Genomic DNA, 52,503 nt, shown 5'->3' with positions numbered 1-52,503 from the left:
CATCAGCAGGCCGTCAAGGATGTAGGGCGCTTCGTTCACGGTAGCCGGAATGGTCTGTGTGGCGAAGGGTCCGAACTGGTCGGAGACGTGGGTGTAGGCTTTCAGCCCGGGTTCATGGCCGTACTTGGCGTTGATCAGGTTCATCGCCTCGCCCTGACGTGTCGTCGAGAAGAACTGGCCGTCGCTCGACGCGGTCTGCCCGGCGCCCCAGAAGCGTGCCATCGGCAACGCCGACTGTCCTTCGATCACCATGGCCAGGGCGCGCGCCATCGCCTCGCTCTCGACATGCCAGCGTGACAGGCGGGAAAGCTGGAAAAAGTCGTGCGTGTTCGTGGCCCCGGCCATCTTGCTGAGGCCGAGATTCAATCCCTCGGCAAGCAGCACATTCAACAGGCCGATCCTGTCCTTGCAGGGCGCGCCGGTGCGCAAGTGCGTGAAGGCCTCGGTAAACCCGATCTCATCGTCCACCTCCAGCAGAAGATCCGTGACCCTGACTTCCGGCAGGCGGCCATAGAGATCGAGCACCAGGGCGTCGGCTTCCTCGGGAACCGCCGCGGTCAGCCGGTCGATTTTCAAGGTGCCGTCCTCGATGGAGCCGCCGGGGATCGCCCCGGCCTTTGCCGCGCGCGCCAGTCGGCATATGGCATCGGACATGCGCAGCTTACGATCCGCCAGCCAGGCCTCAGGTTCGAAGGGCATGGCCAGCCTTGGCGTGTCGCGTGCGACCTCGACCGGGACCAGCGCTTCCTTCAGATCGCCAAATCTGCGCGAATGCCCGAGCCAGATATCGCCAGAACGGAAGGCTTCGCGCAGATGGAACAGGACCGCGACCTCCCAGAGTCTGCTTGCCTCGTCAGCATCCGCGTTCAGATGCCGCAACCATTTCGAGCCTCGACGAAGGAATGTCAGTGGCAGGACCGTCGCCGTCTCCGTGCCCGCGATGATCGCGCTCGCCGCCAGCAGCGGTTCCGCCACGGGCGCGGCGCAAATGTCGAGCGCCCGCAACATGCGCGGCGCGTAGCGCCGGAACCGATGATAACCGTGACCGACATGCGCCAGCGGATCGGCGGCCAGGGTGTCTGTGAGCTGGGTCGCCGTGGCGACAAGCCCCTTGAGCGATAGCCAATCTCCGGCATTGCCGACGGCCTCTTCGAGGGAGGCCCGGTCCTCATGCGCTTCCAGGAGGGCGGAACCGAGGGTGGCGAAGGATTGCAGGGTGTCCTTCAGCGCCGATTTGGCATCGTCCATCCGGGCGTCACATCGCGATTTCGCCTCGCGCCAGGTCTTGCCGACGATCCGATCGTGGGTCTCGACCACGGCGTCGGCAATGGCGCTGCGCCATTCCAGAGCACAGACCGCAAGAATGGCGAGACGGCGGTCACCCGAGATATCCCGCAGATCGCCCGCGAAGTATCGCTCGCCCTGCCGGCGAAGGCGGGCAACCCGGTGCGGCGGTACATTCGCCAGAGTGCCCCGGTCCAATTCCAAAGCCTGCAAGTATTCCAGGCGGTCCAGCAGGCGGTTCATATCAGCCGAGTTCCGCCCGATCTCGAACTGACGCAGCCAGACGAACCGCGTAACCGAGCCGCCCGCATCTTCGGTCAGAAGGGCATCGAGCTGCGTTCGCATGTCATCGTCCAGCCGACTGGCGATCCGGGCGTCGACCCGCCGTTCAGCCGCGACGAGCGCATCCGCGCAAAGCCGCTCGATGACCGTGATTCCGGGCAGGACGGTCTGGGCCGCCCGGCATTGCTCGACGAAGCGCCGTGCCAGATCCTCGTTCGACCGGGCGGTTTCGGCCGCACCTTCAAGCCAGATTTTCAGATCGCGCGCCCCACGGCCCGCGAACATCTTGTAACCATAGATTTCGCGCAAGGTGGCCAGGTGCTCATGCCGGGTCTCCTCGCGCGCGGCATATCCGGCCAGGTCATCAGGCCTTATCCCAAGCTGCGCTGCCAGAAAGCGCGTGACTGCCAGTGGAATGACCTCGCCCGGCACCAGCAGCCGCCCGGGATACCGCAGCGCGCAGAGTTGCAGGGCAAAGCCGAAGCGATTGTGCGGACGGCGGCGGGCATGGATGATCTCCAGATCGTCGTCCGCCAGGGTGTAATGGCGCAGCATCGACGCGTCATCAGTCGGCAGGTCGAACAATGCCGCCCGTTGGCGGTCGGTGAGAATGCTGCGTCTTGGCATGGCGATCTTTCATGAAATCGTGATGGACGACCGTCCGTAAGGGGACCGATCAGCGGACATGGGTAGAGGTGGCAGAGAACGGCAAGGAAACCGCGCCTCGCCATGGCTCGTATAGATGGTACGATTTGATTCGCACATGTGGCCCCTTATCCGTACACTCGCGGCATGAATGAGACCAAGATTGGCTATGCTCGCTGCTCCACCGACCGTCAGGATCTGACGGCGCAACGTGCAGCCCTGGCAGTGCTCGGGGTCGCCGAAGATCGCATCTACACCGACCACGGCCTGACAGGCACGAACCGCGACCGGCCCGGTCTCGACCAAGCGCTGGCCGCAGTACGCGCAGGCGACACGTTTGTCGTGCCCAAGCTGGACCGGCTGGCCAGGTCCGTCCCGGACGCCCGCGCGATCGCGGATCAGTTGGAAAAGAAGGGTGTCAAGCTCGCCCTTGGCGCATCGGTCTACGATCCGGCCGACCCAATGGGAAAGATGTTCTTCAACATCCTCGCCACCTTTGCCGAATTCGAGGCCGATCTCATCCGCATGCGCACCCGCGAGGGCATGGCCATCGCCCGCGCCAAGGGCAAACTCCGTGGAAAACAGCCGAAGCTCTCGGAAAAACAACAGAAAGAGCTGAGCCGGATGCACGCTTCCGGCGACTACTCCATCAGCGATCTCGCTGAGCTCTTCTCCGTTTCAAGGCCGACCGTCTACAGAACACTGCAGCGAAAATCGGCCCAAACCACCCCTTAACGTAGGATTCTGCCCCCTCCGGCATCAGACCCCTGAATACACCATGTCGGTGGACGTCTCGCGGGACAGCGCGACCTGGCAGCCGCCGACCGAGGACGCGCAAGACGTCGTGACCGAGGCGCTGCGTGATCTGGCCCGCTGGCTCTACCGCCAGCTTGAAGCCGAATACGACCACCTCACCTCAGACCAGGCCATCGAGGAGGGTATCATCGTCAACGCGTATACGTTCACGGAAGGAGGACGGCGGTTCGGGTGAGCTGATCTCGTTCCACGCAGACAAGCGGGGGCTAGTCTGTTGTCAGTCGGCAATGCTCACGGCTTCTGCCGCACGACCGTCATGACCCGGGAATATTGTTTGATCCAGATGGCCTTATCTGGGCTCAACCATTTAATCAGTTCCATGATCTGACTATACTCAGCGGTGATATTTCGATGAAGAATTGGTTCATGATGAAAGACGCGGTTGCGAAATTCACGGACATCGTCACAGCGCTTGTATAGTTGTGCATAGGAAACAGGCCCCGGCAGGTGAGGGAAGTCTCCATGCAGATTTGCCCAGAAGACGGGTTCGTGCCTTGGCAGCAGCATTTTCACCCAGAATCCAAAATTGAGCTCTGCGGTCATTCGCCCTGAGGTAACCGCGCCCGTTGTGACGAGCTTGTCGCGTGCTGTTTTTACTATGCGCTTGCCGCCGCTCTTGATCTGCAAGAGAAAGGCAGGGTCATCCCACCATTGCGGACCATAGAGCGCGATGAGGCGAGCGACGATTATGTTCCTTAGACTGACCTCGGCTGCGCTCAGTACAGGGAAGAAAGCCTCACTGAGCTGAATGTTCCAGCCATAGAGGGCGAGAGCGCGATCTGGATCGTGACCAGCAGCAACGAGGTACTTCGTGAGGCGTTCTTGAGAAATTATATTTGTTACCAAGTACTTAATGCTCCGATCGACTGTTCGCACGACTTTCACACTGCGCTTGACAGTCGTGCGAAGATACCCATATATGAGAGCAATCGAAGGCAAAGTCAGGCCTTCAAACCCTTAGAAGCCCGCGACAGCCGTTACAGGTCCTCGCGGGTTTTCGCTTTTTATACATCTACTTACGGAAATCCAAGAAGATTTGGCGAGGCAAACTCTCAGCCCAATATGGTGCGGTGGCGCTTGGTCATCCCACTATTCTGCTTCTAGTCGACCTTCACCAGGAATGGCTTTTCCAAGCTCAGAGTTATGACGTGTGAAGATACCGCAGGCCTGTGGGTTCTGTCGCAAACTTTCGACGTTCCAAGCGCGCGTGATATGTCAGCGTTGTCAGAGAGTTGGCGAGAGGCGTTTGGCGTGATCGAGTTCAAGGGCGTGCACTATCCAAAGTCGGTGATCCTGCACGCGGTGTTCTTCTACCTCCGCTATGCGGTCTCGTACCGCGACCTTGAGGAGATTCTGGCCGAGCGCGGGGTGGCGGTTGACCACGCAACGCTGAACCGGTGGGTGGTGAAATTTGCGCCGCTGATCGCGGCCCAGGTGCAAGCTAGAAAACGCTCAACGGCCTGTTCTTGGCGGATGGACGAGACCTACATCAAGGTGAAGGGCAAGTGGACCTACCTCTACCGCGCCGTCGATCGGGATGGCCAAACCCTTGACTTCATGCTCTCGGAGCACCGCAATCTGGCCGCTGCCCGGCGGTTCTTCAAGCGGGCGATCGACACGAATGGCGTGCCCGACTGGGTCGTGATCGACAAGAGCGGTGCCAACCTGGCCGGCCTGCAGGCGGTGAACGTGATCCTGAAATTCACCGGTGATGGACGCACCATCGAGGTCCGGCAGGTCAAATTCCTCAATAACATACTTGAACAGGACCATCGCTTCATCAAGCGGATCACCGGCCCGATGATGGGCTTCAAGGCGTTCCATTCGGCCGCAGCGACCATCGCCGGGATTGAGGCCGTCCACATGATCAGAAAGGGCCAGATCCCGGCCAGCGGCACCACCGCGTTTCAGACCTTCGTGGAGCTCGCGGCATAATTGTGTCCTTAGCTCGGGCTACTCCGCCACCCGGAAAAGTTTGCGACGGAACCTCAAAGCTTTCCACTCCGCGGCCGCCACCATCGCAAGCATTGAGACCGCGCACATGATCCGAAAGGGGCAGATCCCAACCGATAGCATGTCGGCTTTTCAGATCTTCGCCGGGCTCGCAGCATGAGTCTGCCCTACGGCGGGGCTAATCCGACTTCAGCAAAACTTTGCGACGGAACCACGTGACCGCGCTCCCCGCCTCAAGTTACGCTCTTTTGACTAGGATTCTCGGGTGGGTCCGGGGGTGCAAAACCCCCGGTTCCGTCCTCAGAGTTTGCCGGTCAGTTCCGGCACTGCGGTGAACAGGTCGGCGACCAGTCCGAAGTCGGCGACCTGGAAGATCGGGGCCTCTTCGTCCTTGTTGATCGCGACGATGACTTTGCTGTCCTTCATCCCCGCGAGGTGCTGGATCGCGCCGGAGATGCCGCAGGCGATGTAGAGCTCGGGCGCCACGACCTTGCCGGTCTGACCGACCTGCCAGTCGTTCGGCGCGAAGCCACTGTCGACCGCCGCGCGCGAGGCGCCGACCGCCGCGCCGAGCTTGTCGGCGAGCGCGGTGATGATCGCGAAGCTCTCTTCCGAGCCGACGCCACGACCGCCCGAGACGACGATCTTGGCCGAGGTCAGTTCCGGGCGATCCGAGGCCGCCACCTTGTCCTCGACCCAGGCGCTCAGGCCCTTGTCACCGGCAGAGGCCGCAGCTTCGATCGGCGCCGAACCACCCGCACCGGCGGCCTCGAACGAGGCCGTGCGGATCGTCATCACCTTCACTGGATCAACCGACTTCACGGTCTGGATCGCGTTGCCGGCATAGATCGGGCGCTCGAACGTGTCGGCATCGACAACGCCCGTCACATCCGAGAGCACCATCACGTCGAGCAGCGCCGCGACCCGCGGCAGCACGTTCTTGGCAAAGGCCGTCGAGGGCGCGACGATGTGGGTGACACCACCCGCGAGCGACACGATCAGATCGGCGACCGGCTCGGCCAGACCATGCACGTAAGCCGCGTCATCGGCGACCAGAACCTTGGCCACGCCGTCGAGCGCGGCAAACGGCGCCGCATCGCCGCCCGCGACAAGAACCGTCACCGGCCCGAGCGTCTTCGCCGCCGTGAGCGCCTTGGCGGTCGCGTCGAGGCCGCCGACCTCTGCAATCAGAAGAACCGACATCAGATCACCCCCGCGTCTTTGAGTTTGCCGACCAGCTCGTCGACCGAACCGACCTTGATACCGGCCGAACGGCCCGCGGGTTCGGCGGTCTTGACGACCGACAGGCGCGGGGTCACGTCGACGCCGTAGTCGGCGGCGGTCTTCTCATCGAGCGGCTTTTTCTTGGCCTTCATGATGTTCGGCAGCGAGGCGTAGCGCGGCTCGTTGAGACGCAGGTCGGCCGTCACGATCGCCGGGAGTTTCACCGAAATCGTCTGCAGACCGCCATCGACCTCGCGGGTGACTTTCGCACTGTCACCGACAATCTCGAGCTCCGAGGCGAAGGTCGCCTGGCTCCAGCCCAAGAGAGCCGAGAGCATCTGACCCGTCGCGTTCATGTCGTTGTCGATCGCCTGCTTGCCTGCGATGACAAGGCCCGGGGCCTCTTCCGCAACAACCTTGGCGAGGATCTTGGCGACCGCGAGCGGCTCGATGTCCTGATGCACGTCATCGGCGGCAACCACCAAGATCGCGCGATCCGCACCCATGGCGAGCGCCGTGCGCAGCGTCTCCTGCGCTTGCTTCACGCCGATCGAAACCACGACGATCTCATCAGCCGCGCCCTTCTCCTTCAGACGGATCGCCTCTTCCACGGCAATCTCGTCGAACGGGTTCATCGACATCTTGACGTTCGCAAGATCGACACCGCTCCCGTCCGCTTTCACGCGAACCTTCACGTTGTAGTCGATCACCCGTTTGACGGGGACGAGGATTTTCATGCGTTTCTCCTTCAGACTTTCTCGATGAGCAGGGCCGCGCCTTGGCCGACACCTATGCACATCGTTGCCAGAGCGTAGCGCCCGCCGGTTCTCTGAAGCTCTAGCGCCGCAGAACCCGCGATGCGCACCCCGCTCATCCCGAGCGGATGGCCCAATGCGATTGCACCCCCGTTGCGATTGATCCGCGCGTCGTCATCCGCAAGGCCAAGGCCGCGCGTCACCGCGAGTGCTTGGGCCGCGAACGCCTCGTTCAGTTCGATCGCATCCAGATCGTCGAGCGTGATCCCAGTCTTCGCCAGCAGCTTCTGCACCGCGGGCACCGGCCCGTATCCCATCACCCGTGGCGCCACCCCGGCCGAGGCGGCGCCGACGATCCGCGCAATCGGGGTAAGCCCATGGCGTTTCGCCGCGGCGGCCGAGGCGACGATCAACGCGGCGGCCCCGTCGTTCACGCCCGAGGCATTGCCCGCGGTCACCGAACCGTCGGGGCGGGTGATCGGTCGCAGCTTCGCAAGCGACTCGAGGCTCGTTTCACGCGGATGTTCATCCTGCGCAACCTCGGCAGTCTTACCGCGCCCCAAAGTGACCGTCACCGGAACGATCTCGGCGGCGAGCCGTCCGTTCGCCTGTGCCGCGGATGCCCGCGCTTGGGAGCGCAGTGCGAAGGCGTCCTGATCGGCGCGGCTGATATCGTATTCGTCGGCAAGGTTCTGGGCCGTTTCCGGCATCGAGTCGATCCCATATTCCGCCTGCATCTTCGGATTGACGAAGCGCCAGCCGATCGTGGTGTCATGGATCTCGTGCGACCGACCCCAAGCCGTCGAGGATTTCGACATGACGAAAGGAGCGCGTGTCATGCCTTCGACGCCGCCCGCAACGGCCAGTTCCATCTCGCCGCTGCGGATCGCGCGCGCCGCCGCGGCAACCGCCTCGAGCCCAGAGCCGCACAGCCGGTTGACGGTGACCGCGGGCACGGTGTCCGGAAGACCGGCCAGCAGCACCGCCATGCGCGCCACGTTGCGGTTGTCCTCACCCGCCTGGTTGGCATTCCCGTACCACACCTCTTCGATGGCGGCGGGATCGAGCCCCGGATTGCGCTCGATCAGCGCCCGCAGCGGGATCGCGGCCAAATCGTCGGTTCTGACCGATGCCAGCGCGCCACCATAGCGGCCAATGGGCGTGCGGATATAGTCGCAGATGAATGCCTCACTCATGTCGTCCTCACATCTTGTCCAAGTTCGTTTCGTCCCGCTTCGACGCGGGCCTGGCATAGTCGAGAAAGTTTCGGGAAACCGGCGCCGCCCCTGCGTCGCGGTCACAGGCGGTCGGCGAAAACACCCAGAAGCTTGTTCTTCAGGATTTTTCCGGTGGGGGCGGCGGGCAGTTCGGTGGCAATCACGATCCGTGAGGGGCGCTTGTACGGGGACAGCCTGTCGACGACATGTTCCAGCAGATCCGCCTCGGTCACGTCGCTTTCCCGTGCCACCTGGCAGAAGGCCAGCACCTCTTCGTTGCCTCCCTCCGTTGTGCGGCCGATCACGGCAGTCTGCACCACCTTCGGGTGATCGTTCAGCGCCGCCTCGACCTCGGGGGGATACACATTGAAGCCACCACGAATGATAAGCTCACGCGAGCGCCCGGCGATATGCAGGTTCCCCGCGTCGTCAAGGCGCCCCAGATCGCCGGTACGCAGGAACCCATCGGCATCGAAGGCCTCCTGTGTCGCCTGTTCATTACGGAAATAGCCCGGTGTCACATGGGGACCGCGTGTCAAGACTTCGCCGACGCCATCCTCGCCGACGCTGCCAAGGCGCAGTTCCACATTTGGCAGGGCCCGACCCACACTGACATCGGGCACGCCGATGGGATTGGTGGTCAGCGTGACCCCAGCCGAGGTTTCGGTCATGCCATAGCCGTTTTGCAGCGCAATCCCGTAAAAGGCTTCGGCCATGCGCTTCCACTCCGGGTCCAGCGGGGCGGCGCCCGAAGAGACGTAGCGTATATACCCGCCCGGCGCATGGTCGAGCCCGCGCCTGGAGGCCTCGGCCATGATCGAGGCGTGGATCTGGGGCACCGCGGGCAGGACGGTGACGCCCGCCTCCAGCGCGTCGATCACCGCGGAGGCCGAGAAGCGGGGCATGAGCCACAGCGTCGAACCCGCCGCAAGACCACCCACGCACATGGAGGCGAGCCCGAAGACATGCGTCATCGGAAGCACGCCAAGGATAAGATCCTCCGGGACAAGGCCCCGCATCAGCGCCGACGTCTTGCCGCCATAAAGCAGATTGCCATGCGACAGCATCACCCCCTTGGGTGTGCCGGTGGTGCCGGTCGTGTAGAGCAGCACCGCGATCTGTTTTGCATCGTCGCGCACCGGCTCCGGCAGCGCCTGGCGCACCTCGGGAGAGATGAGCAGCGCACCCAGCGGCGTGTCCCAATGGACCGCATCGCCAATTTCCGCATGTGTCCGCGCGGGGCCCGAGACATTACCCAGATAGACCGAAAGCCGTGGATCGGCGTGGTTCGCGATCCGGTGTAGCTCGTGCTCGGTCATGCGGGCGTTCACCGGCACCGCGATGGCGTCCAGCTGGGACGCCGCCAGCACCAGTCCGACCTGCGCGGCACAGTTTTCCGCAACCACGAGCAACCGATCACCGGCGCGCAACCCGCGGGCGGCCAGATCCATGCTCATCCAGTCGACCGCATGGGCCAGCGCTTCATAGCTGTATTCCACGCCATCGTGATCGCGCAGGGCGATGGCCTCTGGCCGCTCGACCCGTTGCTTTTCAAGCAGGTGATGAACGCGCTGCTCTGTCATTGTCCTTCTCCTCCCCCTGCGATCGCTCAGGCGTCTCCGCCGCCGCGCGCCTCCAGCGTCGGCGCGCGTTTGAAAACGCCACTCGCCGTCGCGATCAATGTGCCGTCATCCTGTACGAGCTCTGCTGCAATGAATTTCAGTGACCGCCCCCCACCCACGATGCGCGCGGAGGCGGTCACCAGTCCCGGCCTGCCTGCGGCCAGGAAATCCGTGTTCAGGGACACCGTCAGGAACGGTGTGCGCCCACTGCTGTCGATCGACAGACTGGCGGTCGCCCCGCAGGCATTGTCCAGAAGCATCGCGGCAATGCCGCCATGCAGGACGCCATGCCTGTTGGTGTGTCGCGCATCCACGACCAGACTGCAGCGGGCGCAACCATCCGGGTGGCCGACATCAAGCGTATAGCCCACCAGTCGCTGCGCGCCCGTCTCGTCGATGATCAGCCTGTCACTCATGCCGCAGAAAGCGCCATGAACCGCTCAAGATGATGATCACTGTCACCAAAACGCGTATCAGCGGCCAGAAGCCGGCGAACTATCGACGCCAGTTCGTATTCCTCGGTCATGCCGATGCCCCCGTGCAGCTGCACGGTTTCCTCGGCCACGCGACGGGCGATCTTGCCGACCAGGGATTTGGTTGCCGCGACATGGCGGTCGCGGTCCTCGTCGTCCAGATGACCAGCAAGGTTCCACACCGCCGAGCGGGCCTGTTCGATCTCGGTGACCAGATCCGCCATGCGATGCTGCAGGGCCTGGAAGGATCCGATGGGACGGCCAAATTGCTTGCGGGTTTTGAGATAGTCGGTCGTCAGCTCGGCGGCAGCCTCCATCGCGCCGAGCGCATCGGCGCAGACGGCCAGAATGGCAGCGGCGGTGGGACGGGCCAGCAGCGTGAGATCGCCGATCCGGCGCGCGGGAGTGTCCGCAAGCCGGACCTCGCCCGCGCGGCCGCCGTCCATCAGGCGGTAGCTGGTCACGGTCAAGCCCTGCGCTGCGCCATCGACCAGATACACCCCATCGGTCGCGCTCACGATCAGATGGGTTGCAGTATCCGCACCCGAGACCATGGTCTTTTCGCCAGTGAGCAGGCCACCCCGGGCCACGGTCCCGACCGTGCCGTCATAGCGCTGACCGGGTTCATCCAGCGCCACCGCGACCTGTATCGCGCCCACCGATGCCTGCTCGGCAAGATCGCCCTCGCCCGCCAGCGCCAGCACACCGGCACCAAGCACCACGCTATCCAGAAGCGGTGAAACGGCAAGCGCCCGGCCCAACGTTCGGAAAACCATCAGGATATCGGCGCCAGTGCCGCCAAACCCGCCATCCGCTTCCGACAGCAGCGCCGCTCCCGCGCCAAGATCCATGAGCGCTGCCGGTGTCTTGTCCCGGGCAAGCGTACGCAACAGGCTGTCGCCCAGCATGGTCTGTTCTTCGGTAAAGGTGAATTGCATCAATCTGGCTCCTTCAAAGACCGAGGATCTGCTTGGCGATGATGCTGCGCTGCACCTCGCTGCTGCCCCCGTAGATCGACAGCTTGCGGTTGTTCAGATAGGCGCGGGTCGCCCCGGCGGCCTCATCCGGGCCGGGCACGGTGTTCTCGTTCGCGCCCTCGATGCCCTCGGAGGGGAAGGTCAACGCCCAAGGACCGACCGCACGCCGGGTCAGATCGTTGATCGATTGCCGGATCTGTGTGCCCTTGAGCTTCAGCATCGAGCTTTCGGCGCCGGGCACCTGCCCCGCCGCAGCTTGTGCCAGCAAGCGCAGGTTCGTGGTCGCCATCGCCATCAGTTCGATTTCGACCTCGGCGATCCTGGCCGCGAACACCGGGTTCTCGATCAGCGGTTTGCCATTGGCCACCTGCCCGCGCGCGATCCGCTTCAGCGACGATAGACCGGCCGTAGCAAAGCCCACCCCGGCAATGTTGGTGCGCTCATGGGTCAGGAGATATTTGGCATAGGTCCAGCCTTCGTTCTCTGTGCCGACCAGGTTTTCCACCGGCACGCGCACATCGTCGAAAAAGACCTCGTTCACTTCGGGCGTTCCATCGAGCAACATGATGGGGCGCACAGTGATGCCGGGGGTGTTCATGTCGATCAGCAGAAAGCTGATGCCTTCCTGCGGCTTGCCGTCCGTGCGGGTGCGGACGAGGCAGAAGATCCAGTTCGCGTGCTGGCCCAAGGTCGTCCAGGTTTTCTGGCCATTGACGACATAGTGCTCTCCGTCACGCACCGCCGAGGTCTTGAGCGAGGCCAGATCGGACCCCGCGCCGGGTTCGGAATACCCCTGGCACCACCAGTCCTGACCGTTCAGGATACGCGGGAGAAAGGTCTCCTGCTGCTCCTTGCTGCCGAATTTCTGAAGTACGGGACCGAGCATGGCGATCCCGAAGGGCAGCACGCGCGGCGCGAAGGCGGTGGCGCTTTCCTCTTCGAAGATGTGACGCTGGATCGCGGTCCAACCAGCACCGCCAAACTCTTTGGGCCAGTTGCCCGCCAGCCAGCCGCGCTCGTTCAGAACGGCATGCCACTCCTCGATCTCGGCCTTGGTCAGTTCCTGCTGCAGGCGGACCTTTTCAGACAGGCGGCTGGGAAGACGTTCAACGAGAAACTGGCGCACCTCGGCGCGAAACTGCTGGTCCTCGGGCGAAAAGCTCATGTCCATGGGAGGTATCCTCTTTAACGTGTTCGGCAGTGGCGTCGTTCAGCTCGACTTGGCGTTCAGGTCCGCAAAGCGGCGTCCCTCGCTGGCCAGCTTCTCGAGCAGAGGCGACAGCGCCCAGAAATACGGATCATCGGCGGCATAGCTGAGGATGTTCGCGACGATCCGGTCGAGACCGACTGTATCCGCCCAGTGCATCGGGCCGCCCTTGTGGCGCGGGAACCCGTAACCATGCAGCAGGACCGCGTCGATATCCGAGGGTTTGGCCGCAATCCCCTCGTCGAGGATCTTTGCCGCCTCGTTCACCATCGCCGCCATGTAGCGGTCGCGGATTTCCTCGTCGTCGAAACTGCGCGGCGTCAGCCCCAGATCGCTGCGAACCTGCGCGACCAGATCGTCGACATCGGGGGCAGGACGGCCCTTGGGCGACTCCGCGTCATAGATATAATAGCCTTGCCCCGATTTGCGGCCCAGCCGTCCAGCCTCGACCAGGCGGTCGGCGAAGACGGGAACCCGTTCGCGCGGATCGCGCGTCGCGGCCTTGCGCTGACGCGTGGCGTAGCCGATGTCCAGCCCCGCCAGATCACCCACCTGATACGGCCCCATCGGGAAGCCCAGCCCCGTGACGGCGCGATCCACCTGGAAGGGCGAGGCCCCATCCAGAACCAGATGATCCGCCGCCGTTCGATAGGCCAGCAACATACGGTTGCCGATGAACCCGTCGCAGATGCCCGAGGGCACCGCGATCTTGCCCATCGCCTTGGCCAGCGCGAAGGCGGTCGCCACCACATCCGGCGCAGTCGCCTCGGCGATGACGATCTCGAGCAGGCGCATCACATTGGCGGGCGAAAAGAAATGAAGCCCGATCACATCCTGCGGCCGGCCGGTCACCCCGGCGATTTGGTCGACGTCCAGATACGAGGTGTTCGTCGCCAGAACCGCCCCCGGGCGGCAGACCTGATCCAGCTGGCGGAACACCTCCTGTTTCACGTCCATGTTCTCGAAAACCGCTTCGATCACCAGATCGCTCTCGGACAGGGCGGCGTAATCGGATCCGGCCCGGAAGCGATCGTGAACCATCGCGTCACGGTCTACTTGGGATAACTTCCCGCGTTTGACCGCCTCGTCCTGCATCCGGGCGATCCCGGCGAGCGCCTTGTCGGCCGCCGCCTGATCGCGTTCGATAAGCGTCACGTCGAGACCCGCGTTCAAGGCCGCCGCGGCGATGCCCTGGCCCATGGTGCCGCCGCCGATGATCCCGACGCGTTGAAACTGACGCGGCCGGGCATTGACAGGCATCTGAGCCGCCGCACGCTCGGCGAAAAATGCATGGATCAGCGCGGCGCGTTCCGGCGTCTGCATCAGCGCCAGGAAGGCGCTGCGTTCGTGCTGCATCGCCGCCGGGAAGGGCATGGAAAGACCCTCGATCATCGTGTCCAGAGCGCGGAGCGGTGCCACCTGGCCACGGGCCGTCCGGTCAACCTTGGCGCGCAAGGCCGCAAGTGCGTCGTCCGTGATGCCCGGTGCCGGCACTTCGGACAGACGACGCGGCGCGCGGCCCTCCGCGAGCCAGCGCTGCGCCTCCGCGGTGCCGGCGGTCCGGGCGTCCGCCGCATCAGACAGCGCGTCGAGGATACCCAGATCCAATGCCTCGGCGGCACCAATCTGACGGCCGGACGTGATCACCTCTGCCGCCTTTTCGATACCGATCGCCCGCGGCAGGCGCTGCGTCCCTCCAGCGCCAGGCATCAATCCCAGCGTGACCTCGGGCAGGCCCACGCGGGTGCCATTCAACCCGATGCGACCATGCGCCCCCAGGGCAACTTCCAGCCCGCCGCCAAGCACGGTTCCGTGCAGCGCAGCGATCACCGGCTTTGTACTCGCCTCGATCGCGGCGATCACATCCGGCAGGAACGGAGGCACCGGCGCCTTTCCAAATTCGGAAATGTCCGCGCCTGCAATGAAGGTCCGACCTTCGCAATACAGAACCGCCACCCGTGCATCGTCGGCGGCAAAAGTACCGATCGCATCGAGCAGACCTTGGCGAACAGCCACGGACAGGGCGTTCACTGGGGGGCTGTTGACGACGATATAGCCGATCTCGCCGGCAGGTTCATAACGTACGACGCTCATCCTCAATCCTCATAGTCGAACTTTGGCATCTGCCCGGTCAGCCGCTCCAAGTTCTGGACGGCCTCGCGCAGCGCCGGGCCGACCTCCTTTTCGAAATGTGCGACCGAAGAGTTGGAAATCGGCTCGCCACAGCTGAAGACCACGGGCTCGTCGAGCTCGGTTGCGCGGAACGGCACCGAGGCGGAGCGGTATGTCCTGGTCGGCTCGGTTTCTCCGGAATTCAAGATGAACCCCCTCTCCCGCAGCTCGGCCCGGGCCTGCTGGTACTCCTCATGCAAAAGCGGCGAACCGCCCAGCGACTGCAGTTTCTGATCGATGGCGGAGAACTCGGTCGATGAAAGCGCTCCCGCGAATGCCAGCGCCGTCGAGCGCTGCTGCAGGGGCAGACGATGACCAACTTCCATCCACCGCGAATAGACATCCTTTGGCTTCCAGGTCCGCAACACGATCATCCGGTCGAAATTCCGCACCGCCAGCAAGACCAGCGTACCGGTCCGGTCCGCCAAGGCGCTCATCACGCCGTCTGCGGGTTCGATAAAGGAAAGCGAGCTTGCAGCGACATGACCCACAGCGACCAGCGACGGCCCGGGCCGGAACCGGTCCTCGCCCTCGGCCCGCGTCAGATAGCCCAGTTCGCGTAGCGTCCAGGTCAATCTGGAGATCGTCGATTTCGGCAGGCCGCAGCGCGCGGCCAGCTCGGCATTCGTCAGACCGTTATCGTTGGTGCGGAAGGCGCGCAGCACGGAAAGGCCGCGTGCCAAGGTCGTCGCCATTCTGGGATCGTGGTGTTCCATTTATCTCATAACCCGTTCAAGATCAGCGTTGAGATAATAGGAAAGGCCACCAAGAGCGCCAGCACTACGATATCCATCAGAAGGAAGCGCAGGACACCGCTGAAGATATCGTCCACCTTGACGCTGCGGCCGGCTACACTGCCGATGACAAAGACATTCAGACCGACGGGCGGCGTGATCAGCCCGATTTCGAGCAGCTTGACCACGATGACGCCGAACCAGATCAGATCCATGTGCATGTGCTCGACCAGAGGGATAACGAAGGGCAGCGTCAGGACGATGATTCCGACCGGATCCAGAAGCATCCCCAGGAACAGGTAGAGGATGACGATGAACAGCATCAGGACGAGCGGCGACAGATCCATCCCCGCCACCCACTCGGCCACGAGCGCGGCAGCACCCGTCAGGGCCACGAAGGACACGAAGATCTTGGCGCTCGCCGCAATCAGGAAGATGGCGGCGGTCTGCTCCAGACTGGTGCGGATCGCGACCCACAGTTGGCGCAGGCCGAGCGTGCGCTGAACCAGGCCGATCAGGGCTGTCAGCACCACGCTGATCGCGGCGGCTTCGGTTGCAGTGAAAATCCCGCCATAGATGCCGCCGATGATAACCCCGAAGAGCAGCACTGCGGGCCAGGATGCGATCGCCGCCTGACGTCGCGCGCCCGCCGGCAACGGCGCCGGGTCGAGCGGCGCGGCGTTCGGATTGCGCGCAGCCCACCACGTGATGACCACCACATATCCGGCCAGCGTCAGAAGCCCGGGCAGGATGCCCGCCAGGAACAGCTTGCTGATCGAAGTTTCGGTGAAGATGCCATAGAGAATGAATAGCACCGACGGCGGAATGAGCGAGCCGAGCGTGCCGCCCGCCGCGACAGAAGCGGTTGCAAGGCGCCGGTCATAGCCGAGGCGCAGCATTTCGGGGACGCAGATCCGACCCATCGTCGAGGCGCAGGCCACCGAGGAGCCCGAAATCGCCGAGAACCCAGCGCAGCCCACGACCGAGGCGATCCCGACGCCACCCGGCAGCCCGCGCAGCCAGACATTGGCCGAGTTGTAGATACGCGTGGTGATCCCTGCGTGATAGGCGATGTTTCCGAGCGCCACGAAAAGCGGGATCATCGACAGGTCGTAGCTGTGGATCAGCTCGAAGAAGCTGTTCACCACCATCGAACTCGTGGGGTTGAGCGCGCGCTCGGGCATCCAGTTTCCACCACGCGTGGCGAAGACAAGGAAGGTGCCGATGCTGGCCACCCCGGTCAGGACAAAGGCGATGGGCACTCGGATCGCCAGAAGCAGGACGACCAGCGCGAAGCCATAGAGGCCGATGCTTGAAGGATCCATTCAGATTGCCTCCTCGTCGAGATGGCTGTCGAGGCACACCGAACCGGTGCGTTTAAGTTGCAGGAAATCCTGCACGGCGACGATCAACAGCCGGACGGTCATCAGGATCAGCCCGACCAGGAAAACTGCCTTCATAGGCCAGCGCTTGATGCCCAGAAGACCGTCGTAGAATTCGCCAGACGTCCAGGACGACGACAGCGAGCGATAGCTGGCATAGATCAGCGGCAGCATCGCCAGCAGAGCGAAGACCCATCCGAAGACGACCAGCGCGCCGCGCACCCGGGGCGAGAAGTTGTCCGTGACGAAGGTTACCGCAATATGGGCCCGGTTCGCCGTGGTGGCGGCCAGCGGCAACACGATCGTTGTGATCATCAGCTCACGAACGATGATCACAACATCCGGCAGCGATACTCCAAAGACCTGACGCGAGACGACCGCGACCGTGATGAAGACGGCAAGTACCAGCGCCGACAATGTCGCAAACTCAAGCATGAGGCGTTCGATGGCCTTCATGATTTCTGCTCCTCCCCAACGGATTTGGAGTGTCGGCACCCCTCCAGGCGCCGACGGTCCACTTCAGACGTTCGGATTTATTTGGGTTCCCAAGGATAACCCTGCTCGTCGCGCTGCTTGGCATAAGTGCCGACCAGCTCGATATAGCGGTCGACCAACGCCTGCCCGTCGAGGCCTGCAGCGTCCGCCCGCGCGATCCAGTCCGCAATATAGGGCTCACCAGCTGCCGCGAACCGGACCCTGTCCTCGTCGGAGAGCTTGTAGACCGGGGTTCCCTGATCGGCCAAGATCTGCAGCGATTGAGCATTGGCCGAGGTCACCAGACGACCGTATTCATCCGCAAGCCCTCGACCCGCAGTCATCAGCGCATCCTGCTGTTCGGGCGTGAGGCTGTCGAAGACGCCCTTGTTCATGATGACGCCAAGCGACCCGATCTGCCCGAAATCGATCTCGGTGAAGCTGTCGAAAACCTCGTTAAACTTCAGCGCGTGGATCAGATAGGTGTAGGTCTGGGTGCAGTCGATGACGCCGGTTTCCAGCCCTTGGTAGGCCTCGTATACCGACATATCGACCGGGGTCGCGCCAAGATCATGGAACATCTTGCCATAGGCACCGACGCCACGCACCTTGACCCCTGCCAAATCGTCCAGAGACTTGATTTCCTTCCCCTTGCAGCCGACCTGCACAGCCGAGGTCGTATAGGTGCCGACATAGACCAGGTTCTGGGCTGCGAGGTTTTGCACGATCTTTTCGTCGGATCGCATGATCTCGTCGATCGCGCGCATGCCGACCCAGGGGTCGGAATTCGGGATCGGCAGATCGGCGAGGCCATAAGCGATCATATCCTGCGGGAAATAGGCGCCGATTACGGTTCCCATGTCCGCGACACCGTCTCGGATCGACTGGACAGCGACCTTGTCGGAAAACAGCGCGCCGCCCCAGTTGACATCGATCGAAAGATCGCCGTCCGACTGGCGGGCGACCTCATCGATCAGCCATTTGGTAGCTTCGGCGCGCACGCCACGATTGGGGCCACCTTCCGAATAAAATAGCGTCGTCTCAGCACCGGCGGCACCGGCCACCAGAAAAAGAGCAGCTGTCGCTGCTGTCGTTGCCAATTTGCACATGGCGTTCCTCCTCTCCTCGCGAACCACGACACCGCCCCATCAGGTGGACGGAGGCGCCGTGATTCGCCCCTGTAGTTCTATTAATTAGCATTGCGTTCCATATAATGGAAGACAATTGCAGTATGCAGCCCATTTCCGGTACAACATTGCCCAGAGGCCCGCGCCCGGACCAAAGCCCCAACGTCCCTGAGGAGGAAACATGGACACACCCCGCCGCACCGCCCGCGCGGAGGCCCTTGCATCGACCGCGATCACACTTGTGATCCTGAACAGCATACTCGCCGTCTTCCTGCCGCACGCGCCGCTGGGTTACGTCTCGGCGGCGGCGCTCGCCGTATATTTTGCTTTATGTTGGAGGCATTTAAGCGGGGCCGCGTGGATGACGCTGGGCCTCGCCACAGCGCTGCTTGCCGCGGAACTGATCCACGGCGTTCGGCCCGGCGCCGTGATCGAAGGGATGAACCGGATGGGCTTTCTCGCCGCATTTCTAGCGGTCATGAGCATGCTGCGCACCGCGGCAAGCAGCGATCCAGAAATCATCCGGGCGGGCGATTACCTTACCGGCCAGCCCCCGGGTCGCCGCTATATCGCGATGACCTTCGGCGGTCAGTTTCTGGGGATGCTTGTCAATTTCGGAGGGCTGGCCATCCTCCTCGAAATGACCCGGCGCGCGATCGGATCGCAACGCGGCAAGGTTCCGGATACCACTCTGGACTGGCGCTTGCGGCGCATGAGCACCGCCACGCTCCGCGGCTTTTCCCTGCTACCGCTCTGGTCGCCGATCGGAATCGGAATAAACGCGCTGCTTCTGGCGATGCCCGATCTCCGATATGCTGATCTGGTCGGCGGAGGGTTGGCGGGATGCGCCCTCTTCATCGCCTGGGGCTTGCTTCTGGATCACTTCTCCTCTCCACGCCCGCAGCCCTCAATTCCGTCACAAGCACCAGCCACACCCCGGCCATTGTTCACGCTGGCGGCGCATATCGTATTGCTGGTGATCGCGATTGCTACCGTCGGCGCTGCGACCGGCACCTCGTTCCAGTCAGCGCAGCTTCTTGCCGTTCCGTTCTACAGCGTCTTCTGGGCCGTCTGGTCCCTGCGTCAGACAACCCCGCCGGGCACTGCTGCGAAATTATTGCTGACCTCAAGCTTTGCAGGCTTCTCAAGAGCCGCGGCCGAGATCGGGGTATTCGCGTCCGCTGGTTTGCTTTCTGTCCTGATCCTCGAGGTCCTCCCTGCCGATCTGATCGAGCAGGGCCTGCGTCACTTGGGACAGCCCTGGATGATCGTCGTGTTGCTCAACGCGACCCTGTTCTTGCTGGCCTTGATCGGCGTGAACCCCATTGTCTCCGCCTCGGTAATGGCAACCATGATCGGGCGATTTGACATTTCCGGCCTTCCGGACGTTCCGGTCGCGCTTGGACTTGCCGGTGCATGGGCGGCGGTTATGGGCTTTGCGCCCGCGATGACCACAGTCACGTTTTCCGCCTCCATAATCCATCGTCGCGCATGGACCGTCGGGCCTCTCTGGAACGGCCCCTTCTGCATATCGGTCCTTAGCCTCTGGACCACGGCAGTATCTATTTGGGTTGCGATTTACGGCTGATCTGCGCTTCAGGCGTTCAACTAATTGTATTTTAATGCAAAACTATGCCGTTCTGCGCAAGCATGATCGCGGACAAGAAGGTTTCGGGGCATCGGTCCCATCGCGGGGCGCCACGCCCGCGGTCCTCCACGCGACCAAAGATGATAGCCAGCCCGCCGTCGCCAAATATGCGATGGCCGCCGCGTACGCGCGGAAAGCCATAGCCATGCACTTCCACCAGATCGATCTCGGAGCCGGACGACGCGATCCCCTCATTCAGGATCGCACGGGCCTCGTCGGCCATCGCGGCCAGGACAACGGCCGCAATCGCTTCGGGGGGCATCGCCCGGGCTGGCAGGGCAATCCGTGCCCGCTCCTCGGCGAGGATTTCGGCGCAACGCGCCGAAGGTCGACGCTTGCCGCCCTCATAGTCATACCAACCCATGTTCGTCCGTTGCCCCAGACGCCCCTCCGCCACGAGCCGCTCGAACACGCCGCAATAGGCCGCGCCCTGCCGCCCCGCCTGATCCTGCCGCACCCGCGTCGCCAGCGCGATTTGCAGCCCGGCCATGTCCTGCACCGCAAAAGGCCCCATCGCGAAGCCAAATCCCTGCAGCGCGGTATCGACTTCGCTCGGACTAGCGCCGCGCATCAGCACCCGCTCGGCCGTGTGACGCATCCGCGCGAGGATCCTGTTGCCGATGAAGCCGTCGCACACACCCGACAGAACCGGGATCTTGTCCATCCGCCGCGCCAGATCGAAGCCAAGCGCCAGCACAGCGTCGGAGCTGCGCGCGCCGCGCACGATCTCAAGCAAACGCATCAGATGCGCCGGGCTGAAGAAATGCAGCCCGAGCGCGCGGGTCGGATCGGCAAGCACTCCGGCGATCGCATCCACATCCAGATAGGAGGTGTTGGTCGCGATCACGGCGTGCTCCGGCAGAGCCGCCTCGAGCGCGCGGAACACCGACTGCTTGACGGTCAGATCCTCAAACACCGCCTCGATCGCAAGGTCCGTGTCCTCAAGCCCGGCATAGCCAGCCTGCGCGGTAAAGCGCGCCGCAAGCGCCGCTGCCCCCTCGGCATCCAGCTTGCTGCGCGCGCGGCCCTCCTCGATAAGCCCTGCGACCGTTGCCCCCGCCCGCTCCGCCGCCGAGGCATCCACTTCGATCAGCGTGACGCACAGGTCCGCGCGCAGGCAGGCGAAGGCGATCCCGGCGCCCATCGTGCCACCGCCGACCACCGCCACCCGCGCAAGCGGCGGCAGCGACGAAACCTTGGGGCCCGCCTTGCGGGCAGCTCGTTCGGCAAAGAAGATATGACGCAGCGCGCGGGCCTGATCGCCCTGGCGCAGCGTGACGAAGGCCGCGCGCTCTGCGGCGATACCCTCGGCGAAGTTGCCGGTCGCGGAGCGCCCAATCAGATCCAGGGCGACCCCCGGCGCGTTCTGTCCGGACATCCTCTTGGCAAGCTGCGCGCGCAAGGCGTCGAGCACCTCGGGCGGTGGCGCCGGACGCGGCGCGGTGGAGAGCCTGCGCCGTGCGACCGCGCCCGCGTTCAGCCGTGCGATCGCCTCGGTCAGCGGATCCTCGGCCAAGGCATCGACCAGCCCCGACGCGAGCGCCGCCGCCGCCCCGACCGGCGTTCCGGTTGCCACGGCTCTGTTGCACAAATCCTGTGAGGGATTCATCTTGTGAATCCAGCGTGGTAGCTGGGATGCATGAGCAGACACATGCCCCCGACTTACAAGACCAGGAACTGGCCAGCCTACAATGAAGCGCTCAAGCGCCGGGGCTCGCTGACTATCTGGTTCGATCCCGAGATGAGCTGGGAGGCCGCGCCGACAGGCAAGCGTGGTCGCCAGCAGACTTACAGCGATACTGCCATTCAGACTTGCCTGACAATGAAGGTGCTGTTTGGCATGGCACTCAGGCAGACGACCGGGTTCGTCGAAAGCCTGTTGCGCCTAGTCGGCCTTGACTGGTCGGTGCCCGACTTCAGCACGCTGAGCCGCCGCCAGAAGGTCCTCGCCGTCAATATCCCGTATCGTGGCTCCAAAGGGCCGCTGCATCTGCTGATCGACAGCACCGGTATCAAGGTTGAGGGCGAAGGCGAGTGGCACGCGCGCAAGCACGGCGGCCCCAAACGGCGCGTCTGGCGCAAGATCCACCTCGGAATCGACGAGCAAACACTGGAAGTTCGAGCCGTAGAGGTCACCGGGAGCCATATCGGCGATGCACCGGTCCTGCCCGACCTGCTCAGCCAGATCCCGGCAGGCGAGGAGATCGGCAGCGTCACCGCTGACGGCGCCTATGATACCCGCAAGTGCCATGATGCCATCGCTGCCCGCGGCGCCCATGCCGTCATCCCACCCCGCAAGAACGCGAAGCCGTGGAAGACCGTCACCGCTGGTGCAATCGCCAGAAACGAGGCCCTGAGGGCGGCGAAATATCTCGGCCGTGCGATCTGGCGAAACTGGAGCGGATACCACCGACGAAGCCGGGCCGAAACGAAGATGCACTGTATGAAACTGCTGGGGCAGCGCCTCATGGCGCGGGATTTTGACCGACAGGTCGCGGAGGTCCAGATCCGCATCGCTGTCATGAACGGCTACACTGCGCTTGGCATACCTGTCACAGAAACCGTGGGATGAATCCGTCCGGGGAATGGGGAATCTCGGACATCAGAGGCTTTGTGCAACATGTATAACCGCCCCTTGCGCAAGAGGGTTTTGGAGCAATTCGGCGCAATGTCGGGTGCTGACATGTATCCGGCCTCTTGATGCGGCCATCGTCATGCCGCGGGCCCGCATGGTGTTCGCGGGTCGGAACCAAATCAAAGCCGCGTGCTCGATGGCACTCTGTTGCACTCTGGTTTTCCGACCTTGTCTTGCGACCGTTGCGCCAAGCTGCTCTCAGCCCTCCTCCGCTCCGACGACCTCGCGACCACCGACGGACTTTACGCCGCCATGGCCGGAGCCCGGTAGACCTCTCCGCTCTTCATCAACGCCCAGACGATCCGCGCCATCTTGTTGGCGAGAGCGACCCGGACCAGCATCGTCGGCTTCCGTTCCAGCATTCCCGCCAGCCAAGTGCCTGAGCGCGCTGACGCGTGGCAATGGCGTTTGATGATGACGCTGTTGGCGCCGATGATCAGCAACCGGCGCAGAGAGCGCTCGCCCATCTTCGTCGTGGCACCAAGCCTCTGCTTACCGCCAGTCGAGTGCTGTCTGGGCGTGAGCCCGAGCCATGCCGAGAAGTCTCGGCCCTTGCGAAACATTTCCGCGGGCGGGGCCAAGGTGGCGATGGCCGTGGCGATCAAGGGGCCGATGCCCGGGATCGTCATCAGGCGCCGGGCGACGGTGCTCTCGCCGGCACGGCGACCGATCTCGACGTCCAGCGTCTCGATTTGCTCATCGAGCTGGGCAAGCGTTGCAGTCAGGACCCTGAGGGACGCCCGCGCCGTGGCGGGCAGTCCCGATTCCTCATCCGCGACAAGGGCAACCAGGCGCCGGGCATTCGTCGCACCCTGTGGCACGACCCAGCCGTACTCGGTGAGGTGTCCGCGGAGCGCGTTGATAGCCTGCGTTCGCTGCCGGACGAGCAAGTCTCGGACGCGGAAGACGCTGCTCGCCCCTTGCGTTTCCTCGCTTTTCACGGGCACGAAGCGCATGTTCGGTCTCTGCGCCGCCTCGCAGATCGCCTCGGCATCGGCCGCATCATTTTTCTGACGCTTCACGAACGGCTTCACGTAGGAGGGCGGGATGAGCCTGATATCGTGGCCGAGCTTCGACAGTTCCCGCCCCCAAAAATGCGCGCCGCCGCAGGCCTCCATCGCCACCAGGCAGGGCGGAAATTTGGCGAAAAACTCAATCACCTGAGCTCTTCTGAGCTTCTTGCGTAAAACAGCTCTGCCTTCACTGTCTGCGCCGTGGACCTGAAACACGTTCTTCGCCAGATCCAGTCCGACCGTGATAATCTCCGACATGACCGCCTCCCAATACGGATTGTTGCGATCCCACCTTGGCACGTCGATGCCGTCGGGGGGCGGTTACAGCATCAGAGCCCCTCCGAGGTCATCGGGGGGCACAGTGCGGGATGTTGGTCGTGGAGACGATTGCGAAGATCCGAAGAGCGTATTTTCAGGACCGGAAGTCAATCAAGCAGATCTGCCGGGAGTTGCGCGTATCGCGGAACACCGTGCGCAAGGTGATCCGATCGGGCGCAACAGAATTGATATACGAGCGCCGGGTCCAGCCCTTGCCGAAGATTGGTCCGTGGGCGGGAACACTCGACGACATGCTGTCCGCGAATGCCCGGAAGCCAAAGCGGGAGCGACTGACCCTGATCCGGGTCTTCGAGGAACTTCGCGCCCGCGGGTATGATGGCGGTTACGATGCCGTCCGACGCTATGCCTCTGTCTGGAACAGGGAGGAGCGGGAGGCGACGGCCAGCGCCTATGTTCCGCTGACCTTCGATCCGGGCGAAGCCTATCAGTTTGACTGGAGCCACGAGATCGTGGTGATCGACGGCGTGACGACCACCGTAAAGGTTGCGCATGTCCGCTTGTGCCATAGCCGCATGCTTTGCGTGCGTGCCTATCCGCGCGAGACGCAGGAGATGGTCTTCGATGCCCATGACAAGGCCTTCGCCTTCTTCGGCGGAACCTGCACGCGCGGGATCTACGACAACATGAAGACGGCGGTGGACACGATCTTCGTGGGGCGCGACCGCGCCTACAACCGGCGCTTCCAGCAGATGTGCGGGCATTACCTGGTCGAGCCGGTGGCCTGCACCCCGGCATCTGGTTGGGAGAAGGGACAGGTCGAGAACCAGGTCGGTGTCGTGCGACGGCGGTTCTTCGTGCCGCGACCCAAGTTCAAGAGTTACGCCGAGCTCAATGCCTGGCTCGTGGACCGCTGTGTGGCCTGGGCCAAGGCCAGCCCTCATCCGGAGCTCAAGGATCGGACGATCTGGGATGTGTTCCAGGCTGAACGGGAGAGCCTCGTGCCCTATGTCGGCCCCTTCGACGGCTTCCACGCGCTGCCTGCCGCGGTCTCCAAAACATGCCTCGTGCGCTTCGACAACAATCGCTACTCCGTTGATGCGCGTGCAGTCGGGCGCCCTGTCGAGATCCGCGCCTACGCCGAGCGCATCGAGTTCTGGCAGGACGGCAAGGTCGTCGGCCGGCATGAACGCGCCTTCGGGCGCAACAAGGACATCTACGACCCGCTCCACTACATTCCTGTTCTGGCACGCAAACCCGGCGCTCTGCGCAACGGTGCGCCCTTCAGGGACTGGGAGTTGCCGCCCGCGATCAGACGAGTGCAACGCAAGCTCGGCAAGCTGCCCAACGGCGATCGGCAGATGGTCCAGATCCTGAGCATGATCCCCACTGACGGGCTTGAAGCCGTGGAGGCGGCCTGCTCGGAGGCCTTGCGCGAGGGCGCGCCGGCAGCGGCCGTGGTCCTGAACATCTTGGCCCGCCATCGCGAACCGGCACCACCGCTGACAATCGCCACGCCCGACGCCTTGCGACTGACCTATGAACCGGTCGCCGACTGTAAACGCTATGACAGCCTGAGGAGACCCACCCATGGAAAGATCGCAGGTGCTGGACGCGATGGGCCAGCTGAAGCTCTACGGCATGAAGGCCGCTTACGATGAGATCATCACGACGGCGATCAAGCGGCAGCACGAACCCCAGCAGATCGTCGGGGATCTGCTCAATGCCGAGATCAACGAGAAGCTCGCACGCTCGATCAAATACCAGATGACCATCGCGCGGCTGCCTCTGGCGAAGGAAGTCGATGAGTTCGCCTTCGAAGACACCCCGGTCAACGAGACGCTCGTGCGCGACCTCGCCGCCGGTGACTTCCTCGATCAGCAGCGCAATGTCGTGCTCATCGGCGGCACCGGGACAGGCAAGTCGCATCTCGCCGTCAGCATCGCGCGCTCCTGCATCCGGAGAGGCAAGCGCGGCCGCTTCTTCAATGTCGTGGATCTCGTGAACAAGCTCGATGCCGAGGCCCGCGTCGATCGTCAGGGACGCACCGCCGATCTGCTCTGCCGCCTCGACTTCCTGATCCTCGACGAACTCGGCTATCTGCCATTCGCCCAGACCGGCGGCCAGCTCCTGTTCCATCTCATCAGCCGCCTCTACGAGCGAACCTCGATTATCGTCACGACCAATCTCGACTTCGGTGAATGGCCGACCGTCTTCGGCGATGCCAAGATGACGACCGCGCTCCTCGATCGCCTCACCCACCATTGCGACATCGTCGAAACAGGTAACGAGAGCTGGCGCTTCAAAACCCGCGAATGAACCGATCGCCGCTGGCCCGATACGGTTGCGCTGTATGGAGGCTACACCGCATCGGGCCAGCTCACGTCGTGCCGAAGGGGGTCATTTTTGGACGCCGATAGGGGGTCAATATTCGGAGCCGATTGACAGACAGGCCCGTATCCGGGTGTCATTGGCGCGCGGCCAGCACATCGTAGAGATCCTCAGCCGACAGCCCATCATTTCGATCAGAGGTCGACCTTGCCTCTGTCGCGCGCGTCTCGACGATCCGCCACATCCGATATCGCCCCTGCCCCGTGACCTCCCGGATCAGGCCACGCTCCTCCATCCAGTCGATGTTGCGCTGAACCGTCGCCCGATGCGCGCCCGTCAGTTTTTCGGCCATCTGCACCGACACCAGCGGCCAGCTTGTGAAGAGGTGCCGCAGCATCGGCGGTGTCTTGCCCGAAAGCGGCACCATCGTTTGCTCCGCAGCAGCCGCCCAAGCCTCGATCTCCTCCAGCCTGCGCAGGGCTGCGAAGGTGGCACTTTCCATGGCGTTCAGCCAGCGCGCCAATCGGGTGGGCGGATCACCGCTCACGCGGAAGCCCCCTCCCCCGCCCATGGCGATGGGGGCGAAGATCGCGCCGGGCGCGCTCCCCGACGGCGCGAGATCGGCGATCGCGACACGCGCAGCCGTCACTGCGGCCTCCAGCGGGTCATCGACCGGTGAAAGCTCCGCGACGTGCCAGAGATGAAAACCCATGCAGGCCCGCGCTACGGGGTGGAGGTCTTCGGCCTGATCCATCATCGCGAGCCATCCGGCGGCCCGGTCATCGAAGGCTTCCCGCTCTGCCATCTCGACCATGCGCGAGGGAGCCTTAGCCTCGTCGAGACGCTCCCCCTGCCCCAGACGGGCGCGCCGATCAAGGAAGGTCTCGAGTTCGCCCACACCTGACCTACGCGCCAACGGCGCGGGTCCGCCGGTCAGCCGCCGCACTGTCCAGCCGATCCGGTACAGCGCCTGCGCATCATCCGTTACGGTCGAAACCCGCAGCGCCATGTAAAGCGAAAGCCGGTCGAGGCCGATCCGGTCTTGCGTGAGCCAGCTGAGATCCGCGGCTTCGATCAGGGCGAGCCGTTGCCGCCAGCCAGCCGGGCCGCGGCGCAGGCGTTCATCGAGGATCCCCAGGCGCGCCGCGACGCGGGCGAGCTGCGCCGCCTGCCCGGCCTCGGCCGCGCGCCAGGCATCGACGACATCGGATTCCTTCGGCTCAGGTGCAGGTCCGGGAGGCAGGTAATCCGGTTCGTCCTCCATCGGCCCTGGCAGGAACCAGAGGTCAGCGTCATCCCGGTCCTCGGGCGCCTCCATGTCCTCAAGAGGCACCCCGTCGTCGTCCATGTATGTTTGGCGAAATCGGTTCATGCGCGCATTATACGGTCATTATGCGCGCTTGGCGATGGACTTTGATAGCCAGTGTTTTCCATCTACTATAGAGGCGGCCGAGGATCCTGTCTTCTTGATAGCGATGGAGCACCTCTCGTGGGCTTCAGCCCAGAGATAAAAGGCTTCCCGAACTAAGCGCGACGAGGGAGACACCCCTTGCGCGCGTTTGCAAACGGTCGTTTATTGGCGATATATTAGATTGCAAACGGCCCAGTTTCATGCCCCTGATTGGCTATGCGCGCGTCTCCACCGAGGATCAAACCCCCCTGCCCCAGTCTGAGGCACTGCAGTCTGCGGGATGCGCCGAGATCTTTGAAGAGCACGCCTCGGGCGGCAATCGGGCGCGTCCGGTGCTTGCGCGGGTCCTGGAGCGCATTAGCAAGGGCGACACTCTGGTTGTCGTTCGGATCGACCGTCTTGCACGGTCTCTGTCTCACTTGCTCGAGGTAATCGAAATGCTTGAGGCCAAGGGCGCCTTCTTCCGCTCGCTCCAGGACCCGATCGACACTGCCTCGCCCCAGGGCAAGTTCACGTTGCAGGTTCTGGGCGCTGCGGCTGAGTTCGAACGCGCTCTGATCCGCGAGCGTACCAAAGCCGGACTTGCCTCGGCACGCTCAAAGGGCCGCGTCGGCGGCAACCCAGGTCTTCGCGCCAAGGACCCTGAAGCGCTGCGCAAGGTGCGGCTGGCGCGACAGGACGGCTACATGGAGCGCTTGAACGAAACTGCGCAGGATTGGGTGCCCCATGTGCGCCGTTTGCGCCCCGATATGGCTTGGGAAGACGTCCTGCGGATCATCAATGGCCCCCTGCCCCATGACCGGCGCTGGACGCAAAGCCGCCTGCTCCGCGCCGTGAAGGCATACGTGGCGGACGGATTCCTGCCCGCTGAAGTGCTTGGACGCGCTGGACGTCGCGAAACCGACGATCGCCTGCTTGCGATTGTCGCCGCAATCAAAGGTGCTGACCCCGAGATCACCTTGCAGGCAATCTGCGACCGACTGGAATCCATGCGTGAGCGCACCCCTCGCGGTCGCACCAGCTGGCAGCCTTCCTCAGTCAGAATGCTGCTGGAGCGGGCAGAGCGTCTCGGCCTTTTGTAGGCCCAATGGTCGGCAAACTACTCTTGTCGCTCAGCCAAAATCTTCCAGAATCATCGCCTCAATTGGACTAAGATCACCTAAATATCCAACAAAGCCTTGGGGTTAGTTGGCGCGAGCAGAAAATATCGCGAAGGATACCAACCTCGCCAGGCTCGGTCTTTATCGTTAATAATCAATGCGTTAGACAGCACAGACCCCACGCGGCCAAATTGGTGCTGTGGATAACTTTTCCACTACATTTAGATTCTTCTTGCCGGACTCAGATGTTCGTGGCATTTCCATTCTGACGGCAAAACGCGTCAGACGCGGCTTCGACCGTCAGAATGACGAAGAGCCTTAGCAAAGGCCATGAGAGGCGGCAGAACATGGATGATCGAAATACGGGCTACGCGCAAGGAATAGGCTCTTCCGACATCGGAGCATTCGCAGACAGTCTTGCTGAGTCGCTTGACCGGCAGATGAAAGTTGCGTTCGAGCCAGAAGAACGCAAGTCCTTGCGCCGCTTCAGCTCGACCGAGGTCGCCGAGTTGCTGCGCGTTAGTACGTCGAACCTGCGCAACCGCCACAAAGATGGCAGCTTCCCAGAAGTTCACACTGACGGTCGTGGTCATAGGTTCTACACAGCCGAAGAAGTTGACGACCTCCGCAACATTTTGGCGCGGACAGGCAAAAATGCTGACGCGTACAGACCTGGCCGCCGAGACGGCGACCGTCTTCAGGTCATTTCGGTCGTGAATTTCAAAGGCGGCAGCTCGAAGACAACAGCGACGATCCATTTGGCACACAGGTATGCCCTTCGTGGCTACCGCGTGCTTGTGCTGGACCTCGACCCACAAGCCAGTTTGACGACATTTTTCGGCTTCCGGCCTGAGCTCGAATTCGCCGAAGGCGGCACAATCTACGACGCATTGAGATACGATGATCAGGTGCCGCTCTCGGAGGTCATCCAGAAAACATACTTCCACAAGCTCGACATGGTCCCGGCTGGCTTGATGTTGTCCGAGTACGAAACCGAGACAGCGAATGCCCTTGCGCGCAGGGTTCAGCCGATTTTTGCAGAGCGTCTTGCTCTGGCGCTAGAGGAAGTCGACTCAGACTATGACATCGTGCTGATCGATTGCCCTCCGCAGTTGGGCTTCCTGACATTGACAGCATTGGCAGCGTCCACGGGCTTACTTGTGACGGTCGTCCCCGGCATGCTCGACATCGCTTCGATGAGCCAGTTCCTCAAACTCGCTTCGGAAACGGTCAAAGCCGTCGAAGAGGCGATTGGACGACATGTCACTTGGGACTTCGTAAAGTTCCTGATCACACGCTACGAGCCGTCGGACGGACCACAAACGCAAATGGCCGGGTACCTACGTTCAATCCTTGCGGGCCAAGTGATGACTGAACCGATGCTGAAGTCGACAGCCATTTCTGACGCCGGCATGACTCAGCAAACCATCTATGAGGTAGACCCGAGCCAGCTCATTCGGAGGACCATTGATCGGGCTTTGACCAGCGTGAACAGCGTTGCCGATGAGCTGGAGCAGACAATCCAAATGGCATGGGGGCGTCGCTGATGGCTCGAAATATCTTCAACCAGCCACCGAAAGACGAGAAAGAGTCGGCAGCCCCCTCCCCTGCCCCGGTCAAATCCTCGAAGCTACCTGGCTCGGTTGGCGGATTGCGGGACTCTCTCCGGGAAATCACTGCCAACTCAATCCGAGATATCGAACCCGACCGGATCGATATGGATGGCCTCCGGGATCGCCTGATCCTGGAAGATAGTAGCATTGAAGATCTCGCCGAAAGCATTCGCAAGCATGGTCAGCAAGTGCCGATCATGGTTCGCCCCTCTGACCAACCGGATCGATACCGCATCATCTACGGGCGTCGCAGACTTGCAGCCATTCGAAGAGTTGGTGGAACCGTCAAAGCGATCGTTCGAACGCTCGATGATGATGCTTCTCTGATCGCGCAAGGTCAGGAAAACAACCTGCGGCTGGATCCGTCCTTCATTGAAAAATCTCTTTTTATCAAAGAGATGCAGGAGGCCGGTTACAAGCCTGGCGTCATTCAGGACGCCCTAGGCCTCACCCGGCAAGGTGTGTCGAACCATCGTGTAGTCATCGAGCAGCTGCCTGACGAACTTGTCCGGCTTATCGGCCCGGCTCATGGCGTAGGTCGACGCCAATGGGGTGATCTTGCTGCACTTTCAGAGAAGGTTCCGCTTGTCGACATTGCGCGTGAGACACTTGCCTCTCTGCCTGACACCACTCCAAGCTCGGACAAGTTTCAAGCCGTCTATGTTGCTTGCTCCAGCAAGGCGCGTGGCGCAGCCGACCAAAGCGCCCGTGGCCAAACGACCGTGGTAAAGGACAATAGTGGTAGCCCTGTCGGCACACTTTCAGTCGATGGCAAGTCGATCGCTATCAAGATCACCCGCAAGGACAACCCGGAATTCGGCCAATGGCTCGAAGAGCGCGCGGAAACCACGCTGCGACAGCTTTTTGAACAATGGCAGAATGAGAGAGGCTCGGGGAGCTGATCCCCGGTCATAACCAAAAACACGAGCAGAGGAGAAAGGCGAAGACCAAAAAGAAAAGAGCCCCCCAAGGTTTCCCCCGGAGAGCCCTCATCATCTGATTAGCACCTGTGATGTAGCAATCTCCGACATACCGGTCAAGAGTCACCGATTCGGTGGACGTCTTTTTGTTGCCTTTTCTCGCCAAAAACAGCGGGAAGAGCCGGGGAAGTTGTGGGCCACAACGGTCGTCGTTCAACAAACATGGCATTCACAAAGCTTTCCGTTCAGACCTTTGGCGTCGGCAAGGGCACCCCCGCCACGTCAACACCTGAAACCGACATCTGGGCAGTCTTCCGCGCGCTCAGAGATACTCGCAGCCTGTTCGGTCTCCGTCCAGGACATGTTCAAACGCTCCAAGCGATGCTGAGCTTTCTCAAGCCTGGGCATGGAGACACTGTCTTCGCTTCCAACGACGAGATCTGCCGTCGAGTTGGCGGAATCGATGAACGAACCCTCCGTAGGCACATCGATCGCTTTGTTGAACTCGGTTTCATGAAGCGCCACGACAGCCCAAATCGCAAGAGATACCGAGTGAAGTCCTCCGAAGGTCAGTCCATTAGCTATGGGTTGTCGCTGGCTCCGTTGCTCGCGCGTGCCGGCGAACTACTTGCGACAGCCCAAGCGATGGAAAACGCTCGTCGGGATCGCGTGTTTTTGCGAAAGCAAATCCTAACCAAACTTGCTCAGATCGACGAAGCTGACCCCGAGAACGAACTCACTCATCAGGTACGCCGAGTTCTTCGGAGGAAGCTCTCGACCGCGGAGTATCGTACTTTGCTCGGCGAACTGGAGGCTCAATGCAAACAGATGTCCACCGCGGTGGACGCACCAGAAACAATGAAACTGCCCGCCAATGACGGGCAAACTGTCCGCCACCATTCTAAGTCTAAAAAAGAACAAAAAGATTTAGAAAGCGGGACCAACAGCGAAACACTTCCCCTGCAAACGCTCACAAGCGTTTGTGACCAGGCTACATCGTTCGCAGCCAACACACTTAGGAACTGGCACGATGTCGAAAGCCACGCGAGAACGCTCGCTCCAATGATGGGAATCCACGAAAGCACCTTCGAAAAGGCTGCTAGGAAGATAGGCTCTCAAAAAGCATCATGCGCCATCTTCATAATTCTCCAGATGAGCAATCGCATCCGAGACTTTGGAGCGTATTTCCACAGCATCACGCTCGGTCGCAGAGAAACTGACTTCAACCCATCACTGTTGTTGGAGAGGCTTTCTCGTTCTGGGGCAGCAACTGCGTGATGTCCACCGCGGTGGACATATTGAGAGGGAGAGATGGGCTGTGAAAGAGGTGACGGGAAGTGAGATCGGAAGAGGGGCTTCCGGCGCCCGTCGTGGAGAAGAACTGATGGCGAAATCTGCCCAGAACATCACCCTGTCCCCGTCCCGGGACATTCCCTTCGACAAGCTCGTACTGAGCCAGTCCAACGTCCGGCGCATCAAGGCCGGCATCTCGGTCGAGGAACTGGCCGAAGACATCGCCCGCCGCGGGTTGCTGCAGAGCCTGAGCGTTCGGCCCGTTCTGGCGGATGACGGGTCCGAGACCGGCAAGTTCGAAATCCCCGCTGGCGGCCGGCGCTTCCAAGCACTCTCGCTCCTGGTGAAGCAGAAGCGTCTGGCCAAGACGACGCCCATCCCCTGCATCTTACGGGATGCCACTTCCGCGATCCTCGCCGAAGACGACTCGCTCGCTGAGAACATGCAGCGTGCAGCCCTGCATCCGCTCGATCAGTTCCGCGCCTTCGTTGCTTTGCGGGAGAAGGGTCAAGGCGATGAAGAGATCGCAGCCGCCTTCTTCGTCACGCCGCAGGTGGTGAAACAGCGCCTGAAACTCGCCGCCGTGGCCCCTGCCCTGCTCGAGCTTTATGCCGAGGACGAGATGACGCTGGAGCAGCTGATGGCCTTCACGGTCAATCCGGATCACGAGCGTCAGGTTCAGGTTTGGGATGCGATCAAGTCGTCGTGGAACAAGGAGCCCTATCAGATCCGGCGGATGCTGACGGAAACCTCTGTCCGCGCCTCTGACCGTCGGGCCGTCTTTGTCGGTGTCGAGGCGTACGAGACGGCTGGTGGCACCATGTTGCATGACCTCTTCCAGGGCGATGACGGCGGCTGGCTGGAAGACCCTGCCCTGCTAGATCGTCTGGTCAGTGAGAAGCTTCAGGCTGAAGCCGAAGCGATCGCGACCGAAGGTTGGAAATGGATCGAGGTCTCGCTCGATCTGCCCTATGGCTACAGCCACGGTTTGCGGCGGCTGAGCGGAGACCCGGCGCCGATGACAGATGACGAAGGCGCGGCCCATGCCAAGCTGCTTGCCGAGTACCGGGCGCTCGAGGAGGAATACGAGGGTCAGGATGAGTTCCCCGAAGAGATCGACGCACGTCTTGGCGAGCTGGAGGTCGCGATGGAGAAGCTCGAGGCCCGGCCGCTCATCTTCGACGATGAGGAGATCGCGAGTGCAGGGGCGTTCGTGACGCTTGACCGCTATGGCGAGCTTGCCGTTTATCGGGGCTTCGTACGGCCCGAGGATGAGCCGCGGGCAGACGTCGACGTCCACAGCGGTGAACAGGCGGCAGACGGGCAGGGCGCTGAGCTTTCAGCGGGGAGCCATGTGGATGGTGTTGGCCATGGCACGGTGATCACCTCTGCTGGTCAGGCGCTTGGCGCCAACGTGCCCGACGACGAGGATGATGGTGCGTTGAAGCCCTTGCCTGAGCGACTGGTCATGGAGTTGACGGCGCACCGGACATTGGCACTGCGCGAAGCTGTCGGGCGCTCCCCCGACGTCGCGTTGACGCTGCTACTCTCGAAGCTCGTCAACGACACCTTCCGGACGTCCAGTTCGGCCGGCGGCTGCCTCGAGGCCTCGGTCCGTCACGTCTACATGTCGGCTCAGGCGAGCGATCTGAAGGATAGCGTGGTGGCCAAGCTGGTCGACGATCGCCACACGGAGTGGGAGGCCGACTTGCCGCTCGGCGACGATGCCGCGCTCTGGGACTACCTGACCTCCCTTGATCAAGGGAGCCGGCTGTCGCTGCTCGCGCATTGCCTCAGCTTCGGGATCAACGCGCTCCATGAGAAGGTGAACCCCTATGGTGCCGGTATCTCCGCCAGCGGTTTGACCAGGCGGATGACCCAGTCCGACTTGGTCGCACAGGCGGTCGATCTTGACATGGTCGAGGCGGGTTGGGAGCCGACGGTCGATACTTATCTGAACCGTGTGCCCAAGGCTCGGATCCTCGAGGCCGTGCGCGAGGCGAAAGGGGAGGGGACAGCGCAACTCCTCGATCACCTGAAGAAGGGCGAGATGGCGACCGAAGCCGAGCGTCTGCTGAAAGGTAGCGGCTGGTTGCCGGAGGTTCTTCGCCGTCACGACCTGGTAGCACTCGACGGTGCGGAAGGGCAGGGGGCGTCTGAACCCGTTTCCGACGCCGGCCAGGCCGAGGATGTCGACCTTCCCGCCTTCCTCACCGCTGACCTGCCGGGTGATGATGCATCGATGATGGCTGCGGAGTGATCCGCGCCATCCGAGGGCGGGTTTCCCCGCCATCAATCACATAAAAGTAAACAATATCAATATGATGAATGCAAAATGACGCATTCAGGATGAGGAATCATGTCTGCAACCACCATTCTCGATGATGCGCCCCTGGGGGCGCTCATTCGCTATACCGACAGCAGTCCCAAGCCGCCCGCTCGGTTCACAAAGAAGCTCGCGGCCTGGGAACGCTCGAACGGCGTCGGCCGTCTCGTCAAGAAGGAGCCACCGCGACCCTATCCGACCTGGACTGCGCCGGCGTCGTTCACGCTGCACGAGGGGAACTTCTCTTCGGACGGGGTCATTCTCGTGACGATCATGCGGACTCATTCGGCGGATAGCGCCTTGACCTTCGAGGTCGCTGAGGAACCACAGCCTGGGCAGGTGCGTGTTCTGCTGGATTTCGGCGGTTGCACGGAGCTGCTCCACCTGGCCGAGTCTGTCACGGCTGCGGAACTCTGGATCGCCAGAGAAGGCTATCGCAACGCGCGGCTCGAGATCGTCGGCAGCGAGGGCGGCGATAGGGCAGGGGATGCGGAACTTGCCGCCTGAGCCTATGTAGAACCCAAGGGCCCGCCAGAGCGCGGGCCTCTCACCCATCACGACCCTTTCCCGCGAGATCGCGGTGCACCATAGGATCCATTCCAACACGGAACGAGGTCTTCTACCAAGAGCCTGCCCGGGAGGCTGGCAGCGATAGCATCAGCGGGACACCCGGCTCCAGTCAGCGGTCGCACAATCCCCCGCTCGCCATTCCCTTCCTTGCCCCGAATCCCGTCTTCGAGATCAACCCGTGAGGGGTCGGACTACGGGCGAGCCCGTGCCGCCGGGTGGATTCGGACGAGCCGAACGCACCCGGTGATGTCAGCCAGTCTTCGGGCCTGCGGGGTCCTGTCGCGCGGGGGATGGTCCTCCGCCTCCAAGACAGGAGCCAAACAGATGTCCCGCAAAGATGCTCACGCCTTCGCCGCTTCCCTCGCCGCCACGCTCATGGTCTCGATCGTCGTCTTCCAGGCCGGTGATGGAACCTATGGCGCCGTCCCCGCTGATGAAATCGACGGAGACGAGGTTCAGGTGGTGGGTGAGATCGACCCGTGGGCGTGAAGCCAACGGGGTCGAAGACGGCTCGGGTTCAGAGCAAGGCTCCGATCCGGGCCTTTCGCCTGTCCACCGTTCCGGCCGACCGGCAAAATGAGCCGACGATGGTCGACATGCCTTTGCATTAAGAAAACAAGCTCGAGCGTCAGCCAATCTGACTTTGCCCAGACATCAGCGGTCAATTGTAGTGCAATGAATGCAGCTTGAACATCGTCAGGGTTCGTCGGAAACTGCGTTGTATTTGGTTCAGGTTACGTCGCATGCTCTACAAATCATTGATTTCCTTATACGGTTCATCGCTTGCGGGTAAATCGGCTCCTGCTGACGACTTAGTTTGGCACTTTACGCCGTCCGAGGATCTGAGGCTTTTTCGCGAGTATGCGCTCGATGCCCTGCAGCAGGCGAAAGTGTACCTGCTCGACCATATGGCTGCAGCCTATGCCGATACGCTTCATGACGCAGTCGCCAAGCAGGCTTCGGAAACCGGTCTTCCCGCAATGGCCATTCTGGGTGAGGTAAAGCTCCCCGCCGACGTTGTTTGGGTCGAATTTGATGATCGAGAGCTGGGTGTCGCGCGCTTTGAACGGGCTTCACCTGTAACGAGACATGACGACAAACCCATAGGCACTGGTCTACGCGGCTATCTCATCGATGATCGAAACAAGGGTCACTTGCGCATCACGATGTTCCATCGCCGCGAGAATTCGCGGGTCGTCGACCCAATCTGCGCTTTGCTTGTGAAGCGAACTCCGACAGGCGAATTGAACTACGACAACGTCGAAGTCGAATTGAGCCGTTCCATGGTCGATTTTCGTGTGCGGAGCGGTGATACGAAGGAAATGATCAACGGTCGGCGCACGGTGCACCAAGTTGAAACAGGTTACGATCTTTTCATCCCCTACGCGCTCTTTGCGATGCTGGTTTCCCCGGACTTGGGTGGCATCATTCCCACGGAAAACGAGACGTTCACAGCCAAGGATGCAAAGACCGCTCGAAAGTTCGGGAAGTCCTGGATTCTTGGCGCGCAGAAATCCCATCTTACAATCCGCATTGGTCCGCAGGCCGCGGCTCACATGCAGGAGCGGCAGGCTCGCCTTGAGTTCGAGCGTGAGGTCCAGGACGGGCGAAGCGGCCCTGTTCGCCATTGGGTGAGCGAACATGAGCGGCGCTATCGCAGCGGTAAGGTTGTGTTGGTGAAGGGGCACCACAGAGGTCAATTGCCTGCGCCTAATCTGCCAACGCGTGTGATGGGACCAAAACCCGACGCAACGATTTTCGAGTTGGACGCAGTTGATCCGTCCAACCCAGACTGAAACCGGCGTTTTCCGCGCGGCCATGTCGTCGGCCGTCAATCTATCGCCGCCACATCGACGAATAGCCGTAGTTTTCGGCCGTGACCTGACTAGGTCGGCGCCAAGAGCTCAGGGAGCCGGAAATCCGACGATACCGGCGCACAAGCGGTTTCCACTCTCCCCGATCAGTTAGGCCAGGAAGTAGTCCATACCTTGGCGATGGCTTCCGCCTTGGTGCAACCTTTCGCCATGCACCAATCCAAGACCGTGGAGAATGCCCCGGCGACTTCCTTTTGCATTTTCTGCAGAGCGTTGGGCGACAATGTCCCGAGATCGAAATCAGCCGTTGGTGCGGTTCGTGTCCTGAATATACCGGTATCGATAGCCTGTCTCGGCAAGGCCCTGCATTTCCCTGCAGGGAAGGGCAGGGGGGCGAGAGCCGATGATCGACATTTGCGCCGCTGGTGGGGTGTTGGGTTTTGGGTCAAACAATCCCTATTGGCAAGGGGACATGGTCCGGCATGAGCTCCCCGCATCTCTCTGTCTCCTGGGTCATCCCTTCGACTGACAATCCCCTAATCCCGTTCGGTCTCCTGCGCGCAACCCCGCGTCAGTCCGGGCCGTGTTGGCCGCCTTTGGCGTCCTGCCCGCTCCTCCCCGGTCCTCTGGGGGTGTCCGGCGTCCGTTCCGTCCACCGTGCACGCGTCACCCGACGGGCTTTTTCAGGGTCTTGTCGAAGGGACGGTCCCGAAGACAGGAAACACAGGAGCTTATCATGCAGAACATCGTCATCCTCGCCGGCAACATCGGTCAGACCCCCGAAGTCCGCACCACCCAGAGCGGCACCAAGATCACCAACTTCAGCCTCGCCACCTCGCGCCCCCGCCTCTCGGAAGGCCGTGTGATGCGCGACGAGAACGGTTACCGGGTCATGGACACCGAATGGCACCGCATCACCTGCTTCAACGGTCTCGGCAAGACGGTCGCGGAGCACTGCGAAAAGGGCATGAAGGTCCTCGTCCACGGTCGCATCCACTACACCAAGTGGATCGACAGCATGGGGAACGACCGCTACGGCTGCGAAATCATCGCCGAGAAGGTCGACTTCCTGAGCCGCCCGAAGTCGGCCGAGAACGAAAACCCCGAGCTGGTCGACCGCGACGATGAGATCCCGTTCTGAGGAACGGGGTCTCCCCCTCGGGCCCGGCGGGGAAGCTTGCCGGGTTTTCCAACTGCTGACACCAACGCTGATTGGCAAAATTGTTTTTTCGCAACCTTGAATTGCCGACACTCGCTCACCAAATCGTTATTGCCCGCGGGAAATGGCCCACGGGTTTGGCCGTTGAACTTGTCAACTTCTTTATGGTGACCTGGCAGCACGATGCCGAACAGCATCGCCGCGACCAGAGCCAGACTGAATGAGACACTGAGCATAGCTCGGACCTCCACGGTTACATTATACCACCTCGCGTTTCGAGACCCGTGTCTGCGAGGCGTTCGGAAGTGAGACGCTGAACGTATACGCTGACAGAAGGTGGCGTGCGTTCGGGGGACGCCCGGCCTAACAAACCGGAGCCCAGGGTCAGGGCCAGTCCTCCGAACTCTGCGACAAGGAGGCTGAATGCCGCTCGATTGGTTTAAGTCTAGAGGCTACCGCCATTTCGATCTTCCCGTTGGCGAGAAGTTCGCTGGCAAGGCAATGGACCCGGACTTCGTGCTCAAGCACTCCTTCCTCCCACTCCTGCACTACACGAAATCCGAGAAACGCTACAAGAAGTGCCCGAAGACAGGGAAGCGGACGATCACTTCGAAGGACCGCCCGATCAAATACGCATCGCACCGGGACGCCTGTATACTTTCGTTCTACGCCAGCGAGATGAATAAGTTGCTGGACGCCCATTATAACGCCGCGGGCCTCTCCGATAGCGTTTTGGCCTATCGTGCACTCGGGCGTGGTAACTACGATTTCTCGGCGGAAGTGCTTGCGTTTGCCAAGACCCATGCCCCCGTCACGATACTGGCGTTCGACGTCAGCAGCTTCTTCGACAACCTTGACCACACGCTCCTGAAACGCCGCCTAAAGGCAGTGCTGGGCGTAACCTCGCTGCCCGAACACTGGATGCGCGTGTTTCGGGCGATCACCGCGTTCCACTATGTTGATATGGAAGAGCTTAAGGCGAACGCCACGTTCTCCTCCCGGCTCAAGGAGAAAAGCCGCGACCGGATCGCCAGTGTCGAAGAGCTCAAGGCCAATGGCATCAAGTTTCACCCCAACCCCGAACTGGCAAAGGGGCATCGGCGAGGCATCCCTCAGGGCACCCCCATCAGCGCAGCAGCTTCGAACCTGTACATGATTGATTTCGACGCGGCAGCGCACGCTTTCTGCGACAGCATCGGTGCTTTGTATCGCCGCTATTCGGACGACATCTTGGTGATCTGCGCCCCTGCTCACGCCGCAGCAGCCGAAGCCAAAATCATGGATCTCATCAAGGCAGAGAAGCTGGATATCTCTCCCCACAAGACCGAAAGGACCGAGTTCACGGGTACGGGCGTCGTAGCGGGAAAAGCAGCACAATACCTAGGCTTCTCGCTCCACGAAGAGGGGCCAGCCATTCGAGAAAGCTCCCTCGCTCGGCAGTGGCGAAAGATGCGAAGGGCGATGCGCCGAACCCGCAAGATCGCGGAGAGAAACATCGCATCTGGAAAATCGACTAAGGCACACACCAAACGCCTGTATCGCCGTTTCACCCACCTGAAGGTGCGTGACGACGAAGGTGTTCGGATCGTACGCAACTTTTCTTCCTATGGGCGGCGCAGCGCCTCCGCATTCGGCGATGACGAAAAGATCACTCAGCAGATCAGGCGGTTTGAACGTGCCGCGCTCCGTGAGATCCAGGAACTCAAGAAGATCAAATAGACTTGCTCCTCCGCATGTTGGACCCGATTGCGTTTTCCCGATAGTGCATTGACATCGACGCGGAAGTTAACGCGGCGGAGCCGGCCGCCGAGAGTGAGAGGAGTGCCGGTTTCCCGGTGACGGGTTGAGGGCTGGGAGAGTGGCTCCCGGCGCCTGTCGCGGGAGATAGCCGATGGGCGTTGTGGAAGTTATGGATCCGGTTCAGCCGGCGCGGGCCGGTGGCTGGAAAGTGGATGTGAGCCGGGGCGAGCGGAACGGGCGGGTGTCGTCCGAATGGTTTAACCGGCCCGATGACGAGCGGTACCTGTCGCTCGACGATCTCTGGGCCAATGTGAAGGGTCGCTCTGAGCGCAGCCGCAGCCGGGTGGTGCAAACCGCCGACATCCGTGTCGAGGCTGCGCGCGACAGTGCAGAGCGGCTGCACTTGGTTCTTCCGAAAGCGCATGAGCCGGTCGCGCCCACGCACTGGGCCTTCGGCCAGCTTGCGAGCATTGTCGGCGCGCCGGCCTCCTACCTGCGGCAGTTGCCCGCGCCGCTGGCGGGGATCAACCTGCAATACGGTTTGACCAACCACCGCGCCGAGCAGGTGAAGACCTTCGAGACGGAGGATGGCCGGACCGAACTGCGCGCCGTGACCGGTCCCGACTACGGTCGCATCCATGACTTCGAGCTTGTCGAGGCGGTGCAGCGCATTGCGGGCAATGGCACCGGCGACACGCGCTGGAAGGTGCCGGGTGTGCTTGACTGGTCGACCGGGGTCTATAACCCCGACGTCGAGATCAGCCGTGACACGACCACGCTCTACGCCTCGGACCGCGACGTCTTCCTGTTTCTGGTCGACGATCGCAATCCGATCGAGGCGGGCAAGCTGGCGGACGGCTCTCCCGACCTCTACTTCCGGGGATTTTACTGCTGGAACTCCGAGGTGGGGGCGAAGACCCTTGGCATGGCGAGCTTCTACCTTCGGGCGGTGTGCCAGAACCGCAACCTTTGGGGCGTCGAGGATTTCCAGGAGATCAAGATCCGCCACTCGAAATACGCCGCCTCCCGCTTCGCCCATGAGGCGGCCCCGGCGCTGACGCGGTTTGCCAACTCCTCGCCGCAAGGATTCGTGAATGGGATCAGGGCAGCACGGCAGCAAGTCGTGGCGCGCAGCGACGAAGACCGTGCGGATTTCCTGCGCAAGCGCGGTTTCTCGAAAGCCGAATCCGGCAAGATCATCGAGAAGGTGCTGATGGAGGAAGGCCGCCCACCCGAGAGCATCTTCGATTTCGTGCAAGGGATTACCCGGCTTGCGCGCGACAAGACCCAGCAGGATGCGCGGCTCGACATGGAAGGGCGCGCCAAGAAGCTCCTCGACCGGGTCGGCTGACGCGAAGCCCGGCACAGCGACCGCCTGCACCCGCGGCGGTCGCGTTTTTCTCTTCCACATGCACGCCACTGGCCCCGCCCCGAGAGGGCAGGGGACTTCGGTGTGCGCAATTCAGCGAGACCCCCATGACCCCCCAGGAACAAACTGTCATCCTCGAGGCCCGCGACATCCTCGGCCGCTACCTCAGCCAGAACCCGGTCATCGGCAGCTGGCAAGCGCTGATGGACTATTGTGCGCTGACGGTGCGCGGGCCGATCGAGCGGTTCCACGTTCTCTATCTCGACCGCAAGAACCGCATCATCGCCGATGAGCTCTTGTCGATCGGCACGGTCGACCATGTCCCGGTCTATCCGCGTGAGGTGATCAAACGGGCTCTGATGCTGAACGCCAGCGCTCTGATCCTGATCCACAACCACCCGTCGGGCGATCCGACACCGTCGGAGGCCGATCTCAGCATGACCGGGGAGATACAGAAGGGGTGTAAGTTTCTCGGCCTGACGCTGCATGACCACATCATCGTCGGCGCCGGGACGGAACTGAGCCTGCGGGCCCTGGGCAAGCTTTGACGCGCCTTGCGAGCCTGCCGCCGTCACCCTTCCGAGGACGAGGGCGGCGGTTCGGTCATTGATGGTTTGAAGCGGGGTGAGAGGCTCTCCGCACCGTCGGAGATATGCCCATGTTCGACCTTCCCTCCCAGGCTCAGATTTCAACGCGGCAAGCCGGTTTTCCGCCGAGCTTCCTGGCGGTTTCTGCAGATCAAGACTTGCCGTTTGCACTCACGACGGCTTGCCATGTGCCCGCGGCTCTCATGTCCGGGCAGGCACACCCCAAGGTACTGGAGCGGTTTGCAACGCTGGCCGACGCCATGCAGGGGGCAATCGTTCACGCCGAAGATATCTATCCTGAAGAGGCGTCGCGCATCCTGGCGATCCTCGATCGGGAGGGCCGCCTCGTTCTGGCCGGGGCTACCAATGCTGGCGGGGTCGCATGGTGCCACCCGGTCTCGAACGCCGCTGAGGCCCGCGCCGTCGTGTCCGAGGCCAGCCAGACCCGCGCTCAAGCCATGCGAATGGCCGGGCGTAAGGAATACGACCTCGCCCGACGGCTGCGGCACCACGCCGATCTTCTCGATGCCCGTCTTGTCGATCCGCTCTGGCGCGTCTTCGCGTCTCGCGCCCTGCAGATCGCGGCGTGACGTCCAAGAGTCAGAGAAGGGCAGGGGAGGATGTGAGCCTATGGGGACGAGAGAGAGCCCCGGGGTTCAGATCCTTTCCCCCATTCCGGAGTTTCCAATGTCCATGATCGAACCCACTCTGGCCGCGCCGATGGCGCCGTCCAGGATTGATTTCACCGCCGTGCTGGCCCGGCAGGCCGAGCGCGACGCGCGGATCGCAGCTTTGCTTCCGGCCAACAAGGAGCGCCTCTTCGATGGCCTGTCTGCCGCGGGCATCACCCATGTGACCGTGAGCTTCGACGGCTATGGCGATAGCGGCCAGGTTGAAAGCATCAGTGCCTACGCTGGCGAGACCGAGGTTGCTTTCCCCGAGACCCAGATCGCCTATACCGCATTGACCTGGGACGACCCGGAGGTCGAGATGCGGGAGCTTTCGCTCGAAGATGTCGTGGAGCAACTGGCTTACGACTTCCTTTCTGATACCCATGGCGGTTGGGAAAACAACGACGGCGCTTACGGCGAATTCTGCTTCGACGCGAGCGCGCGCTCCATCCACCTCGAGTTCAACGAGCGCTTCACCTCGTCCGAACTCTACACCCATGAATTGTGAGGAGGCGGCGATGGCACATCCATATCACCACGCCCTGTCTTCGGTGAAAAAATGGGGCGGCACGGTCGAGGATTACCTCGCCGTGCATTCCTGGTTCGACTCCTCAAAAGCCCATTCTGCGGATTTTCGGCACAGAGCTATGTTTCATCATTCGGCAGGAATCTGGCTCGCCGAGACCATCTTCGGGCCGACGATCACCCTCTCCACCGGCCGAGTGATCCCGACCCGATGGGTGGGCGAGCAGCACGTCCGTGAGGATCTTGGCTTCATTCCGAGCTTCACCGACTGGGTCAAGGCGATCCGGCCAGAACCTTGGATGGGCCGCACGGAGAAGATCGAGGCACTGGTCGACCCACATGCTGCCCCACCCGTCCTAGAGGTCCGCTGACATGAGTCGGGCCTACCTCAATCTCGGCGTCTCTCCCGGGATCACGCCGCTCGCAATGCTGCGCATTGCCATCGGCCGCCTGCATCCTGACACGCTCGCCGTCCGCAGCTGGCGCACGGCGCGCAAGCGCTATTACCGCGAACTCTTGCAGGCTCATGCAGAGGCTCAGGTTCGGGCGTGCGTCGCCTGCGAGTGATCGGCGCCGCTTGACCCACGTCTTTCAACCCGCCCGGCCTTCTGGCCGGGAATTCTCATTTCTGGAGGCATCATGGCCGACTATTTCACCCACTTTTCCTGCATTCTCGACGTGGGTTCGCCCGAAAAAGCCACTGCGGCGCTTGATCTTTTGTCCCGCCTGCATCTCGACGAGGAAGGCGCCGACGAGCCGGAATACGCGGGCTTTGCCTTGTCTCAGCAGGACGGACCCGAAGGTTCGATCCTCTGGTTCCATGACGATGACGGGCAAGGCGATATCGAAGGCGTCATCAGTTTCGTGTTGCGCCTGGCGGAAGAGATCGACCTGACCGGCCTCTGGGGCTTCGAGGTCGCATACACCTGCTCTCGGCCCCGCTTGGACGCCTTCGGCGGTGGCGCGCATGTCATCGATCTTGGTGCGCGGAAATCCATCGGCTGGACCAGCACGCATGAATGGCTTGAGGCCGCGTTGCGTGGGGAGGACTTCGATGGCTGAGGTTGTTTGCACCACCGTCTACCAGTTTCCCGAACTCTCGGATGCCGCCAAGGAGAAGGCGCGCAGCTGGTATCGCGAGCTTGGCCCCCATGACGATTGGTGGGACGCGGTCTATGAGGATTTTGAGCGGGTCTGCGAGATCCTCGGCATCCGCCTGAAGACGACCCCCGTCCGTCTAATGGGCGGCGGGACGCGGGCCAAGCCCTGCATCTGGTTCTCCGGCTTCTGGAGCCAGGGTGATGGAGCTTCGTTCGAAGGCTACTGGTCCCACGCCAAGGGCGCCGCCGCGCGCATTCGGGACTAAGCGCCCACGGACGCGACGTTGCACGGCATCGCCGACCGGCTGCAGGCCATCCAGCGGCGGAACTTCTACCAGCTCGCCGCCGAGGCCAGCCACCGTGGCCGCTATTACCATGAATACACCATGTCGGTGGACGTCACGCGCGACAGCCCGACTTGGCAGCCGCCGACCGAAGACGCGGAAGACGTTGTGACCGAGGCGCTGCGTGATCTGGCCCGCTGGCTCTACCGCCAGCTTGAAGCCGAATACGACTACCTCACCTCGGACGAGGCCATCGACGAGGGGATCATCGTCAATGAGTATACGTTCACGGAAGGAGGGCGGCGGTTCGGGTAAAAGAGATCAAAGCACAAGGTTCATTTGATCTTTACAGCAGGTCCATATGGACTATATTGAAGCCAATGGAGGACGCCATGTACGTTGCAGAGAAAATCCGGGAACCCGCACAGATCAACGCCGTCGCGTTGAAAGCTTATGCACGCGTGGCCGATGCTTGGGGTCTCAGTCTCAAGGAAGCGGCTGGCCTTGCCGACATGTCAGAGAGCACGTGGAAGCGCGCCAAGAAGCCGGATTTCGCCGGAGAGCTCACCAAGGACCAACTGCTGCGGCTCAGCGCTGTAATTGGCATCTTCAAGTCGCTCGAACTCTACTTCTCGGAACCTCTGGCAAAAAGCTGGTTCACCCGACCGAACAAGGGGCCGCTCTTTGGTGGAAGCCGACCAGTCGACACCGCCATCGACGGGGGTTTGCCGCAGATCCTCGCGGTTCGGACCTATCTTGATGCGTTGCGTGGTGGGGCATGAAGCAGACCGAGATTTCCGATCGCGGTCTCGTTCGTCTCCTGCCCGCCACTTACCACAAGCCACCATCGCTGCGCGGTCTCGTCGATACGGATGACGAGATGGAGATCTTGGCAGAGATCGAGGGCCTGACCAGTGGACGTCTACAGGCCGAACGCGGGCGCAACCCGCATCTGGACCCGCGCGAACTCGCTTGGCAACGCCGCAGCCGCGATCTGCGCATCTATGGGGACAGTCACGTCAACGCAGCCTTCACTTACACCCGCGCCGGCGGAAATCGCTTCAACGCCGAGGAGCGCGGCGCGTGGTACTGCGCATGGGACGTGATGGTTTCTGTCAGCGAAGTGGCCTGGCACCGCACACGCGAGCTCGGCTTTACCGGCAGCTTCCACGACAGCGCTCGCTATGTGGAATTGCTGGCCGACTTCATCGGCGTCTTCGACGACATGACCGATGAGGCAGGTCATCCGGCGCTGCATCCGGATCCGGCTGTCGGGTATCCCGAGGGCCAAAGCCTGGCACAACATCTGCGTCGGGGTGGATCCAAGGGCCTGATTTACCCTTCGGTCCGGGCTCCTGCACCGGGCGGTAATTGCCTGGTCTGCTTCGAGCCCCACGCAATTCAGAACGTTCGTCCGGGCGCGTCTTGGGATCTTGTGTGGGATGGGACACCGCACTACTCGATTGCGGCTGTCGGCTGACAAGTTACAGCGCATGCGCCTTTGGGGGTCCGAAGAAATGAAACAGGCAAACGACAACAGCGCGGACGTCACGAACTTGAAGCCATGTGACCATCAGCCGTTCTTTGAGGCGTTGGACTGTCCGCCCCCACCGACCGACGCACTACGAGCAGCGTTTCGTAGGCGGAGGGAAACTCTGGTGGATTCTTGCGCCGACAAGCCATCCACCAGCTGACACCCGTCACCTGTTCCCGTCGATCCACTTCGACATGAGCCCCTTGTCGCGGAAGCATTCGTCCGGAACGGCGCGCCGTTTGATCCGGGCGAGTTTCTCAGCGAAGGCTACCTGCTTGGACGTGGGCAGCCGGTCCATGTCCGATACCGGCTTCAGCCGGGCCTGAGCCTCGATCCAAGCGCTCAAAGATCGCCGGTCTTGCTGAACCTCCCAGGGCAGGAGCGTCCGATTGCGCTGCGCGAGCGACCGCGCATAGGCGATCTGCTTGGGCGTTGCGGGAATGGCGTGCGTGATGCTTTCCATGGGAGAACTCCCTTTCTGGCTTGATTCTGAAAATAGAACATAGCGGGAACAAAATCAAGCCAAGCGTCGGGGAAACCTTGGTGCGAGAGGAAGAGAAAGGCCGGGAAAGATCAGGTCTGAGGGTGCCCGAGAGAGGGTGCCCGGGGCCGACCCTGTTCCTCATTCCGGAGTTTCTCGATGACCTATCTCGCCGCTGTTGCGCAGGCGTCCTTGCCTGCGCCCGTTGTTCCGTTGGCAGCAAATCCTGCCCCTGCGATCGTTGCTGTTGCCGAAGCGCTGCAGCCCGATCTGGCGCAAGGGCTTCAGATCGACGCGCTGCGCCTGCGCCGCGAGATGGAACATGCCTTTGGCGGTTCCGATGCGACCGGCGCCTGGGACTGGAAGCTCGCCTATGAGGCGGGCGAAGTGGCGCTGGTTCTTTTCTTGCGGAAGTTTGGCCGCGCGCTGCTGGCCCGGGCCGGCTCGCCTGCGGCGCTCTTGCCGATCCTCGCCAAGGTGGCAGGCCTCTTGCCCACGCACACCCGGCGGTCGGAAGATATGGAGCGCTTTCAGCAATTCTCGACGCCGCTGCCCATGGGGCTCGCGGCTGTGGCGGCAGCACAGATCACGACCTATGATCTTGTCCTAGAGCCGTCTGCCGGGACAGGGCTTCTGGCGATCCTCGCCGAGATCGCCGGCGGCACTCTGGCTCTGAACGAGTTGGCGGACACCCGCGCCGACCTTCTGCGCCTCCTCTTTCCGGGGCGTCCCGTGTCCACGTTCGACGCTGCGCAGATCGACGATCATCTCGACGCGAGGATCCGCCCAAGCGTCATCCTGATGAACCCGCCTTTCTCGGCTGTGGCCAATGTCGATGGTCGGTCGACCGAGGCGACGGCCCGACATCTGCGCTCGGCCCTCGCGCGCTTGGCCCCCGGCGGACGGCTCGTGGCCATCACCGGAGCCGGTTTCGCGCCGGATGCGCCTGCCTGGGCCGAGACCTTCGGCCGTCTGACCGAGACGGCCCATCTCGTCTTCACCGGCGCGGTATCGGGCGCGGCTTTTGCCAAGCATGGCACCAGCTTTGAGACGCGGATTTCTGTCTTCGATAAATGCCGCGGCGGCGAGCCGGGCGGCATCACGGCTGACCTGCGCCAACCCACGTCCCCGGACGTGGCGCATCTGATGTCCCGGATCACCGCAGAGGTTCCGCCGCGCATCGAACTGGATCCAGCTCCTGCTGCGGGGCAGGGCCATTCTTCCCCCTTTCCGGGAAATTCTCACCTCACCACCCGCAAACCCGTCAACCGATCCCGCGCGACCTCCGCAGCTCAACCGGCGAAATCAGACACACCGATCGAGGCCGAGGAACTAAACTACGCACTCCGCGACGCCGCCGAGGACGAAGACGCCGCACGGCTGTCCGACGCGATCTACGAGACCTTCCGTCTGCAGGCGATCGACATCCCCGCAGCGACCGGACACCCGACCAAGCTTGTGCAATCGGCGGCCATGGCCTCTGTCGCACCTCCGAAACCGAGCTATCGCCCCAAGCTTCCGGCGGCCGTCCTGCGCGACGGCCTGCTGTCAGACGCGCAGCTCGAGACCGTTATCTACGCGGGGGAGGCGCATGGCGCGCGTCTCGCGGGCTCTTGGACCGTCGATGAGACCGGAGACGTGGTATCCGCTGTTCCGGAGGACGCCGCTGACGCTATCGGCTTCCGCCGGGGTTTCTTCCTCGGCGATGGCACCGGGGCGGGCAAGGGCCGCCAATCGGCCGGGATCCTGCTCGACAATTGGTGCCAGGGCCGCCGCAAGGCGCTCTGGATCTCGAAAAGCGACAAGCTCCTCGAGGACGCGCAGCGCGATTGGTCGGCGCTTGGCCAGGAGCGGCTTCTGGTGACGCCGCTGTCGCGTTTCGCACAAGGCCGCGACATCCCGCTGACCGAGGGAATCCTCTTCACCACCTATGCGACGCTGCGCTCGGAAGAACGGGGTGCCAAGAAATCCCGCGTCGACCAGATCGTCGACTGGCTCGGGGCGGATTTCGACGGGGTGATCCTCTTCGACGAAAGCCACGCCATGGCCAATGCCGCCGGATCGAAGGGCGAGCGCGGCGACACCGAGGCGTCGCAGCAGGGCAGGGCGGGCCTGCGCCTGCAGCACAGGTTGCCCAATGCCCGCGTGGTTTATGTCTCAGCCACGGGGGCCACGACGGTACACAATCTCGCTTATGCGCAACGCCTCGGGCTCTGGGGCGGCGGGCCCTCCGCTTGCGCTCCGGGCGTTCAGGATTGGCAAAGCTCCACTGGAGCTTCGCCTGCCCCTTTGGGGCACCATCCTTCACTCCCCTTCGCCACCCGTGCCGAATTCGTGGAAGCCATTGAGGCTGGCGGTGTCGCGGCGATGGAGGTTCTTGCCCGCGACCTCCGGGCGCTTGGCCTCTACACCGCCCGTTCGCTCTCCTATGACGGCGTCGAATACGAGATGCTGGAACATGCGCTGACGCCCGAGCAGCGCGGCATCTATGATGCCTATGCCGGGGCTTTCGCCATCATTCACAACAACCTCGACGCCGCGATGGAGGCGGCCAATATCACCGGAGACTCGGGCACCCTAAACCGTCAGGCGAAATCCGCTGCGCGGTCGGCTTTCGAGAGCACCAAACAGCGCTTCTTCGGCCATTTGCTCACTTCGATGAAGACCCCGTCGCTGATTTCCAGCATCGAGGCCGATCTGGCTGCAGGCCATGCGGCTGTCATCCAGATCGTCTCGACGGGCGAGGCGCTGATGGAACGCCGCCTGTCGGAGATCCCAACCGACGAATGGAACGATATCCGCTGTGACATCACGCCCAGGGAATATGTCCTGGATTACCTTGCCCATTCCTTCCCGGTGCAGCTCTACGAGCCTTTCACCGACAGCGAAGGAAATCTCTCCTCGCGCCCCGTCACGCGAGACGGGCAGCCGGTCGACTGCCGCGAAGCCGTCCGCCGGCGCGATGCGCTGATCGAGAAACTGGCTTCGCTGCCGCCGGTGCCGGGTGCGCTCGACCAGATCGTCCAGCGCTTCGGCACCGATCTCGTGGCCGAAGTCACCGGGCGCTCGCGGCGCATCGTGCGGAAGGGCGAAGGGCATTCGGCACGGCTCGTGGTGGAGAACCGGGCTGGAGCCGCGAACCTCACTGAGACCCAAGCCTTCATGGATGACGAAAAGCGTATCCTGATCTTCTCGGATGCCGGCGGCACCGGGCGCAGCTATCACGCCGATCTCGGGGCGAAGAACCAGCGCTTGCGGGTCCACTACCTCCTGGAACCCGGCTGGAAGGCAGACGTGGCGATTCAGGGCCTTGGCCGCACCAACCGCACCAATCAGGCGCAGCCGCCTCTCTTTCGGCCGGTCGCCACCGATGTGAAGGCGGAGAAGCGGTTCCTCTCGACCATTGCGCGCCGTCTCGACACGCTTGGCGCCATCACGCGCGGCCAGCGCCAGACCGGCGGGCAAGGCTTGTTCCGTCCCGAGGACAACCTTGAGTCTCCTTACGCCCGCGACGCCCTGCGCCAGCTTTACCGCCGCATCTATCGCGGCGATCTGGCCGGATGCTCGCTCGGGGCCTTCGAAGATGCCACCGGTCTCAGCCTGACAGACGACAACGGTCTCAAGGATGACCTGCCGCCGATCACGACCTTCCTCAATCGCCTGCTGGCGCTGACGATCAACATGCAGGCCGTGCTGTTCGCGGGTTTCGAGGAGCTGCTCGATCAGCGAATTGAGGGCGCCATCGCCGCCGGGGTCTATGATCTCGGGCTCGAGACACTCCGTGCCGAGAGCTTCCGGGTGACCGACGCACAGGTCATCTACACCCATCCGGGCTCCGGCGCGGAAACCCAGCTGCTGACCATCGCGGAAAAGCGCCGCAACACGCCTACCTCGCTGGCCGATGCGCTCGAATGGCTGGATGACCCGCAGGCGCGGCTTCTGGTCAACAGCCGCTCGGGCCGGGCTGCCGTGCAGGTTTCCGCCACCAGTCACATGCTGGACGATGGGACCATCGAGCCGCGCCTGCGCCTGATCCGCCCGCTTGATGCCAGCACGGTCTCGGCCAAGGTCATGGAGGACACCCACTGGCTCGAGGCCGACCGCGCGGCCTTCACAGCGGCGTGGACTGCGGAACTGGCCGAGGTGCCGGAGTTTTCGGACTCCACGCTGCACATCGTGGCAGGTCTGCTGCTGCCGATCTGGAAGCAGCTTCCCCAGGATGAAACTCGCGTCTACCGCCTGCAGACCGATGACGGGCAGCGCATCATCGGCCGCCGCGTCTCGCCTGCCTGGGTCGCGACCACGCTGGCCGCCGATGCGCCCAAGCTCTCGGCCGCACAGGTCCATGCCCTCGTTCTGGAGGGCAAGACCGTGGTGCGCCTGTCGGAAGGGATGGAATTGCACCGCTCGCGCGTCATGGGCGCGAACCGGATCGAACTGTCGGGCTTCTCGGAGGCAGCCAAGGATCGGCTCAAGGCCGATGGCTTCTTCTCGGAGATCATCAGTTGGAAGCTTCGGCTGTTCTGCCCGACCGACGCCGATGGTGTCGAGATACTGGATCGTCTGCTTGCACGTTGTCCTGTCGCAAGGCTACATGATCGCGGAGGTTGTTAACCCATGTATTCCGAGACCGAAGACCTCGTGCGCGATCTGGCAGAAAATGCCGAAGGCGTTTGTCGTGCCTACCTTCCCGCCGGACGACGGGAAGGATCCTACTGGATCGTGGGTGACCTGCAAAACAATCCTGGCCGCTCGCTCTTCGTGCGGTTGACCGGGCCCACGTCGGGGCCAGGGGCAGCGGGCAAGTTTACGGATGGGGCCACAGGCGAGCATGGCGATCTCTTGGACATCATCCGCGCCCGGACGGGGATCACGCGCTTCCCCGACCTTCTCGCCGAGGCCCGAGCGCATCTTGGCCGTCCGCAGCCGGTCGTTCCGGATAGGCAAGAGCCGAGGAAGGCCAAGGCGCCCGGTGGCACTCCTGTGGCGGCGGCGCGCTTGTTTGCTGCCTCGAACCCGATCACAGGCACGCTTGCCGAGACCTACCTCCGTTCCCGAGGCATCACCCAATTTGGCGCGAACGGTGCCCTACGCTTCCACCCGAAGTGCTGGCATCAGGAAGAGGGGCAGACCCGGAGCATCCCCAGACCTGCGATGATCGCGGCGGTTACCGATGGGGCAGGGGCAGTGCAGGGCGTGCATCGCACCTGGTTGGCAGCTGACGGGCAGGGGAAGGCGGCAGTGAATCCAGAGCGTCGGGCTATGGGTCACCTCCTCTGCAATGCTGTCAGGCTCACCCCGCACGATGACATCCTCGTCGTCGGCGAGGGCATCGAGACCATGCTGTCCCTGTCCGAGGCGGCCCCCGGCCTTCCCGTCTGGGCGGCTCTCTCGTCGGGACACCTCGGGGCGGTCCTGCTGCCGGAGGGGCTCCAGCGCCTCTACATCGCCATCGACCGCGATCCGGCTGGGCAACGAGCGGCAGAGAAGTTGAGCGCCAGAGCCTCCGAGGTCGGGGTGCGTGTGCGGGTGCTGGAACCGCGGCTCGGGGATTTCAACGATGATCTTCGGGCGAACGGCAAGGACGCGCTGCGCCAGCATCTGGCAAGTCAGATCGGGCCAGAGGATCGGCATCGCCTGCCCAGCTGAGCTGCATCGCGCAGGGGGGGGGCTGGGAGTGCGGGGCAGGGGGCTGCATCCCAGTCGTGGCTCCGGATCGTCGTCCTCACCCCATCCCGGGCCTTGCGCATCCACCCGTC

Annotated in this window: 45 protein-coding genes and 3 pseudogenes; 30 read left to right on the top strand and 18 right to left on the bottom strand. The window is 62.6% G+C overall.

Features of this window, described 5'->3' with window-relative positions:
* On the bottom strand, nt 1-2,193 hold a 2,193-nt coding region (locus LZA78_RS16645; protein WP_233678025.1), incomplete at its 3' end, for a Tn3 family transposase.
* A gap of 165 nt (nt 2,194-2,358) precedes the next feature.
* Here LZA78_RS16645 and LZA78_RS16640 point away from each other — a divergent pair.
* Both LZA78_RS16640 and LZA78_RS16635 read left to right on the top strand, forming a co-directional pair.
* On the top strand, nt 2,359-2,946 hold the full coding sequence (locus tag LZA78_RS16640; protein WP_233678024.1) for a recombinase family protein: 588 nt from the start codon (nt 2,359-2,361) through the stop codon (nt 2,944-2,946).
* A 34-nt stretch (nt 2,947-2,980) separates the two neighbouring features.
* Nucleotides 2,981-3,202: pseudogene (locus LZA78_RS16635) on the top strand (DUF8835 domain-containing pootine); the annotation flags it as partial.
* A gap of 56 nt (nt 3,203-3,258) precedes the next feature.
* On the opposite strand, the gene LZA78_RS16630 reads toward LZA78_RS16635, so the two are convergent.
* Nucleotides 3,259-3,912 (bottom strand): Abi family protein, encoded by a 654-nt coding sequence (locus tag LZA78_RS16630; protein ID WP_233678023.1) that lies wholly within the window; start codon nt 3,910-3,912, stop codon nt 3,259-3,261.
* Between the two features lie 366 nt (nt 3,913-4,278).
* On the opposite strand from LZA78_RS16630, the gene LZA78_RS16625 reads away from it, so the two are divergent.
* Entirely contained in the window at nt 4,279-4,962 is a 684-nt protein-coding gene (locus LZA78_RS16625) for an IS6 family transposase (protein ID WP_233678022.1), read from the top strand.
* Nucleotides 4,963-5,280: 318 nt separating this feature from the next.
* On the opposite strand, the gene LZA78_RS16615 is transcribed toward LZA78_RS16625, so the two are convergent.
* The 12 genes from LZA78_RS16615 to LZA78_RS16560 all read right to left on the bottom strand — a co-directional run bounded on the left by LZA78_RS16615 (nt 5,281) and on the right by LZA78_RS16560 (nt 18,326).
* Nucleotides 5,281-6,183, bottom strand: coding sequence for an electron transfer flavoprotein subunit alpha/FixB family protein (locus LZA78_RS16615; protein WP_206894466.1), 903 nt, complete (start codon nt 6,181-6,183; stop codon nt 5,281-5,283).
* Nucleotides 6,183-6,941, bottom strand: a complete 759-nt coding sequence (locus LZA78_RS16610) for an electron transfer flavoprotein subunit beta/FixA family protein (RefSeq protein ID WP_206894464.1) — start codon at nt 6,939-6,941, stop codon at nt 6,183-6,185. The genes LZA78_RS16615 and LZA78_RS16610 overlap by 1 nt, the downstream gene beginning before the upstream one ends.
* Nucleotides 6,942-6,952: 11 nt before the next feature.
* On the bottom strand, nt 6,953-8,155 hold the full coding sequence (gene pcaF, locus LZA78_RS16605; RefSeq protein WP_206894463.1) for a 3-oxoadipyl-CoA thiolase: 1,203 nt from the start codon (nt 8,153-8,155) through the stop codon (nt 6,953-6,955).
* A 101-nt stretch (nt 8,156-8,256) separates the two neighbouring features.
* Nucleotides 8,257-9,759 carry a class I adenylate-forming enzyme family protein gene (locus LZA78_RS16600; RefSeq protein WP_233678021.1) on the bottom strand — a complete coding sequence of 501 codons (1,503 nt, stop codon included), beginning with the start codon at nt 9,757-9,759 and terminating at the stop codon, nt 8,257-8,259.
* Nucleotides 9,760-9,785: 26 nt separating this feature from the next.
* Nucleotides 9,786-10,214, bottom strand: a complete 429-nt coding sequence (locus LZA78_RS16595) for a PaaI family thioesterase (protein WP_233678020.1) — start codon at nt 10,212-10,214, stop codon at nt 9,786-9,788.
* On the bottom strand, nt 10,211-11,209 hold the full coding sequence (locus LZA78_RS16590) for an acyl-CoA dehydrogenase family protein (protein ID WP_206894457.1): 999 nt from the start codon (nt 11,207-11,209) through the stop codon (nt 10,211-10,213). The genes LZA78_RS16595 and LZA78_RS16590 overlap by 4 nt, the downstream gene beginning before the upstream one ends.
* Before the next feature lie 13 nt (nt 11,210-11,222).
* Nucleotides 11,223-12,419: an acyl-CoA dehydrogenase family protein gene (locus tag LZA78_RS16585; RefSeq protein ID WP_233678019.1), complete on the bottom strand. Its 1,197-nt coding sequence runs from the start codon at nt 12,417-12,419 to the stop codon at nt 11,223-11,225.
* A 39-nt stretch (nt 12,420-12,458) separates the two neighbouring features.
* Nucleotides 12,459-14,549: a 3-hydroxyacyl-CoA dehydrogenase NAD-binding domain-containing protein gene (locus LZA78_RS16580; protein WP_233678018.1), complete on the bottom strand. Its 2,091-nt coding sequence runs from the start codon at nt 14,547-14,549 to the stop codon at nt 12,459-12,461.
* Between the two features lie 2 nt (nt 14,550-14,551).
* Nucleotides 14,552-15,343: an IclR family transcriptional regulator gene (locus LZA78_RS16575; RefSeq protein WP_206894445.1), complete on the bottom strand. Its 792-nt coding sequence runs from the start codon at nt 15,341-15,343 to the stop codon at nt 14,552-14,554.
* 5 nt (nt 15,344-15,348) lie between these two features.
* Nucleotides 15,349-16,686, bottom strand: coding sequence for a TRAP transporter large permease (locus LZA78_RS16570; protein ID WP_233678017.1), 1,338 nt, complete (start codon nt 16,684-16,686; stop codon nt 15,349-15,351).
* A complete protein-coding gene (locus tag LZA78_RS16565) occupies nt 16,687-17,199 on the bottom strand; it encodes a TRAP transporter small permease (RefSeq protein ID WP_233678016.1) in 513 nt (170 codons plus the stop codon).
* Between the two features lie 77 nt (nt 17,200-17,276).
* The gene (locus tag LZA78_RS16560; protein WP_233678015.1) at nt 17,277-18,326 is read right to left on the bottom strand and encodes a C4-dicarboxylate TRAP transporter substrate-binding protein; all 1,050 of its coding nucleotides are present in this window, start codon (nt 18,324-18,326) and stop codon (nt 17,277-17,279) included.
* Nucleotides 18,327-18,525: 199 nt separating this feature from the next.
* On the opposite strand from LZA78_RS16560, the gene LZA78_RS16555 reads away from it, so the two are divergent.
* A complete protein-coding gene (locus tag LZA78_RS16555; protein ID WP_206894437.1) occupies nt 18,526-19,932 on the top strand; it encodes a hypothetical protein in 1,407 nt (468 codons plus the stop codon).
* 418 nt (nt 19,933-20,350) lie between these two features.
* Here LZA78_RS16555 and LZA78_RS16550 read toward each other — a convergent pair.
* Nucleotides 20,351-21,370: pseudogene (locus LZA78_RS16550) on the bottom strand (3-hydroxyacyl-CoA dehydrogenase family protein); the annotation flags it as partial.
* Nucleotides 21,371-21,631: 261 nt separating this feature from the next.
* Here LZA78_RS16550 and LZA78_RS16545 point away from each other — a divergent pair.
* Nucleotides 21,632-22,564 carry an IS5 family transposase gene (locus tag LZA78_RS16545; RefSeq protein ID WP_233678014.1) on the top strand — a complete coding sequence of 311 codons (933 nt, stop codon included), beginning with the start codon at nt 21,632-21,634 and terminating at the stop codon, nt 22,562-22,564.
* A 305-nt stretch (nt 22,565-22,869) separates the two neighbouring features.
* Here LZA78_RS16545 and LZA78_RS16540 read toward each other — a convergent pair whose 3' ends face one another.
* Complete coding sequence (locus LZA78_RS16540) at nt 22,870-23,898, bottom strand: IS110 family RNA-guided transposase (RefSeq protein ID WP_233678013.1); 1,029 nt, start codon at nt 23,896-23,898, stop codon at nt 22,870-22,872.
* 110 nt (nt 23,899-24,008) lie between these two features.
* Between LZA78_RS16540 and istA the strand changes: the two genes are divergently transcribed.
* A complete protein-coding gene (istA, locus tag LZA78_RS16535) occupies nt 24,009-25,577 on the top strand; it encodes an IS21 family transposase (RefSeq protein WP_233678012.1) in 1,569 nt (522 codons plus the stop codon).
* Nucleotides 25,507-26,235: an IS21-like element ISPkr1 family helper ATPase IstB gene (istB, locus tag LZA78_RS16530; protein WP_233678011.1), complete on the top strand. Its 729-nt coding sequence runs from the start codon at nt 25,507-25,509 to the stop codon at nt 26,233-26,235. The genes istA and istB overlap by 71 nt, the downstream gene beginning before the upstream one ends.
* A gap of 148 nt (nt 26,236-26,383) precedes the next feature.
* Here the strand turns inward: istB and LZA78_RS16525 are convergent, their stop codons facing one another.
* Entirely contained in the window at nt 26,384-27,595 is a 1,212-nt protein-coding gene (locus tag LZA78_RS16525) for a helix-turn-helix domain-containing protein (protein ID WP_233678010.1), read from the bottom strand.
* Nucleotides 27,596-27,858: 263 nt separating this feature from the next.
* Between LZA78_RS16525 and LZA78_RS16520 the strand changes: the two genes are divergently transcribed.
* The 21 genes and pseudogenes from LZA78_RS16520 to LZA78_RS16420 all read left to right on the top strand — a co-directional run bounded on the left by LZA78_RS16520 (nt 27,859) and on the right by LZA78_RS16420 (nt 46,209).
* Nucleotides 27,859-28,740, top strand: coding sequence for a recombinase family protein (locus LZA78_RS16520; protein WP_233678009.1), 882 nt, complete (start codon nt 27,859-27,861; stop codon nt 28,738-28,740).
* Nucleotides 28,741-29,105: 365 nt separating this feature from the next.
* Nucleotides 29,106-30,305, top strand: coding sequence for a plasmid partitioning protein RepA (repA, locus tag LZA78_RS16515; RefSeq protein WP_233678026.1), 1,200 nt, complete (start codon nt 29,106-29,108; stop codon nt 30,303-30,305).
* Nucleotides 30,305-31,273, top strand: a complete 969-nt coding sequence (repB, locus tag LZA78_RS16510) for a plasmid partitioning protein RepB (RefSeq protein ID WP_233678008.1) — start codon at nt 30,305-30,307, stop codon at nt 31,271-31,273. Before repA ends, repB begins: the two co-directional genes overlap by 1 nt.
* 240 nt (nt 31,274-31,513) lie before the next feature.
* Nucleotides 31,514-32,569 carry a plasmid replication protein RepC gene (gene repC / locus LZA78_RS16505; protein WP_233678007.1) on the top strand — a complete coding sequence of 352 codons (1,056 nt, stop codon included), beginning with the start codon at nt 31,514-31,516 and terminating at the stop codon, nt 32,567-32,569.
* A 106-nt stretch (nt 32,570-32,675) separates the two neighbouring features.
* Nucleotides 32,676-34,844: a ParB/RepB/Spo0J family partition protein gene (locus LZA78_RS16500; protein WP_233678006.1), complete on the top strand. Its 2,169-nt coding sequence runs from the start codon at nt 32,676-32,678 to the stop codon at nt 34,842-34,844.
* A 99-nt stretch (nt 34,845-34,943) separates the two neighbouring features.
* Entirely contained in the window at nt 34,944-35,417 is a 474-nt protein-coding gene (locus LZA78_RS16495) for a UCP036055 family protein (RefSeq protein ID WP_233678005.1), read from the top strand.
* Nucleotides 35,418-35,804: 387 nt separating this feature from the next.
* Nucleotides 35,805-35,969: a hypothetical protein gene (locus tag LZA78_RS16490; RefSeq protein WP_010138195.1), complete on the top strand. Its 165-nt coding sequence runs from the start codon at nt 35,805-35,807 to the stop codon at nt 35,967-35,969.
* Nucleotides 35,970-36,223: 254 nt separating this feature from the next.
* On the top strand, nt 36,224-37,276 hold the full coding sequence (locus LZA78_RS16485) for a hypothetical protein (RefSeq protein WP_119400686.1): 1,053 nt from the start codon (nt 36,224-36,226) through the stop codon (nt 37,274-37,276).
* Between the two features lie 754 nt (nt 37,277-38,030).
* Entirely contained in the window at nt 38,031-38,435 is a 405-nt protein-coding gene (locus LZA78_RS16480; protein WP_008335991.1) for a single-stranded DNA-binding protein, read from the top strand.
* A gap of 71 nt (nt 38,436-38,506) precedes the next feature.
* Nucleotides 38,507-38,677 carry a phage holin family protein gene (locus LZA78_RS16475; protein ID WP_161600721.1) on the top strand — a complete coding sequence of 57 codons (171 nt, stop codon included), beginning with the start codon at nt 38,507-38,509 and terminating at the stop codon, nt 38,675-38,677.
* Nucleotides 38,678-38,876: 199 nt separating this feature from the next.
* The gene (locus LZA78_RS16470; RefSeq protein WP_050772063.1) at nt 38,877-40,172 is read left to right on the top strand and encodes a reverse transcriptase domain-containing protein; all 1,296 of its coding nucleotides are present in this window, start codon (nt 38,877-38,879) and stop codon (nt 40,170-40,172) included.
* A gap of 172 nt (nt 40,173-40,344) precedes the next feature.
* Nucleotides 40,345-41,544, top strand: a complete 1,200-nt coding sequence (locus LZA78_RS16465; protein WP_038073808.1) for a hypothetical protein — start codon at nt 40,345-40,347, stop codon at nt 41,542-41,544.
* 125 nt (nt 41,545-41,669) lie between these two features.
* Nucleotides 41,670-42,110, top strand: a complete 441-nt coding sequence (locus LZA78_RS16460; protein ID WP_233678004.1) for a JAB domain-containing protein — start codon at nt 41,670-41,672, stop codon at nt 42,108-42,110.
* 110 nt (nt 42,111-42,220) lie between these two features.
* Entirely contained in the window at nt 42,221-42,739 is a 519-nt protein-coding gene (locus tag LZA78_RS16455) for a DNA repair protein RadC (protein ID WP_233678003.1), read from the top strand.
* 97 nt (nt 42,740-42,836) lie between these two features.
* Nucleotides 42,837-43,328, top strand: coding sequence for a DUF6878 family protein (locus LZA78_RS16450; protein WP_233678002.1), 492 nt, complete (start codon nt 42,837-42,839; stop codon nt 43,326-43,328).
* A gap of 10 nt (nt 43,329-43,338) precedes the next feature.
* Nucleotides 43,339-43,716, top strand: a complete 378-nt coding sequence (locus tag LZA78_RS16445) for a DUF6915 family protein (protein WP_233678001.1) — start codon at nt 43,339-43,341, stop codon at nt 43,714-43,716.
* A 1-nt stretch (nt 43,717) separates the two neighbouring features.
* On the top strand, nt 43,718-43,912 hold the full coding sequence (locus tag LZA78_RS16440; RefSeq protein WP_233678000.1) for a hypothetical protein: 195 nt from the start codon (nt 43,718-43,720) through the stop codon (nt 43,910-43,912).
* A 72-nt stretch (nt 43,913-43,984) separates the two neighbouring features.
* Nucleotides 43,985-44,407: a hypothetical protein gene (locus LZA78_RS16435; RefSeq protein ID WP_233677999.1), complete on the top strand. Its 423-nt coding sequence runs from the start codon at nt 43,985-43,987 to the stop codon at nt 44,405-44,407.
* Nucleotides 44,400-45,044, top strand: a pseudogene (locus LZA78_RS16430) (DUF8835 domain-containing pootine). Before LZA78_RS16435 ends, LZA78_RS16430 begins: the two are co-directional and overlap by 8 nt.
* 65 nt (nt 45,045-45,109) lie before the next feature.
* A complete protein-coding gene (locus LZA78_RS16425; RefSeq protein ID WP_028095451.1) occupies nt 45,110-45,511 on the top strand; it encodes an MbcA/ParS/Xre antitoxin family protein in 402 nt (133 codons plus the stop codon).
* Complete coding sequence (locus LZA78_RS16420) at nt 45,508-46,209, top strand: RES family NAD+ phosphorylase (RefSeq protein WP_028095452.1); 702 nt, start codon at nt 45,508-45,510, stop codon at nt 46,207-46,209. Before LZA78_RS16425 ends, LZA78_RS16420 begins: the two co-directional genes overlap by 4 nt.
* 220 nt (nt 46,210-46,429) lie before the next feature.
* Here the strand turns inward: LZA78_RS16420 and LZA78_RS16415 are convergent, their stop codons facing one another.
* On the bottom strand, nt 46,430-46,726 hold the full coding sequence (locus LZA78_RS16415; protein ID WP_233677998.1) for a hypothetical protein: 297 nt from the start codon (nt 46,724-46,726) through the stop codon (nt 46,430-46,432).
* Nucleotides 46,727-46,903: 177 nt separating this feature from the next.
* On the opposite strand from LZA78_RS16415, the gene LZA78_RS16410 reads away from it, so the two are divergent.
* Both LZA78_RS16410 and LZA78_RS16405 read left to right on the top strand, forming a co-directional pair.
* Nucleotides 46,904-51,358, top strand: coding sequence for a strawberry notch family protein (locus LZA78_RS16410; RefSeq protein ID WP_233677997.1), 4,455 nt, complete (start codon nt 46,904-46,906; stop codon nt 51,356-51,358).
* Between the two features lie 3 nt (nt 51,359-51,361).
* Nucleotides 51,362-52,393: a DUF7146 domain-containing protein gene (locus tag LZA78_RS16405; protein ID WP_233677996.1), complete on the top strand. Its 1,032-nt coding sequence runs from the start codon at nt 51,362-51,364 to the stop codon at nt 52,391-52,393.
* The last annotated feature ends 110 nt before the right edge of the window (nt 52,394-52,503 follow it).

The sequence above is a fragment of the Rhodobacter flavimaris genome, from assembly GCF_021378075.1.
In the GTDB taxonomy this organism is placed as follows: Bacteria; Pseudomonadota; Alphaproteobacteria; order Rhodobacterales; family Rhodobacteraceae; genus Rhodobacter; species Rhodobacter flavimaris.
This window is presented reverse-complemented; position numbering and strand designations above follow the sequence as displayed.

Bases quoted from the DNA above. Each gene is read 5' to 3' on its own strand.
- istB (WP_233678011.1), top strand. From the start codon at position 25,507: ATGGAAAGATCGCAGGTGCTGGACGCGATGGGCCAGCTGAAGCTCTAC.
- LZA78_RS16580 (WP_233678018.1), bottom strand. From the start codon at position 14,549: ATGAGCGTCGTACGTTATGAACCTGCCGGCGAGATCGGCTATATCGTC.
- LZA78_RS16570 (WP_233678017.1), bottom strand. From the start codon at position 16,686: ATGGATCCTTCAAGCATCGGCCTCTATGGCTTCGCGCTGGTCGTCCTG.
- LZA78_RS16440 (WP_233678000.1), top strand. From the start codon at position 43,718: ATGAGTCGGGCCTACCTCAATCTCGGCGTCTCTCCCGGGATCACGCCG.
- LZA78_RS16540 (WP_233678013.1), bottom strand. From the start codon at position 23,898: ATGTCGGAGATTATCACGGTCGGACTGGATCTGGCGAAGAACGTGTTT.
- LZA78_RS16465 (WP_038073808.1), top strand. From the start codon at position 40,345: ATGGGCGTTGTGGAAGTTATGGATCCGGTTCAGCCGGCGCGGGCCGGT.
- LZA78_RS16595 (WP_233678020.1), bottom strand. From the start codon at position 10,214: ATGAGTGACAGGCTGATCATCGACGAGACGGGCGCGCAGCGACTGGTG.
- LZA78_RS16640 (WP_233678024.1), top strand. From the start codon at position 2,359: ATGAATGAGACCAAGATTGGCTATGCTCGCTGCTCCACCGACCGTCAG.
- LZA78_RS16500 (WP_233678006.1), top strand. From the start codon at position 32,676: ATGGCGAAATCTGCCCAGAACATCACCCTGTCCCCGTCCCGGGACATT.
- LZA78_RS16450 (WP_233678002.1), top strand. From the start codon at position 42,837: ATGTCCATGATCGAACCCACTCTGGCCGCGCCGATGGCGCCGTCCAGG.
- istA (WP_233678012.1), top strand. From the start codon at position 24,009: ATGTTGGTCGTGGAGACGATTGCGAAGATCCGAAGAGCGTATTTTCAG.
- LZA78_RS16610 (WP_206894464.1), bottom strand. From the start codon at position 6,941: ATGAAAATCCTCGTCCCCGTCAAACGGGTGATCGACTACAACGTGAAG.
- LZA78_RS16480 (WP_008335991.1), top strand. From the start codon at position 38,031: ATGCAGAACATCGTCATCCTCGCCGGCAACATCGGTCAGACCCCCGAA.
- LZA78_RS16420 (WP_028095452.1), top strand. From the start codon at position 45,508: ATGAAGCAGACCGAGATTTCCGATCGCGGTCTCGTTCGTCTCCTGCCC.
- pcaF (WP_206894463.1), bottom strand. From the start codon at position 8,155: ATGAGTGAGGCATTCATCTGCGACTATATCCGCACGCCCATTGGCCGC.
- repB (WP_233678008.1), top strand. From the start codon at position 30,305: ATGGCTCGAAATATCTTCAACCAGCCACCGAAAGACGAGAAAGAGTCG.
- repC (WP_233678007.1), top strand. From the start codon at position 31,514: ATGGCATTCACAAAGCTTTCCGTTCAGACCTTTGGCGTCGGCAAGGGC.
- LZA78_RS16445 (WP_233678001.1), top strand. From the start codon at position 43,339: ATGGCACATCCATATCACCACGCCCTGTCTTCGGTGAAAAAATGGGGC.
- LZA78_RS16470 (WP_050772063.1), top strand. From the start codon at position 38,877: ATGCCGCTCGATTGGTTTAAGTCTAGAGGCTACCGCCATTTCGATCTT.
- LZA78_RS16565 (WP_233678016.1), bottom strand. From the start codon at position 17,199: ATGAAGGCCATCGAACGCCTCATGCTTGAGTTTGCGACATTGTCGGCG.
- LZA78_RS16600 (WP_233678021.1), bottom strand. From the start codon at position 9,759: ATGACAGAGCAGCGCGTTCATCACCTGCTTGAAAAGCAACGGGTCGAG.
- LZA78_RS16490 (WP_010138195.1), top strand. From the start codon at position 35,805: ATGTCCCGCAAAGATGCTCACGCCTTCGCCGCTTCCCTCGCCGCCACG.
- LZA78_RS16615 (WP_206894466.1), bottom strand. From the start codon at position 6,183: ATGTCGGTTCTTCTGATTGCAGAGGTCGGCGGCCTCGACGCGACCGCC.
- LZA78_RS16585 (WP_233678019.1), bottom strand. From the start codon at position 12,419: ATGGACATGAGCTTTTCGCCCGAGGACCAGCAGTTTCGCGCCGAGGTG.
- LZA78_RS16560 (WP_233678015.1), bottom strand. From the start codon at position 18,326: ATGTGCAAATTGGCAACGACAGCAGCGACAGCTGCTCTTTTTCTGGTG.
- LZA78_RS16405 (WP_233677996.1), top strand. From the start codon at position 51,362: ATGTATTCCGAGACCGAAGACCTCGTGCGCGATCTGGCAGAAAATGCC.
- repA (WP_233678026.1), top strand. From the start codon at position 29,106: ATGGATGATCGAAATACGGGCTACGCGCAAGGAATAGGCTCTTCCGAC.
- LZA78_RS16520 (WP_233678009.1), top strand. From the start codon at position 27,859: ATGCCCCTGATTGGCTATGCGCGCGTCTCCACCGAGGATCAAACCCCC.
- LZA78_RS16555 (WP_206894437.1), top strand. From the start codon at position 18,526: ATGGACACACCCCGCCGCACCGCCCGCGCGGAGGCCCTTGCATCGACC.
- LZA78_RS16525 (WP_233678010.1), bottom strand. From the start codon at position 27,595: ATGGACGACGACGGGGTGCCTCTTGAGGACATGGAGGCGCCCGAGGAC.
- LZA78_RS16485 (WP_119400686.1), top strand. From the start codon at position 36,224: ATGCTCTACAAATCATTGATTTCCTTATACGGTTCATCGCTTGCGGGT.
- LZA78_RS16435 (WP_233677999.1), top strand. From the start codon at position 43,985: ATGGCCGACTATTTCACCCACTTTTCCTGCATTCTCGACGTGGGTTCG.
- LZA78_RS16455 (WP_233678003.1), top strand. From the start codon at position 42,221: ATGTTCGACCTTCCCTCCCAGGCTCAGATTTCAACGCGGCAAGCCGGT.
- LZA78_RS16410 (WP_233677997.1), top strand. From the start codon at position 46,904: ATGACCTATCTCGCCGCTGTTGCGCAGGCGTCCTTGCCTGCGCCCGTT.
- LZA78_RS16415 (WP_233677998.1), bottom strand. From the start codon at position 46,726: ATGGAAAGCATCACGCACGCCATTCCCGCAACGCCCAAGCAGATCGCC.
- LZA78_RS16545 (WP_233678014.1), top strand. From the start codon at position 21,632: ATGAGCAGACACATGCCCCCGACTTACAAGACCAGGAACTGGCCAGCC.
- LZA78_RS16590 (WP_206894457.1), bottom strand. From the start codon at position 11,209: ATGCAATTCACCTTTACCGAAGAACAGACCATGCTGGGCGACAGCCTG.
- LZA78_RS16575 (WP_206894445.1), bottom strand. From the start codon at position 15,343: ATGGAACACCACGATCCCAGAATGGCGACGACCTTGGCACGCGGCCTT.
- LZA78_RS16460 (WP_233678004.1), top strand. From the start codon at position 41,670: ATGACCCCCCAGGAACAAACTGTCATCCTCGAGGCCCGCGACATCCTC.
- LZA78_RS16425 (WP_028095451.1), top strand. From the start codon at position 45,110: ATGGAGGACGCCATGTACGTTGCAGAGAAAATCCGGGAACCCGCACAG.
- LZA78_RS16495 (WP_233678005.1), top strand. From the start codon at position 34,944: ATGTCTGCAACCACCATTCTCGATGATGCGCCCCTGGGGGCGCTCATT.